This window comes from Pseudomonas sp. NPDC089406 (assembly GCF_044900265.1).
GTDB classification, from domain to species: Bacteria; Pseudomonadota; Gammaproteobacteria; order Pseudomonadales; family Pseudomonadaceae; genus Aquipseudomonas; species Aquipseudomonas fakonensis.
Genome location: NZ_JBJDNC010000020.1, coordinates 1 through 55,908, shown reverse-complemented (window position 1 = coordinate 55,908; position 55,908 = coordinate 1). Strand labels below are relative to the sequence as shown.

Annotated in this window: 54 protein-coding genes and 1 pseudogene (1 of these 55 only partly in view); 37 read left to right on the top strand and 18 right to left on the bottom strand. The window is 64.4% G+C overall.

Features of this window, described 5'->3' with window-relative positions; all coding sequences use genetic code 11:
- Both ACI2KK_RS15635 and ACI2KK_RS15630 read right to left on the bottom strand, forming a co-directional pair.
- Window positions 1-475 carry the 5' portion of a GNAT family N-acetyltransferase gene (locus ACI2KK_RS15635; protein WP_404669573.1) on the bottom strand. 41 nt of this gene lie to the left of the window's left edge, so the window shows 475 of its 516 coding nt (coding positions 1-475); the start codon lies at window positions 473-475; its stop codon lies beyond the left edge, outside the window.
- 66 nt (window positions 476-541) lie between these two features.
- On the bottom strand, window positions 542-1,039 hold the full coding sequence (locus ACI2KK_RS15630; RefSeq protein ID WP_369987177.1) for a PaaI family thioesterase: 498 nt from the start codon (window positions 1,037-1,039) through the stop codon (window positions 542-544).
- A gap of 326 nt (window positions 1,040-1,365) precedes the next feature.
- Here ACI2KK_RS15630 and ACI2KK_RS15625 point away from each other — a divergent pair.
- Both ACI2KK_RS15625 and ACI2KK_RS15620 read left to right on the top strand, forming a co-directional pair.
- A pseudogene (locus ACI2KK_RS15625) lies at window positions 1,366-2,466 on the top strand (nitrate- and nitrite sensing domain-containing protein); the annotation flags it as partial.
- Window positions 2,461-3,327 (top strand): methyl-accepting chemotaxis protein, encoded by an 867-nt coding sequence (locus ACI2KK_RS15620; RefSeq protein ID WP_404669600.1) that lies wholly within the window; start codon window positions 2,461-2,463, stop codon window positions 3,325-3,327. The pseudogene ACI2KK_RS15625 and the gene ACI2KK_RS15620, both read left to right, overlap by 6 nt.
- Window positions 3,328-3,441: 114 nt before the next feature.
- Here the strand turns inward: ACI2KK_RS15620 and ACI2KK_RS15615 are convergent, their stop codons facing one another.
- Window positions 3,442-4,827 (bottom strand): amino acid permease, encoded by a 1,386-nt coding sequence (locus tag ACI2KK_RS15615; RefSeq protein WP_404669572.1) that lies wholly within the window; start codon window positions 4,825-4,827, stop codon window positions 3,442-3,444.
- A gap of 255 nt (window positions 4,828-5,082) precedes the next feature.
- Here ACI2KK_RS15615 and gcvA point away from each other — a divergent pair, with 255 nt between their 5' ends.
- Window positions 5,083-5,979: a transcriptional regulator GcvA gene (gene gcvA, locus ACI2KK_RS15610; RefSeq protein ID WP_404669571.1), complete on the top strand. Its 897-nt coding sequence runs from the start codon at window positions 5,083-5,085 to the stop codon at window positions 5,977-5,979.
- A gap of 219 nt (window positions 5,980-6,198) precedes the next feature.
- Entirely contained in the window at window positions 6,199-7,449 is a 1,251-nt protein-coding gene (locus ACI2KK_RS15605; RefSeq protein ID WP_404669570.1) for an aspartate aminotransferase family protein, read from the top strand.
- A gap of 3 nt (window positions 7,450-7,452) precedes the next feature.
- Here ACI2KK_RS15605 and ACI2KK_RS15600 read toward each other — a convergent pair whose 3' ends face one another.
- A complete protein-coding gene (locus tag ACI2KK_RS15600; RefSeq protein ID WP_217839344.1) occupies window positions 7,453-7,755 on the bottom strand; it encodes a hypothetical protein in 303 nt (100 codons plus the stop codon).
- Between the two features lie 167 nt (window positions 7,756-7,922).
- Between ACI2KK_RS15600 and ACI2KK_RS15595 the strand changes: the two genes are divergently transcribed.
- A complete protein-coding gene (locus tag ACI2KK_RS15595; protein ID WP_404669569.1) occupies window positions 7,923-8,351 on the top strand; it encodes a hypothetical protein in 429 nt (142 codons plus the stop codon).
- A gap of 214 nt (window positions 8,352-8,565) precedes the next feature.
- The gene (fusA, locus tag ACI2KK_RS15590; RefSeq protein ID WP_404669568.1) at window positions 8,566-10,680 is read left to right on the top strand and encodes an elongation factor G; all 2,115 of its coding nucleotides are present in this window, start codon (window positions 8,566-8,568) and stop codon (window positions 10,678-10,680) included.
- A gap of 150 nt (window positions 10,681-10,830) precedes the next feature.
- On the opposite strand, the gene ACI2KK_RS15585 is transcribed toward fusA, so the two are convergent.
- Window positions 10,831-12,273 (bottom strand): SulP family inorganic anion transporter, encoded by a 1,443-nt coding sequence (locus ACI2KK_RS15585; protein ID WP_404669567.1) that lies wholly within the window; start codon window positions 12,271-12,273, stop codon window positions 10,831-10,833.
- 240 nt (window positions 12,274-12,513) lie between these two features.
- On the opposite strand from ACI2KK_RS15585, the gene ACI2KK_RS15580 reads away from it, so the two are divergent.
- The 16 genes from ACI2KK_RS15580 (at window position 12,514) to nuoN (ending at window position 31,373) form a co-directional block, all read left to right on the top strand.
- Window positions 12,514-13,278: a secretin N-terminal domain-containing protein gene (locus ACI2KK_RS15580; RefSeq protein ID WP_369987184.1), complete on the top strand. Its 765-nt coding sequence runs from the start codon at window positions 12,514-12,516 to the stop codon at window positions 13,276-13,278.
- 489 nt (window positions 13,279-13,767) lie between these two features.
- Window positions 13,768-15,093 carry an isocitrate lyase gene (gene aceA, locus ACI2KK_RS15575; RefSeq protein ID WP_404669566.1) on the top strand — a complete coding sequence of 442 codons (1,326 nt, stop codon included), beginning with the start codon at window positions 13,768-13,770 and terminating at the stop codon, window positions 15,091-15,093.
- A gap of 269 nt (window positions 15,094-15,362) precedes the next feature.
- Window positions 15,363-16,025: a lysoplasmalogenase gene (locus ACI2KK_RS15570; protein ID WP_404669565.1), complete on the top strand. Its 663-nt coding sequence runs from the start codon at window positions 15,363-15,365 to the stop codon at window positions 16,023-16,025.
- A 381-nt stretch (window positions 16,026-16,406) separates the two neighbouring features.
- Window positions 16,407-16,820, top strand: a complete 414-nt coding sequence (locus ACI2KK_RS15565; protein WP_217839350.1) for an NADH-quinone oxidoreductase subunit A — start codon at window positions 16,407-16,409, stop codon at window positions 16,818-16,820.
- A 9-nt stretch (window positions 16,821-16,829) separates the two neighbouring features.
- Window positions 16,830-17,507 (top strand): NADH-quinone oxidoreductase subunit B family protein, encoded by a 678-nt coding sequence (locus ACI2KK_RS15560; protein WP_008096180.1) that lies wholly within the window; start codon window positions 16,830-16,832, stop codon window positions 17,505-17,507.
- A gap of 79 nt (window positions 17,508-17,586) precedes the next feature.
- A complete protein-coding gene (gene nuoC, locus ACI2KK_RS15555) occupies window positions 17,587-19,368 on the top strand; it encodes an NADH-quinone oxidoreductase subunit C/D (protein ID WP_217839351.1) in 1,782 nt (593 codons plus the stop codon).
- A 2-nt stretch (window positions 19,369-19,370) separates the two neighbouring features.
- Window positions 19,371-19,868, top strand: coding sequence for an NADH-quinone oxidoreductase subunit NuoE (nuoE, locus tag ACI2KK_RS15550; protein ID WP_130264067.1), 498 nt, complete (start codon window positions 19,371-19,373; stop codon window positions 19,866-19,868).
- Complete coding sequence (nuoF, locus tag ACI2KK_RS15545) at window positions 19,865-21,229, top strand: NADH-quinone oxidoreductase subunit NuoF (RefSeq protein ID WP_404669564.1); 1,365 nt, start codon at window positions 19,865-19,867, stop codon at window positions 21,227-21,229. The genes nuoE and nuoF overlap by 4 nt, the downstream gene beginning before the upstream one ends.
- A gap of 133 nt (window positions 21,230-21,362) precedes the next feature.
- Complete coding sequence (gene nuoG, locus ACI2KK_RS15540) at window positions 21,363-24,077, top strand: NADH-quinone oxidoreductase subunit NuoG (RefSeq protein WP_404669563.1); 2,715 nt, start codon at window positions 21,363-21,365, stop codon at window positions 24,075-24,077.
- A complete protein-coding gene (nuoH, locus tag ACI2KK_RS15535; RefSeq protein WP_217839354.1) occupies window positions 24,074-25,081 on the top strand; it encodes an NADH-quinone oxidoreductase subunit NuoH in 1,008 nt (335 codons plus the stop codon). Before nuoG ends, nuoH begins: the two co-directional genes overlap by 4 nt.
- An 11-nt stretch (window positions 25,082-25,092) precedes the next feature.
- The gene (gene nuoI, locus ACI2KK_RS15530) at window positions 25,093-25,641 is read left to right on the top strand and encodes an NADH-quinone oxidoreductase subunit NuoI (protein WP_016488223.1); all 549 of its coding nucleotides are present in this window, start codon (window positions 25,093-25,095) and stop codon (window positions 25,639-25,641) included.
- Window positions 25,642-25,651: 10 nt separating this feature from the next.
- Window positions 25,652-26,152, top strand: a complete 501-nt coding sequence (gene nuoJ, locus ACI2KK_RS15525; protein ID WP_217885669.1) for an NADH-quinone oxidoreductase subunit J — start codon at window positions 25,652-25,654, stop codon at window positions 26,150-26,152.
- Between the two features lie 3 nt (window positions 26,153-26,155).
- The gene (gene nuoK / locus ACI2KK_RS15520; RefSeq protein ID WP_023631349.1) at window positions 26,156-26,464 is read left to right on the top strand and encodes an NADH-quinone oxidoreductase subunit NuoK; all 309 of its coding nucleotides are present in this window, start codon (window positions 26,156-26,158) and stop codon (window positions 26,462-26,464) included.
- A complete protein-coding gene (gene nuoL, locus ACI2KK_RS15515) occupies window positions 26,461-28,314 on the top strand; it encodes an NADH-quinone oxidoreductase subunit L (protein WP_217839355.1) in 1,854 nt (617 codons plus the stop codon). The genes nuoK and nuoL overlap by 4 nt, the downstream gene beginning before the upstream one ends.
- A 49-nt stretch (window positions 28,315-28,363) precedes the next feature.
- A complete protein-coding gene (nuoM, locus tag ACI2KK_RS15510; RefSeq protein ID WP_404669562.1) occupies window positions 28,364-29,896 on the top strand; it encodes an NADH-quinone oxidoreductase subunit M in 1,533 nt (510 codons plus the stop codon).
- Between the two features lie 7 nt (window positions 29,897-29,903).
- Window positions 29,904-31,373 carry an NADH-quinone oxidoreductase subunit NuoN gene (gene nuoN / locus ACI2KK_RS15505; RefSeq protein ID WP_404669561.1) on the top strand — a complete coding sequence of 490 codons (1,470 nt, stop codon included), beginning with the start codon at window positions 29,904-29,906 and terminating at the stop codon, window positions 31,371-31,373.
- 75 nt (window positions 31,374-31,448) lie between these two features.
- On the opposite strand, the gene ACI2KK_RS15500 is transcribed toward nuoN, so the two are convergent.
- Entirely contained in the window at window positions 31,449-31,694 is a 246-nt protein-coding gene (locus ACI2KK_RS15500; RefSeq protein WP_404669560.1) for an ogr/Delta-like zinc finger family protein, read from the bottom strand.
- 201 nt (window positions 31,695-31,895) lie between these two features.
- On the opposite strand from ACI2KK_RS15500, the gene ACI2KK_RS15495 reads away from it, so the two are divergent.
- The gene (locus tag ACI2KK_RS15495) at window positions 31,896-32,276 is read left to right on the top strand and encodes a helix-turn-helix domain-containing protein (protein WP_404669559.1); all 381 of its coding nucleotides are present in this window, start codon (window positions 31,896-31,898) and stop codon (window positions 32,274-32,276) included.
- Here ACI2KK_RS15495 and ACI2KK_RS15490 read toward each other — a convergent pair.
- Genes ACI2KK_RS15490 through ACI2KK_RS15480 form a run of 3 tightly spaced genes read right to left on the bottom strand, consistent with a single transcriptional unit; the run spans window position 32,273 to window position 33,221 of the window.
- On the bottom strand, window positions 32,273-32,635 hold the full coding sequence (locus ACI2KK_RS15490; protein ID WP_404669558.1) for a hypothetical protein: 363 nt from the start codon (window positions 32,633-32,635) through the stop codon (window positions 32,273-32,275). The genes ACI2KK_RS15495 and ACI2KK_RS15490 overlap by 4 nt on opposite strands.
- Window positions 32,628-32,963 carry a head completion/stabilization protein gene (locus tag ACI2KK_RS15485; RefSeq protein WP_404669557.1) on the bottom strand — a complete coding sequence of 112 codons (336 nt, stop codon included), beginning with the start codon at window positions 32,961-32,963 and terminating at the stop codon, window positions 32,628-32,630. The genes ACI2KK_RS15490 and ACI2KK_RS15485 overlap by 8 nt, the downstream gene beginning before the upstream one ends.
- 9 nt (window positions 32,964-32,972) lie before the next feature.
- The gene (locus tag ACI2KK_RS15480) at window positions 32,973-33,221 is read right to left on the bottom strand and encodes a response regulator transcription factor (RefSeq protein WP_404669599.1); all 249 of its coding nucleotides are present in this window, start codon (window positions 33,219-33,221) and stop codon (window positions 32,973-32,975) included.
- Between the two features lie 252 nt (window positions 33,222-33,473).
- Between ACI2KK_RS15480 and ACI2KK_RS15475 the strand changes: the two genes are divergently transcribed.
- The 4 genes from ACI2KK_RS15475 to ACI2KK_RS15460 all read left to right on the top strand — a co-directional run bounded on the left by ACI2KK_RS15475 (window position 33,474) and on the right by ACI2KK_RS15460 (window position 38,529).
- Window positions 33,474-35,531, top strand: a complete 2,058-nt coding sequence (locus ACI2KK_RS15475) for a TonB-dependent receptor family protein (protein WP_404669556.1) — start codon at window positions 33,474-33,476, stop codon at window positions 35,529-35,531.
- Window positions 35,532-36,126: 595 nt separating this feature from the next.
- Complete coding sequence (locus ACI2KK_RS15470; RefSeq protein ID WP_369987200.1) at window positions 36,127-36,273, top strand: hypothetical protein; 147 nt, start codon at window positions 36,127-36,129, stop codon at window positions 36,271-36,273.
- A gap of 49 nt (window positions 36,274-36,322) precedes the next feature.
- The gene (locus ACI2KK_RS15465; RefSeq protein WP_404669555.1) at window positions 36,323-37,318 is read left to right on the top strand and encodes a class I SAM-dependent methyltransferase; all 996 of its coding nucleotides are present in this window, start codon (window positions 36,323-36,325) and stop codon (window positions 37,316-37,318) included.
- On the top strand, window positions 37,315-38,529 hold the full coding sequence (locus tag ACI2KK_RS15460) for a YcaO-like family protein (protein ID WP_404669554.1): 1,215 nt from the start codon (window positions 37,315-37,317) through the stop codon (window positions 38,527-38,529). Before ACI2KK_RS15465 ends, ACI2KK_RS15460 begins: the two co-directional genes overlap by 4 nt.
- 1 nt (window position 38,530) lies before the next feature.
- Here the strand turns inward: ACI2KK_RS15460 and ACI2KK_RS15455 are convergent, their stop codons facing one another.
- On the bottom strand, window positions 38,531-39,592 hold the full coding sequence (locus ACI2KK_RS15455) for an AI-2E family transporter (protein ID WP_404669553.1): 1,062 nt from the start codon (window positions 39,590-39,592) through the stop codon (window positions 38,531-38,533).
- A 126-nt stretch (window positions 39,593-39,718) separates the two neighbouring features.
- Between ACI2KK_RS15455 and yegQ the strand changes: the two genes are divergently transcribed.
- From yegQ to ACI2KK_RS15425, 6 genes are all read left to right on the top strand, one after another.
- Window positions 39,719-41,053, top strand: a complete 1,335-nt coding sequence (gene yegQ, locus ACI2KK_RS15450) for a tRNA 5-hydroxyuridine modification protein YegQ (protein ID WP_404669552.1) — start codon at window positions 39,719-39,721, stop codon at window positions 41,051-41,053.
- A 127-nt stretch (window positions 41,054-41,180) separates the two neighbouring features.
- Window positions 41,181-42,884 carry a copper resistance system multicopper oxidase gene (locus ACI2KK_RS15445; protein WP_404669551.1) on the top strand — a complete coding sequence of 568 codons (1,704 nt, stop codon included), beginning with the start codon at window positions 41,181-41,183 and terminating at the stop codon, window positions 42,882-42,884.
- Entirely contained in the window at window positions 42,877-43,746 is an 870-nt protein-coding gene (locus tag ACI2KK_RS15440; RefSeq protein WP_404669550.1) for a copper resistance protein B, read from the top strand. Before ACI2KK_RS15445 ends, ACI2KK_RS15440 begins: the two co-directional genes overlap by 8 nt.
- Window positions 43,747-43,902: 156 nt before the next feature.
- A complete protein-coding gene (locus tag ACI2KK_RS15435) occupies window positions 43,903-44,331 on the top strand; it encodes a DUF411 domain-containing protein (RefSeq protein WP_404669549.1) in 429 nt (142 codons plus the stop codon).
- Complete coding sequence (locus ACI2KK_RS15430) at window positions 44,331-44,768, top strand: YqaA family protein (protein ID WP_217885681.1); 438 nt, start codon at window positions 44,331-44,333, stop codon at window positions 44,766-44,768. The genes ACI2KK_RS15435 and ACI2KK_RS15430 overlap by 1 nt, the downstream gene beginning before the upstream one ends.
- A gap of 75 nt (window positions 44,769-44,843) precedes the next feature.
- Window positions 44,844-45,842, top strand: a complete 999-nt coding sequence (locus tag ACI2KK_RS15425; RefSeq protein ID WP_404669548.1) for an alpha/beta fold hydrolase — start codon at window positions 44,844-44,846, stop codon at window positions 45,840-45,842.
- Between the two features lie 367 nt (window positions 45,843-46,209).
- On the opposite strand, the gene ACI2KK_RS15420 is transcribed toward ACI2KK_RS15425, so the two are convergent.
- The 6 genes from ACI2KK_RS15420 to ACI2KK_RS15395 form a co-directional block, all read right to left on the bottom strand.
- Window positions 46,210-46,788, bottom strand: coding sequence for a DinB family protein (locus ACI2KK_RS15420; RefSeq protein WP_404669547.1), 579 nt, complete (start codon window positions 46,786-46,788; stop codon window positions 46,210-46,212).
- A 14-nt stretch (window positions 46,789-46,802) separates the two neighbouring features.
- Window positions 46,803-47,894, bottom strand: a complete 1,092-nt coding sequence (gene zapE, locus ACI2KK_RS15415) for a cell division protein ZapE (protein ID WP_404669546.1) — start codon at window positions 47,892-47,894, stop codon at window positions 46,803-46,805.
- 137 nt (window positions 47,895-48,031) lie between these two features.
- Window positions 48,032-49,180 (bottom strand): PQQ-dependent sugar dehydrogenase, encoded by a 1,149-nt coding sequence (locus tag ACI2KK_RS15410; RefSeq protein WP_404669545.1) that lies wholly within the window; start codon window positions 49,178-49,180, stop codon window positions 48,032-48,034.
- Between the two features lie 20 nt (window positions 49,181-49,200).
- The gene (locus ACI2KK_RS15405; RefSeq protein WP_404669544.1) at window positions 49,201-49,524 is read right to left on the bottom strand and encodes a hypothetical protein; all 324 of its coding nucleotides are present in this window, start codon (window positions 49,522-49,524) and stop codon (window positions 49,201-49,203) included.
- Between the two features lie 228 nt (window positions 49,525-49,752).
- Window positions 49,753-50,712 (bottom strand): agmatinase, encoded by a 960-nt coding sequence (gene speB / locus ACI2KK_RS15400; protein WP_404669543.1) that lies wholly within the window; start codon window positions 50,710-50,712, stop codon window positions 49,753-49,755.
- 15 nt (window positions 50,713-50,727) lie between these two features.
- Window positions 50,728-51,807 carry an extracellular solute-binding protein gene (locus tag ACI2KK_RS15395; protein ID WP_404669542.1) on the bottom strand — a complete coding sequence of 360 codons (1,080 nt, stop codon included), beginning with the start codon at window positions 51,805-51,807 and terminating at the stop codon, window positions 50,728-50,730.
- A gap of 102 nt (window positions 51,808-51,909) precedes the next feature.
- Here ACI2KK_RS15395 and ACI2KK_RS15390 point away from each other — a divergent pair, with 102 nt between their 5' ends.
- Window positions 51,910-52,800, top strand: a complete 891-nt coding sequence (locus ACI2KK_RS15390; protein ID WP_404669541.1) for a LysR family transcriptional regulator — start codon at window positions 51,910-51,912, stop codon at window positions 52,798-52,800.
- Between the two features lie 76 nt (window positions 52,801-52,876).
- Window positions 52,877-53,341: an LEA type 2 family protein gene (locus tag ACI2KK_RS15385; RefSeq protein WP_404669540.1), complete on the top strand. Its 465-nt coding sequence runs from the start codon at window positions 52,877-52,879 to the stop codon at window positions 53,339-53,341.
- 1 nt (window position 53,342) lies between these two features.
- Here the strand turns inward: ACI2KK_RS15385 and ACI2KK_RS15380 are convergent, their stop codons facing one another.
- Window positions 53,343-53,606, bottom strand: coding sequence for a hypothetical protein (locus ACI2KK_RS15380; protein ID WP_217839376.1), 264 nt, complete (start codon window positions 53,604-53,606; stop codon window positions 53,343-53,345).
- 130 nt (window positions 53,607-53,736) lie between these two features.
- Here ACI2KK_RS15380 and ACI2KK_RS15375 point away from each other — a divergent pair, with 130 nt between their 5' ends.
- Window positions 53,737-54,057 (top strand): YqjD family protein, encoded by a 321-nt coding sequence (locus ACI2KK_RS15375; RefSeq protein WP_217885691.1) that lies wholly within the window; start codon window positions 53,737-53,739, stop codon window positions 54,055-54,057.
- A gap of 7 nt (window positions 54,058-54,064) precedes the next feature.
- On the opposite strand, the gene ACI2KK_RS15370 is transcribed toward ACI2KK_RS15375, so the two are convergent.
- A complete protein-coding gene (locus ACI2KK_RS15370; protein WP_404669539.1) occupies window positions 54,065-54,682 on the bottom strand; it encodes a tRNA-(ms[2]io[6]A)-hydroxylase in 618 nt (205 codons plus the stop codon).
- A gap of 156 nt (window positions 54,683-54,838) precedes the next feature.
- On the opposite strand from ACI2KK_RS15370, the gene ACI2KK_RS15365 reads away from it, so the two are divergent.
- A complete protein-coding gene (locus tag ACI2KK_RS15365; RefSeq protein WP_404669538.1) occupies window positions 54,839-55,705 on the top strand; it encodes a universal stress protein in 867 nt (288 codons plus the stop codon).
- The last annotated feature ends 203 nt before the right edge of the window (window positions 55,706-55,908 follow it).

Genomic DNA, 55,908 nt, shown 5'->3' with positions numbered 1-55,908 from the left:
GCCGCTCATCACCGCAGGGGAAGACCGCCTCGCCCACCTTGGCAAAACCATTGCGCTGGTAAAAACGGATGGCCCGGGCGTTGAGTTCGTTAACGGTCAAACGCACCGCGCCATGGGTGCGCGCCAGGGTCGCCTCCAGCAACTGCTGCGCCGCACCCTGGCCGTGGGCGACCGGCAGCACGTAGCAGCGGGAGATTTCCACCAGATGGTCGGCGGCGGCGATGCCCAGCTCGCCCGGAGCCAGGTCGAGCATGCTGTAGCCCAGCACCTGGCCGCCCTGCTCCACCACCAGCAAGCGCTTGTGCGGGTGCAGCAGGTGCTGCTGGAAATGCTCGGCTTGCAGGTGATGGGCGATGTAGTGCTGCAGCGCGGCCGGCGCGCTGTCGGGTGGGCTGGCCAGGGCGAAGGTGGCCTGGCCGACCTGGCTCAGGGCAGCACAGTCGGTGTGGCGGGCCGGGCGAATCTGGTAGGGCATGGCAACGTCCTGTCGGGCATCCGGGTGTCGCCCGACAATGCCAGCCCCACCCTGCAGGCGCAAGGCTCAGGCCGCGCCGTGGGCCTGTTGCTTGAGCCGTTCGGTATCGACCCGCACGAACACCGAATCGGCGCTGACGGTGAGCACATCGCCGGCCCAGACTTCGCAGATGACCCGGGTCTTGCGCCCCACCTCCCCTTCCACCCGCGCCTTGAGCAGCAACTCCACGCCCATGGGCGTGGGCTTGAGGTAGCTGAGGCCAAGCTGGCCGGTGACGCAGTCGATGCGCGGCAGGCTGCCGGGCTCGCGGCCTTCGGCGCGGTAGTGGTGGGCCATGGCGGTCCAGTTGGAGTGGCAGTCCACCAGCATGGCCAGCAGGCCGCCGTACACCAGCCCGGGCCAACCGATAAAGGCCGGGTCAGGACTGTGCCGGCACAGCAGGTGGATACCGTCGGCGTCCCAGTGGCTGTTCAGGTGCAGGCCGCTGGGGTGGGCACAGCCACAGCCATAGCAGGTGCCATCGGGGGCGGCGAGTTGTTGCAGGGAAAATGCGTGTTCGTTCATGGGCGCCCTTTTGCTTGTTGGAATTGGCAGGATGCTGAGGGTGGATCGTAGCGCCGCAAACGGGGTTCGTGAACACCTGACCAAACAAGCCAACTACCGCGGCATTAATTAACAAGCGCCAAAATAATAAACATCAAAACAATAATGCACTGATCTGGATCAATGTGCGGCTGCGCGCATCAATATAGCGCATTAATATTTTCAACTTCACCGAACTTGCATCTTTCGCATATAAATTGAATAGCCGTACAATAATGGCCGTGAGCCACTAACCAACAATAGCCACGCCTTATACCCCTCCTGCCACTACCTGCGAGGCCAGAAGCATGCTGACCAATGCACCGCTTCGTCTGAAGTTATTGTTGATCCTGTTGTTTCCCCTGCTGGGCTTTCTGGCACTGGCCGGCTTATACCTGGCCGATAACTACCGAACCCTGCGCGACATGGAAAGTACCGTCGCCGCCAGCCACACCGCGCAATCCCTGAGCCAGTTGATTACCCTGTTGCAACGTGAACGCGGCGCCAGCGGCGTGTTCATCGGCAGCCGCGGCAGCAGCATGGCCGAGCGCCTGGTGCAGTTGCGCAAGGACAGCGACACGGCGCTGGATGCGGTGCGTGGCCTGCCCACGGCAAAGCATGCCGATATCGCCCCCTTGCTGGCAGCACTCGACACCTTGGGCAGCTTGCGCGGGCAAGTCGACTCGCTGAGCATCGGCAGTGTCGACTCCGCCAGCCGCTACACCGAACTGATCAAGACCCTGATCGGTTATACCCAGTTACTGGAAAACCGCGTCAGTGATACTGCCGTGGTGCATGCATTGGGCGCACTCAACCAATTCATCGAATTGAAAGAGCGCGCCGGGCGTGAACGGGTGATATTGGGCCTGGCCTTCAACCAGGACCATTTCGACGCCACGCTGCTGTCGCGCTTCAGCCGCAACCTGGGTGAGTTTTCGGCCTATGCCGACGGTTTCCAGCGCAAGGCACCGGCGGCCATCCTCAGCCAGTTCCAGCAAAGCCTGCAGAGCACCGCCACCCGTGAGGTGGCCAAGTTGCAAAGTTTGGCCGTGGAAATACCGCTGGGCCAACCACTGGGTATCAAGCCCGAAGCCTGGTTCGAGACCGCCACCCGGCGCATCGACCAGATGAGCGACATCGAACAGGCCCTGGCGGAAAACGTCGGCACGCTGGCCCTCGAGGCCCGCGGCCAGGCCAGCCAGGCATTGTGGCTGACCCTGGCCGGCACCCTGCTGGCCCTGGCCATGGTGGCGCTGCTGTCGTGGCTGATCATCGCCAGCATCGGCAAGGCGGTGAACGACATCAACGCCGCCCTCGACGGCCTGGCCCGCCGCGACCTCACCGCACGCGCCGCTTACCACAGCAAGGACGAGTTCGGCCAGATCGCAGGCAACCTCAACCGCATGGCCAGCGAGCTGGCCGAGATCGTGCGCGAGATCGGCAGCGCCACCGCCCAGGTGGCCACGGCCGCCGAGGAGTCTTCGGCGGTAACCCAGCAGACCAGCCGCAGCGTCGAGCAGCAGCGCCAGAGCACCGAGCTTGTGGCCACCGCCATCAACCAGATGAGCGCCACGGTGCGCGAGGTGGCGCAGAGCACCACCGATGCCGCCAGCCTGTCCCAGCAGATTCACACCAGCAGCGCCGAGGGGCGCGCCGAGGTGCAAGGCACCATCACGCTGATTCACGAACTATCGACCCAGGCCGAGCAAACTGCGGCGATCATCGACGACCTCAAGCGCGAGAGCGATGCCATCTCGTCGGTGTTGGATGTGATACGCGGCATCGCCGAGCAGACCAACCTGCTGGCGCTGAACGCGGCCATCGAGGCGGCCCGGGCCGGCGACCATGGCCGGGGTTTTGCGGTGGTGGCGTCGGAGGTGCGTACCCTGGCGCAGCGCACCCAGGAGTCCACCGGCAATATCCAGCAGATGATCAGCAACCTGCAGGCCGGCTCCGAGCGCGCCAGCAGCTCGATGCTGGAAACCCTGGGCAAGGCGCAGTCCGGCGCCAGCCGTATTGGTAGAGCCGGTGAGTTGCTGGCCTCGATCACCGAGGGGGTGGCGCGGATCAGCGACCGCAACATCCAGATTGCCTCGGCGGCCGAGGAACAAAGCGCGGTGTCGGAGGATATCAACCGCAACGTCAACGAGATCAACGACCTGGTGATTCAGGTAAGTGCCGGCGCGCAGCAGACGGCGGTCACCAGCCAGGAGCTGGCGCGCCTGGCGGAACATCAGCAGCAGTTGGTGGGACGGTTCCGTACGGGGTGAGGTTGACTAGGGCTGCCTTGCAGCCCTTCGCGGGTAAACCCGCTCCCACAGGCTCGTGCAAAACCTGTGGGAGCGGGTTTACCCGCGAAGGGCCGCAACGCGGCCCAGCTTCTATTAGACAGCCTGCACCGCACCCACCTTGCCCCGCCGCTGGGTCAACGACACCAGCAGGATGAACAGCGTCACCCCGGCAGTCATCAGCGTCTCGTAGCGGTAGGCGTCACTGAACAGCATGTAGCCCAGCACCATCACGATGGTGCCGATCACCAGCCAGGTGAGCCACGGGAACAGCCACATTTTCAGCTCCGGCGTGCGCCCTTCACGCTCGGCGCGGGCACGCATGCGCAGTTGTGACACGGCAATCACCAGGTACACCAGCAGCGCAATCGCGCCGGTGGTGGACAGCAAAAAGCCGAACACCTTGCCGGGGAACACGTAGTTCACCAGGCACCCGGCAAAGCCGGCCAGGGTCGAGAAGATCACTGCCACAGTCGGCACGCCAGCCCCGGAAATACGCTTGGTCATGCGCAGCGCCTGGCCACGGGCCCCCAGCGAATAGAGCATGCGCGAGGCGGTGTACAACCCCGAGTTCATGCAGCTGGTCACCGCCACCAGCACCACGATATCCACCAGCAGCTTGGCGCCGGGCACGTTGAGCACCTCAAGCACACGCTGGAACGAACCGACCGCCTTGAGCTGCGGGTCGTTCCAGGCCACCAGCGACACCACCAGGAAGATCGACGCCAGGTAGAAGATGGCGATGCGGTACACCACAAGGTTGGTGGCGCGGCGAATCTTGTCTTTCGGGTTGGCGGTTTCATCGGCGGCGATGGTGACGATCTCGGCACCGAAGAACGAGAAGATGGTGATCAACACGCCGCCAAGCACGGTGCCAAAGCCGTTGGGCATGAACCCGCCGCTTTCCCACAGGCGGCTGACGCCGGACACCTCGGCCAGCGGCCAGAAGCCGAATACCGCCAGGCTGCAGACCACAATGAAGGCGATGATCGCCACCACCTTGACCAGCGCGAACCAGTACTCGAAGGCGCCGAAGTTCTTCACGCTGACCAGGTTGGTGCCCGACAGCACCAGCATGATCAGGAAGGCGAACAGCCACGACGGCACCGCCGGAAAGTAGGCGTGCAGAATGTCGGCACCGGCGATGGCCTCGACCGGGATGATCAGCACCCAGAACCACCAGTACAGCCAGCCGATGGTAAAGCCTGCCCAGGGCCCGATGGCCTCGGAGGCGTAGGTGGAAAACGAGCCGCTGTTGGGGTTGGCGATGGCCATTTCGCCGAGCATGCGCATCACCAGCAGCACCAGCAGGCCGGTCATGGCGTAGGAGATGAGAATCGCCGGGCCGGCGGTGGCGATGGCGTTGGACGAGCCGATGAACAACCCGGCGCCGATGATGCCGGCGATGGAAATCATCGACACCTGACGGGAGGTCAGGCCGTGTTGCAGGGAACGCTGTTTCTTGTTGTTGGGCGATACCATGGGGAACCCTCGAATGGGTCGGCCGTTGCAATGACGGCTGAAAGTTGAAGCAGAATTCGCAAAGTGTGAGTTGCTCTTTGTTGTTCTTGTTGAATGCCGGTTGCGCGATTGCCCTCCTCTTCGCAAACCCGGTTGAAATCATTGACCTTGGTCAGTATTAATCTATGAGGGCGGGTCGACAAAACGACCTTTTCGAAGCACATCATTCTAAAAAAGAATGAACTCCTTCCTTTTTCGCGGGGTTGAACCACTGCCATGTCCAAACGCCTGATGCCCTCCACCACCGCCCTGCAGTGCTTCGAGGCCGCGGCCAGGCACCTGAGCTTCACCCGCGCCGCGCAAGAGCTGCACCTGACCCAGAGCGCGGTGAGCAAGCAGGTGGCGCAGCTTGAGGACATGCTTGCCCACCCGCTGTTCCAGCGCATTCGCCGGCGCCTGCACCTGACCCCGGCCGGCGCGCTGTACCTCACCGAGGTGAACAAGATCCTCACCCAGATCGACATCTCCAGCCGCTACATCCTCAGCTACGGCGACGAGACCGAGGTGCTGCGCATCGCCACCCAACCAACCTTCGGCGCGCGCTGGCTGGTGCCGCGGCTGAAGGGTTTCGGCGAACGCTATCCGCGTATTCACCTGGATATTCGCAACGAACTGGAGCCGTTCGACCTGGTGCAGGCCAAGGCCGATATCGCATTCTTTTTCGGCCAGGGCACCTGGCCGGGGGCCACCTGCATCGAGCTGTTCAGCGAGGAGGTGGTGCCGGTGTGCGCGCCGGCGCTGCTGGCCCGCCAGCGCTTTGCCAGCGCCGAAGCCTTGACCGAACACCGCCTGCTGCAGTGCGCCTCGCGCCCGGAGGCCTGGCACGAGTGGTTCCTGGGGCTTGGCTTGCACAGCCAGAACAGCTACCACGGGCCGCGCTTCGACACGTTCTACCTGTGCATCCGCGCCGCCATCGCCGGGTGCGGCATTGCGCTGATTCCGCGCTACCTGGTGGCTGAGGAGCTCGCCGAAAGCAAGCTGGTGGTGGCCTGGGACCACCCGGTGGCGAGCAATGGCCGGCACTTCATGGCCCATGCCGAGCATGCCGCCGAGGTGCCCAAGGTGCGGGCGTTCGTGCAGTGGATTCGTGAGCGGGTGGCCGAGGAAGGCTAACGGTCAGCAGCCCCCTGTAGGAGCCGGCTTGCCGGCGATGAGGCCCTGACAGGCGATTGGTGGCACCGGCTGCGCCGGTGATCGCCGGCAAGCCGGCTCCTACAGGAATGTGCACACATCGCGAATTGGAGGAATGATCGCAATCCAATAATTCGTTTGCGGAATATACACGCGACACGCTTGGATATTGCCCATATTCGAACAACAGGCCGCGTGCAAATGACCCCGGACAGTATCAGCCAATCCATTGCCATCGTTCACCCCATTACACTTTCCCACGGCCGCAACGCCGAAGTGTGGGACACCACCGGCAAACGCTACATCGACTTCGTCGGCGGTATCGGCGTACTCAACCTGGGCCATTGCAACCCGGCGGTGGTGGCGGCCATCCAGCAGCAGGCCACGCGCCTGACCCACTACGCCTTCAACGCCGCACCCCATGGCCCGTACCTTGAGCTGATGGCGCAGTTGTGCCAGTTCGTGCCGGTGGGTTACCCGCTGGCCGGCATGCTCACCAACAGCGGTGCGGAAGCGGCGGAGAACGCCCTGAAAGTGGCCCGTGGCGCCACTGGCAAACGGGCCATCGTCGCCTTCGACGGCGCCTTCCATGGCCGCACCCTGGCCACCCTCAACCTCAACGGCAAGGTTGCGCCGTACAAGCAGCGGGTGGGTGAACTGCCGGGCCCGGTTTACCACTTGCCCTACCCCGGTGCCGACACCGGGGTCAGCGGCGAGCAGGCGCTCAAGGCCATGGAGCGGCTGTTCAGCGTAGAGTTGGCGGTGGAGGACGTGGCGGCGTTCATCTTCGAGCCGGTACAGGGCGAAGGCGGCTTCCTGGCCATGGACCCGGCCTTCGCCCAGGCACTGCGGCGCCTCTGCGACGAGCACGGCATCCTGATCATCATCGACGAGATCCAGTCCGGCTTTGGCCGCACCGGGCAACGCTTCGGCTTCCCGCGCCTGGGCATCGAGCCGGACCTGCTGCTGCTGGCCAAGAGTATCGCCGGCGGCATGCCGTTGGGGGCCCTGGTCGGGCGCCAGGAGCTGATGGCGGCCCTGCCCAAAGGCGGCCTGGGCGGCACCTATTCGGGCAACCCGATCGCCTGTGCAGCGGCGCTGGCGAGCCTTGCGCAGATGACCGATGAAAACCTCGCCACCTGGGGTGAACGCCAGGAGCAGGCGATCACCGCGCGTCATGCACGCTGGAAGGCTTCTGGGGTGTGCAGCTACCTGGGGCGCCTGACCGGGGTTGGCGCCATGCGCGGCATCGAACTGGTGAATGCCGATGGCAGCCCGGCACCGGCACAACTGGCCAAGGTGCTGGAGGCCGCAAGGGCCAAGGGGCTGCTGCTGATGCCCAGCGGCAAGGCGCGGCACATCATTCGCCTGCTGGCACCGCTGACCATCGAACCTGCCGTGCTCGAGGAAGGGCTGGATATCCTCGAGCAGTGCCTGGCGGAGCTGAGTTGAGGGTTACAGGCCCAGCTCTTCAGGGGTGAGCATGTCGCATTCGAAGGCGATCCAGCCGCCTTCGAGCTCGGCGTGGCCGTTGACGATCGGGCCGTAGTAGGTGAGGCCGTTCTCGAGGGTGACGCAGATGTGCGTGGCGGATTTTTCCGGGGCTGCGAGGGTTCCGACGAAATGCACCTTCTTCAGGGTTTCGGTCACCGCCTCCAGGCCCACGCGCTGGTTGGTGTTTTCCGAGGCCTCGGTGTCGCCGCCACGGTCTTCGCAGCTGACGGTCACGGTGGCGATGTAGGGGTACTTGGTGCTCAAGCGGGGTTACCTCGGGGGTTCTGGGGCTGGAAATGGCGTAAGGGTACGGCAGACGCCCGGCGTTGTCTCTAGCGGCCCGATCGCAGACCGGCCTGCAACAGGTGATCTGCATGCCCCGATCTGTTAGGGTGCCCGCCGATGCATGCCCCACCACGCGAGGATACCGAGTGAGCGCCGAACAACCCCTGATCGCCGACCTGTTCGAGGTCGACAAACGCCTGACCCTCAAGCCCGTCGTGGACTTCAACAACTACTTGCGCAACGCCTTCGGCGAAGGCCCGTGCCGCTGCCACCGCTGTGTCGAGGGCGCCGGTGACGAAAGCAGCTACAGCCACCGCCACACCTTCGAGCTGGAAGGCCGCACCCTGAACCGGCGCTTCGCCAACACCGCCGGCAGCGACGTGCTGCTGGTGCTGAAGAAGGCCTGGCTGTCGTACACCAAGCACGACCTGATCACCGTGGGTGCGCTGGACATGGCCACCCTGCTGTCTTTCACCGACGCGGCCCTGCACGAACGCCTGCTGGCGCTGCTGCCGGCCAGCGGCCTGGCCCGCGAGAGCGAAGGCCAGTGGCAGTTGCAGGTGCAGGCCGACTGACCCCCCCTTGTAGGAGCGGCCTTGTGTCGCGAAAGGGCTGCGCAGCAGCCCCGGCGATTTCGCATGATGCCGAAAATCTGGGGCCGCTTCGCAGCCCTTTCGCGACACAAGGCCGCTCCTACAAACGATCGCGTCCCCCTGCAGCGGACAGTCCCCCGGCAGGATTCTCCCCCTCTGCTACCTTGGGAGAACCCTCACCCGCAGGTGACCCGCCATGGCCCGCACCACGCCCATCGAGCTGTACCGCAACATCGGCATCGTCGCCCACGTCGACGCCGGCAAGACCACCACCACCGAACGCATCCTGTTCTACACCGGGGTCAACCACAAGATGGGCGAGGTGCACGACGGCGCCGCGACCATGGACTGGATGGCCCAGGAACAGGAACGCGGCATCACCATCACCTCGGCGGCCACCACCGCGTTCTGGCAGGGCTCGACCAAGCAGTTCGAGCACAAGTACCGCTTCAACATCATCGACACCCCCGGCCACGTCGACTTCACCATTGAAGTGGAACGCTCGCTGCGCGTGCTCGATGGCGCGGTGGTGGTGTTCAGTGGCGCCGACGGCGTCGAGCCGCAGTCCGAGACGGTGTGGCGCCAGGCCAACAAGTACCATGTGCCGCGCCTGGCCTACATCAACAAGATGGACCGCCAGGGCGCGGATTTTTTGCGGGTGGTCAAGCAGATCGACCAGCGCCTGGGCCACCACCCGGTGCCCATCCAGCTGGCCATCGGCAGCGAAGAGAACTTCATCGGCCAGATCGACCTGGTGAAGATGAAAGCCATCTACTGGAACGACGCCGACAACGGCACCAGCTACCGCGAAGAACCCATCCCCGCCGAGCTGCAGGCCCTGGCGGACGAGTGGCGTGCGCACATGGTGGAAGCTGCGGCCGAAGCCGATGACGAGCTGACCCTGAAGTTTCTCGACGGCGAGGAGCTTACGGTCGATGAAATCAAGGCCGCCCTGCGCAAGCGCACCATCGCCAACGAAATCGTGCCCACCATTCTCGGCTCGTCGTTCAAGAACAAGGGCGTGCCGCTGATGCTGGATGCGGTGATCGACTACCTGCCCGCCCCGTCGGAAATCCCGGCGATCAAGGGCACCGACCCGGACGATGAAGACAAGCACCTGGAACGCCACGCCGACGACAAGGAGCCGTTCTCGGCGCTGGCCTTCAAGATTGCCACCGACCCGTTCGTCGGCACCCTCACCTTTGCCCGGGTGTATTCCGGCGTGCTCAGTTCGGGCAACGCGGTGCTCAACTCGGTCAAGGGCAAGAAGGAGCGCATCGGCCGCATGGTGCAGATGCACGCCAACCAGCGCGCCGAGATCAAGGACGTATGCGCCGGCGACATCGCTGCACTGATCGGCATGAAGGATGTCACCACCGGCGACACCCTGTGCGACATGGACAAGCCGATCATCCTCGAACGCATGGACTTCCCCGACCCGGTGATTTCGGTGGCGGTAGAACCGAAGACCAAGGCCGACCAGGAGAAGATGGGCATCGCCCTGGGCAAGCTGGCCCAGGAAGACCCCTCGTTCCGCGTGCGCACCGACGAAGAGACCGGGCAGACCATCATCTCCGGCATGGGCGAGTTGCACCTGGACATCATCGTCGACCGCATGCGCCGCGAATTCAACGTCGAGGCCAATATCGGCAAACCCCAGGTGGCCTACCGCGAGAAGATCCGCAACACCTGCGAGATCGAGGGGCGCTTCGTGCGCCAGTCCGGCGGGCGCGGCCAGTACGGCCACTGCTGGATTCGCTTCGCCCCGGGCGATGAGGGCAAGGAGGGCCTGGAGTTCATCAACGAGATCGTTGGCGGCGTGGTACCGCGCGAGTACATCCCGGCGATTCAAAAAGGCATCGAGGAGCAGATGAAGAACGGCGTGCTGGCCGGCTACCCGCTGATCAACCTCAAGGCGGCGGTGTTCGACGGCTCGTACCACGACGTCGACTCCAACGAAATGGCCTACAAGATCGCCGCCTCCATGGCCACCAAGCAGCTGTCGCAAAAAGGCGGCGCGGTGCTGCTGGAGCCGGTGATGAAGGTCGAGGTGGTCACGCCTGAAGAGTACCAGGGCGACATTCTCGGCGACCTGAGCCGGCGCCGGGGGATGATCCAGGACGGCGACGAGACCCCGGCCGGCAAGGTGATCCGCGCCGAGGTGCCGCTGGGCGAGATGTTCGGCTATGCCACCTCGATGCGTTCGATGACCCAGGGGCGGGCGAGTTTTTCGATGGAGTTCACCCGCTATGCCGAGGCGCCGGCCAGCATTGCCGATGCCATCGTCAAGAAGAACCGCGGGGAACCCTAGACCGCACGCCCTGTAGGAGCGGCCTTGTGTCGCGAAAGGGCTGCAGAGCAGCCCCGGCAGTGTTGCAGGTGACGTAAATCATGGGGCCGCTGCGCGCCCCATCGCGACACAAGGCCGCTCCTACAGGGATCGCGTTCGCAGCTACAGAAATCAGTGCTGCTCGCCCGCCCGCTTGAGCAGCTTCTTGCAGCGCTCCGACAAGTGCACCACCCGCAGGTGCTTGCCGGCCTTGGCATAGCGCTCACGCAAGGTTTTCAACGCAGCCACCGCCGAATAATCGACAAAGCTCAGGTGCTGGCAATCCAGGGTCACCTTGGCCGGGTCGCCCGCCGGGTCGAACTGGTTCAAAAATGGCGTGGTCGAGGCAAAGAAAAGCGTGCCATGCACCTGGTAGTGCTTGCTACCCTCGGCGTCTTCATGGCTGTCGGCATACAGCTCGCGCGCGTGCTGCCAGGCAAAGTTCACCGCCGCGATGACGATGCCGAACAGCACCGCCGTGGCCAGGTCGGTGAACACCGTCACCACGGTGACCGCGATGATCGCCAGCACATCGCTGACCGGCACCTTGTGCAGCACCCGCAACGAGGCCCAGGCAAAGGTCTGCTGGGCCACCACGAACATCACCCCCACCAGCGCCGCCAGCGGAATGCGCTCGATCAGCGGCGACAGGAACAACACGAACAGCAGGATCATCACCCCCGCCACCACACCCGACAGCCGGCCACGGCCATTGGAGCTGAGGTTGATCACCGTCTGGCCGATCATCGCGCAGCCGCCCATGCCGCCGCACAAGCCCGAAACCATGTTCGCAGCGCCCAGCGCGACACATTCGCGGTCCGGGAAGCCGCGGCTTTCGGTGATCTCGTCGGTGAGGTTGAGGGTGAGCAGGGTTTCCAGCAGGCCGACCATGGCCATCAGCACCGCATACGGGGCGATGATTTTCAGGGTTTCCAGGTTCCACGGGATGTCCGGCAGCGCCAGCCCCGGCAGGCCGCCGGCGATGTGCGCCATGTCACCCAGGGTGCGGGTGGGCAGGCCGAGCAGGTACACCAGCAGGCCGACACCGAGAATCGCCACCAGCGCCGGCGGCACCGCGCGGGTGAGCTTCGGCAGCACGTAGACCACCAGCATGGTCAGCGCCACCAGGCCGAGCATCAGGTACAGCGGCGCACCGCTGAGCCAGTGCTCGCCATCCTTGAAGTGCTCCAGCTGCGCCAGGGCAATGACGATGGCCAGGCCGTTGACGAAGCCGAGCATCACCGGGTACGGCACCAGGCGCACCAATTTGCCCAGGCGCAGCACGCCGAACAGGATCATCACCACCCCGCCCAGCAGCACCGTGGCCAGCAGGTACTGGGCACCGTGCTGCACCACCAGGGCTACGATCACCACCGCCATGGAGCCGGCAGCGCCGGAGATCATCCCCGGGCGGCCGCCGAACAGCGCGGTCAGGGTGCAGATGATGAAGGCGCCGTACAGGCCCATCAGCGGGTTGAGGTGCGCCACCAGGGCGAAGGCGATGCACTCGGGCACCAGGGCGAACGAGGTGGTGAGGCCGGCAAGCAGGTCGGCGCGTAGGCGAGCGGGTTTCATTGAAGTCCTGAAAAATGGTGCAAAAGCTGTATCCCTGTAGGAGCGGGCTTGCCCGCGATAGCGTCGGCAGGGCCAATCTCGCCGCCTGATCAGACGCCATCGCGGGCAAGCCCGCTCCTACAGGGGCCGGGGCAAATCGGGCGGTGGGCGATGTTACGGAATTTGTCTGACAGCAGCCACCGCGCATTCATTCACACCCTTGTGATTCACACCCGGCAAGATGCTGACAAATTTGCCATCATGAGCATTCCACCCGCGGAGATCATGGACATGCCGCTACGCCCCCTCTTCGCCTCGCTGCTGCTGGCCGCCAGCCTGACCGCCCAGGCAGCCACCGAGGTCATCCCCCTGCAACACCGCGCCAGCACCGAGCTGCTGCCCGCTGCCCAGTCGTTCATCGGCAAGGACGGCACGGTCAGCACCTTCGAGGACAAGCTGATCGTCAACGCCCCGCAGCAACGCATCGACGACCTGCGCGCCCTGCTGCAGCAGCTCGACACCGCGCCCAAGCGCCTGCTGATCAGCGTCGACAACAACGACAGCAACTTCCAGGACAACCGCGGCAACGCGCGGATCATCCGCTACGGCACCGCCAACCGCGAGGGCGGCCTGCAGCAGGTACAGGCCAGCGAAGGTCAGCCGGCGCTGATCCAGGTGGGCCAGAGCGTGCCCATCACCAGCACCTCCACCGACGGTTACGGGCGCATGCAAAGCAACACCGAATACCGCAACGTCACCCAGGGTTTCTACGTCACTCCGCGCCTGAGCGGCGACACGGTTCGGCTGCAAATAAGCACCAATAATGACCGAATGAGCCAGGAACGTCCGGATGTAGTGAAAGTGCAAAGTACCGACACAACGGTTACCGGGCGCCTTGGCGAGTGGATCACCCTGGCAGGGTTCAATCAGCAGAGCCAGGCCGAACGCAGCGCGTCAAGCCTGAGCTATAGCACCCAGCGCGGCGAAAACATGACATTGCGTGTCAAAGTCGACCTGGTGGACTGAATCCAGGCAATTCAAGGCCTCGACCCAAGGCCTTGAAACTGACCCGTGAGTCGCATTAGACCAAAGATGTAGTAACCACAAAAAAGCACTACAAAACATTTGACAGGGTGTTTTTGGCGAGGGCATGATGGCCTCGCTCCCGCTAATCAGAGGCCCTGGCAAGGGTCTTCGGAGCGCCCTCCCAATACCCGCGGAGGCGCTTCGTGTCCATACGGCCCACAAGGCTGTGCGATGGGGTTGCGACTGCAACGAAGAAGTTGTCCCGAGGGACGGAAGCGCATCACCGCAGTACCGGCAACCGCGTCGCACCGCAGCACGGCATCCACGAGCCAACCTGCTGGGCACAGCTACGCCTGGGCTGCACACCCTTCCCCTTCGAGCCTTCTGCGTAAAGCAGCGCAACCTCCGGCCAGCCGCCAGGCACTCTGAGCCGCGTATCCGAGCATCAGCACAATTATTCTCAAGATCGATGCGACGAGGTTTATTTCCATGGCACTGACACGCGAACAGCAAATTGCAGCCCTCGAGAAAGACTGGGCCGAGAACCCGCGCTGGAAAGGCGTGACCCGTACCTACACCGCCGCCGATGTCGTTCGCCTGCGTGGCTCCCTGCAGCCGGAGCACACCCTGGCCCGCCAGGGCGCAGAGAAACTGTGGAAGCTGGTCACCCAAGGTGCCCACCCGTCCTTCCGCCCTGAAAAAGATTTCGTCAACTGCATGGGCGCCCTGACCGGCGGCCAGGCCGTGCAACAGGTCAAGGCCGGTATCCAGGCCATCTACCTGTCGGGCTGGCAGGTGGCCGCCGACAACAACTCGGCCGAGTCCATGTACCCCGACCAGTCGCTGTACCCGGTCGACTCGGTACCGACCGTGGTCAAGCGCATCAACAACTCGTTCCGCCGCGCCGACCAGATCCAGTGGAAAGCCGGCAAGAACCCGGGCGACGCTGGCTACATCGACTACTTCGCACCCATCGTGGCTGACGCCGAAGCCGGCTTCGGCGGCGTACTGAACGCCTACGAGCTGATGAAGAACATGATCGAAGCGGGCGCCGCCGGCGTGCACTTCGAAGACCAGCTGGCCTCGGTGAAAAAATGCGGCCACATGGGCGGCAAGGTACTGGTACCAACGCAAGAAGCGGTGCAAAAACTGGTCGCCGCCCGCCTGGCGGCCGACGTTGCCGGCGTGCCGACCATCATCCTGGCCCGTACCGACGCCAACGCCGCTGACCTGTTGACCAGCGACTGCGACCCGTACGACCAGCCGTTCGTGATTGGCGAACGTACCCGTGAAGGCTTCTACAAGGTACGCGCCGGCCTCGACCAGGCCATCTCCCGCGGCCTGGCCTACGCGCCGTACGCCGACCTGATCTGGTGCGAAACCGCCAAGCCCGACCTGGACGAGGCCCGCCGCTTCGCCGAGGCGATCAAGAAGGAATACCCGGACCAACTGCTGTCGTACAACTGCTCGCCGTCCTTCAACTGGAAGAAGAACCTGGACGACGCCACCATCGCCAAGTTCCAGCGCGAGCTGTCGGCCATGGGCTACAAGCACCAGTTCATCACCCTGGCCGGCATCCACAACATGTGGCACGGCATGTTCAACCTGGCGCACGACTACGCCCGCAACGACATGACCGCCTACGTGAAGCTGCAAGAGCAAGAGTTCGCCGACGCCAGCAAGGGCTACACCTTCGTGGCGCACCAGCAGGAAGTGGGCACCGGCTACTTCGACGACATGACCACCGTGATCCAGGGTGGCGCTTCGTCGGTGACTGCACTGACCGGTTCGACCGAGGAAGAGCAGTTCCACTGATAGTGGGTTGCGGTTGAGCAAGGCCCGGGGTTCGCGAGAATCCCGGGCCTTCTTCATTTTCAGGCAGAGCGCGATCCCCTGTAGGAGCGGCCTTGTGCCGCGAAAGGGCTGCGCAGCAGCCCCGGCGATCGTTGCGTCAACGCTGAAATCCCGGGGCCGCTTTGCGGCCCTTTCGCGGCACAAGGCCGCTCCTACAGGGGAACGCGTCGCACCGGCAAAATTGCAGATCAGGTCTATCCTTGTGGCAGCACAGCCAGCAAGGACCGCCCATGCCCCGTCCAAGCCACCTGCTCCTGATTGCCGTCGCCGCAGCCGCCCTCTATCTATATGCACTGGCCACCGGCAACACCCTGCTCGCCCTGCTGGCCAAACCCGTTCCGGTACTGGGCCTGATCGCCTGGCTGAGCACCTGCCCCGCCACCGCCTACCGCCGCTGGATCCTGATCGGCCTGGGCTTCTCGGTACTCGGCGACCTCCTGCTAGCCATCCCGAAGGACCTGTTCGTGTTCGGCCTGGCCGCGTTTCTGTGCGCCCACCTGGCCTACCTGCGCGGTTACTGCAGCCTCACCCTGCGCCCGGCCCTGCCGGCGCTGGCATTCGCCGTGCTGGTCGGCGGCGGCCTGTTCGGCCTGCTTGCCAGCCACGGGCTCGGCCCGCTGCTGATACCGGTGGCGCTGTACGCACTGGCCATCGGCACCATGCTTTGGCGCGCCCTGGCCTGCGGTGGTGTCGCGGCACTGGGTGCCTGCGCCTTCGTGTTCTCCGACAGCCTGATCGGCATCGACCGTTTCGTCAGCCCGTTCGCGGCAGCGCAGTACCTGATCATCCTCTTGTACTGGCTTGGCCAGTGGCTGATCGCCAGGTCCGCGAGCAGCGGCAAAACCGACAAAGCATTGACCCAGAGCGGTGCAGACAATTTGCGAAGCTGCTAGAACGAGACCTTTTCCCATTTGCAAGAGGGGCCAATCGCCAGTTGAACTTTGCAAGGCTCAGAACTGCTGAAAGAGTACAGCTCAAGCCAAATGATATTAATTATCATTACACAACTAAGCCGCCGTTACGCGAGGTAAGAAACATAATTAACAAAACCGCACGCAATGCCCGAAACTCAAGGGTTTCAGCCAGTTACGAACGGTTTTTGTTCTTAAACCTACGAATAAATTTGCAACGGAAATTTTACTTGCAGTGGGTTTACCCATAAAATCAGCGCGATTGATTCAGCTGCGACATTTGGTCACTGCACCTGCGACACCGCGTCGCCGCTCTACTTATTTCAGACTGCAGAGCTGGGTCTCTGTATAAGGATTTCTAGCATGTCCGATTCGGTAGGACTCATGGCCCACAACTGGGGCTTTGCCATCTTCCTCCTGGGTGTCGTCGGCCTGTGTGCCTTCATGCTCGGCCTGTCCAGCCTGCTCGGTAGCAAGGCCTGGGGCCGCGCCAAGAACGAACCCTTCGAATCCGGCATGCTGCCCGTCGGCAGCGCCCGCCTGCGCCTGTCCGCCAAATTCTATCTGGTCGCGATGCTGTTCGTGATCTTCGATATCGAAGCCCTCTTCCTGTATGCATGGTCTGTGTCCGTCCGCGAAAGCGGCTGGACCGGATTCGTCGAAGCACTCGTTTTCATAGCAATTCTGTTGGCAGGTCTTGTCTACCTTTGGCGCGTCGGGGCGCTCGATTGGGCTCCCGAAGGTCGCCGCAAGCGGCAAGCGAAGCTGAAACAATGAGGCTTTGGCATGCAATACAATCTCACCAGAATCGATCCGGATGCACCCAACGAGCAGTATCCGGTCGGTGAGCGGGAAACCGTCACCGATCAACTGCTAGAGGACCAGGTCCACAAGAACATCTACATGGGGAAACTCGAAGATGTGCTGCGTGGCGCGGTCAACTGGGGTCGCAAGAACTCCCTCTGGCCGTACAACTTCGGCCTGTCCTGCTGCTACGTGGAAATGACCACGGCCTTCACGGCACCCCACGACATCGCGCGCTTCGGCGCCGAAGTCATCCGGGCCTCGCCGCGTCAGGCCGACTTCATGGTCATCGCCGGTACCTGCTTCGTGAAGATGGCGCCGATCATCCAGCGCCTGTACGAGCAGATGCTCGAGCCCAAATGGGTCATCTCCATGGGGTCGTGCGCCAACTCCGGCGGCATGTACGACATCTACTCGGTCGTTCAGGGGGTCGACAAGTTCCTCCCCGTGGACGTGTACGTGCCTGGCTGCCCGCCGCGCCCCGAAGCGTTCCTGCAAGGCTTGATGCTGCTGCAGGAGTCGATCGGCCAAGAACGACGCCCGCTTTCCTGGGTAGTTGGTGATCAAGGCATCTACCGTGCCGAAATGCCAGCCCAGAAGGACCTGCGTCGTGAACAGCGCATTGCGGTAACCAACCTGCGCAGCCCCGACGAAGTCTGATCCAGCGACCTGCCGCCCGCTCAGCGATGAGCCGGCGGCCTGGCTTCATTCTTAACGCTGACCCAAAGCGACCGAGACCATGACAGCGGACAACGCTATTTATATTCCGCCCTACAAGGCTGACGACCAGGATGTGGTCGTCGAACTGCACAACCGTTTTGGCGCCGACGCATTCGTCGCCCAGGAAACCCGCACCGGCATGCCGGTACTGTGGGTAAAACGCGCGCAACTCAAGGAAGTGCTGAGCTTCCTGCGCGGCGTGGCCAAGCCGTACAGCATGCTGTACGACCTGCACGGCGTCGACGAGCGCCTGCGCACCCAGCGCCGCGGCCTGCCTGCCGCCGACTTCAGCGTGTTCTACCACCTGCTGTCGGTCGAGCGTAACAGCGACGTGATGATCAAGGTGTCGCTCAGCGAAGGCGACCTGAACCTGCCCACCGTGACCGGCATCTGGCCCAACGCCAACTGGTACGAGCGTGAAGTCTGGGACATGTTCGGCATCGACTTTGCCGGCCACCCGCACCTGAGCCGCATCATGATGCCGCCCACCTGGGAAGGCCACCCGCTGCGCAAGGACTACCCGGCGCGCGCCACCGAGTTCGACCCCTACAGCCTCACGCTCGCCAAGCAGCAGCTTGAAGAAGAGTCGGCGCGTTTCAACCCCGAAGCCTGGGGCATGAAGCGTTCGGGCGCCAACGAGGACTACATGTTCCTCAACCTGGGCCCCAACCACCCTTCGGCCCACGGTGCGTTCCGTATCGTGCTGCAGCTGGACGGTGAAGAGATCGTCGACTGCGTCCCGGACATCGGCTACCACCACCGTGGCGCCGAGAAGATGGCCGAGCGTCAGTCGTGGCACAGCTTCATCCCCTACACCGACCGTATCGACTACCTCGGCGGGGTGATGAACAACCTGCCGTACGTACTGGCGGTGGAGAAGCTGGCCGGTATTCAGGTACCGCAAAAAGTCGACGTGATTCGCATCATGCTCGCCGAGTTCTTCCGCATCACCAGCCACCTGTTGTTCCTGGGTACCTACATCCAGGACGTCGGCGCCATGACCCCGGTGTTCTTCACCTTCACCGACCGCCAGCGCGCCTACACCGTGATCGAGGCGATCACCGGTTTCCGCCTGCACCCGGCCTGGTACCGCATCGGTGGCGTTGCCCACGACCTGCCGCGCGGCTGGGACAAGCTGGTCAAGGACTTCGTCGAATGGCTGCCCAAGCGCCTCGACGAATACACCAAGGCTGCCCTGCAGAACAGCATCCTCAAGGGCCGTACCATCGGCGTCGCCGCCTACAACACCAAGGAAGCCCTGGAATGGGGCACTACCGGTGCCGGCCTGCGCTCCACCGGTTGCGACTTCGACCTGCGTAAAGCGCGCCCCTACTCCGGCTACGAGAACTTCGAGTTCGAAGTGCCGCTGGCCCACAACGGCGATGCCTACGATCGCTGCATGGTCCGTGTCGAGGAGATGCGCCAGAGTATCCGCATCATCGACCAGTGCCTGCGCAACATGCCGGAAGGCCCGTACAAGGCGGACCACCCGCTGACCACGCCGCCGCCGAAAGAGCGCACCCTGCAGCACATCGAAACCCTGATCACCCACTTCCTGCAAGTCTCGTGGGGCCCGGTCATGCCGGCCAACGAGTCGTTCCAGATGATCGAGGCGACCAAGGGCATCAACAGTTACTACCTGACGAGCGATGGCGGCACCATGAGCTACCGCACCCGGATCCGCACGCCCAGCTACCCGCACCTGCAGCAGATCCCTTCGGTGATCAAAGGCAGCATGGTCGCGGACCTGATCGCGTACCTGGGCAGTATCGACTTCGTTATGGCTGACGTGGACCGCTAAGCATGAACAACACGCTTATCCAAACCGACCGTTTCGCCCTGAGCGAAACCGAGCGCTCGGCCATCGAGCACGAGATGCACCACTACGAGGACCCGCGCGCGGCGTCCATCGAAGCCCTGAAGATCGTGCAGAAAGAGCGCGGCTGGGTGCCGGACGGCGCCATCTACGCCATCGGCGAAGTGCTGGGCATCCCGGCCAGCGACGTCGAGGGTGTGGCCACCTTCTACAGCCAGATCTTCCGCCAGCCGGTCGGGCGCCACATCATCCGTGTGTGCGACAGCATGGTCTGCTACATCGGCGGCCACGAGTCGGTGGTCAGCCAGATCCAGAGCGAGCTGGGCATCGGCCTGGGCCAGACCACCGCAGACGGGCGCTTCACCCTGCTGCCGGTGTGCTGCCTGGGCAACTGCGACAAGGCCCCGGCGCTGATGATCGACGACGACACCTTTGGCGACGTGCAACCTGCCGGCGTCACCAAGCTGCTGGAGGGTTACGTATGACCATCACTTCCTTCGGCCCGGCCAACCGCATTGCGCGCACGGCCGAAACCCACCCGCTGACCTGGCGCCTGCGTGACGACGGCGAGCCGGTGTGGCTTGCCGAGTACGAGTCGAAGAACGGCTATGCCGCCGCGCGCAAGGCGCTGGCCGACATGTCCGCCGACGACATCGTGCAGAGCGTCAAGGACTCCGGCCTCAAGGGCCGTGGCGGCGCGGGCTTCCCCACTGGCGTGAAGTGGGGCCTGATGCCCAAAGACGAATCCATGAACATCCGCTACCTGCTGTGCAACGCGGATGAAATGGAGCCCAACACCTGGAAGGACCGCATGCTGATGGAGCAACAGCCCCATCTGCTGGTCGAGGGCATGCTGATCAGCGCCCGCGCCCTGAAGGCCTACCGCGGCTACATCTTCCTGCGTGGCGAATACACCACCGCAGCCAAGAACCTCAACCGCGCCATCGATGAAGCCAAGGCCGCAGGCCTGCTGGGCAAGAACATCCTGGGCAGCGGTTTTGACTTCGAGCTGTTCGTGCACACCGGTGCCGGGCGTTACATCTGCGGTGAAGAAACCGCACTGATCAACTCCCTCGAAGGCCGCCGCGCCAACCCGCGCTCCAAGCCGCCCTTCCCTGCCGCCGTTGGCGTGTGGGGCAAGCCGACCTGCGTGAACAACGTCGAGACCCTGTGCAACGTGCCGGCCATCGTTGCCAACGGCAACGACTGGTACAAGTCGCTGGCCCGCGAAGGCAGCGAAGACCACGGCACCAAGCTGATGGGCTTCTCCGGCAAGGTGAAGAACCCGGGCCTGTGGGAACTGCCGTTCGGCGTCACCGCCCGCGAGCTGTTCGAAGACTACGCCGGTGGCATGCGCGACGGCTTCAAGCTCAAGTGCTGGCAGCCAGGCGGCGCCGGTACCGGCTTCCTGCTGCCCGAGCACCTGGACGCACAGATGTACGCCGGTGGCATCGCCAAGGTCGGCACCCGTATGGGTACGGGCCTTGCCATGGCGGTGGACGACAGCGTCAACATGGTCTCCTTGCTGCGCAACATGGAAGAGTTCTTCGCCCGCGAATCCTGCGGCTGGTGCACCCCGTGCCGCGACGGCCTACCGTGGAGCGTGAAGATGCTGCGCTCGCTGGAAGCCGGCCAGGGCCGCGCCGAAGACATCGAGACCCTGCTGGGTCTGGTCAACTTCCTCGGCCCAGGCCGCACCTTCTGTGCTCACGCACCGGGTGCCGTCGAGCCATTGGGCAGTGCCATCAAATACTTCCGGTCCGAATTCGAGGCCGGTGTCGCCCCAGCATCTGCTGCCGACACCCTGCGCCCGAACTTGGCCAAGCCGATCGTAGTCGGCGCATAAAAAGATAGAACGCGGGTGGTCCGTGCCACCCGCCGGCCTTGCAGGCTCGCCGTAAAGATTGGCGATGAGCCGCAGGCCCACCGATTTCCATTAGCCACGCCTGCTCACGCGGGCCAACGAAGAACTTTGAACCATGGCCACTATCCACGTAGACGGCAAAGCGCTCGAAGTCAACGGTGCAGACAACCTGTTACAGGCGTGTCTGTCGCTCGGCCTCGACATCCCTTATTTCTGCTGGCACCCGGCGCTCGGAAGCGTCGGCGCCTGCCGGCAATGTGCGGTCAAGCAGTACACCGACGAGAACGACACCCGCGGTCGTATCGTCATGTCCTGCATGACCCCTGCCTCCGACGGCACCTGGATCTCCATCGAAGACGATGAGTCCAAGGCGTTTCGCGCCAGCGTCGTCGAGTGGCTGATGACCAACCACCCGCACGACTGCCCGGTGTGCGAGGAAGGCGGTCACTGCCACCTGCAGGACATGACGGTAATGACCGGCCACAACGAGCGCCGTTACCGTTTCACCAAGCGTACCCACCATAACCAGGACCTCGGCCCGTTCATCGCCCACGAGATGAACCGCTGCATCGCCTGCTACCGCTGCGTGCGCTACTACAAGGACTACGCTGGCGGCACCGACCTGGGTGTGTACGGCGCCCACGACAACGTGTACTTCGGTCGCGTTGAAGACGGCGTGCTGGAAAGCGAGTTCTCCGGCAACCTCACCGAGGTCTGCCCGACCGGTGTGTTCACCGACAAGACCCACTCCGAACGCTACAACCGCAAGTGGGACATGCAGTTTGCCCCAAGCATCTGCCACGGCTGCTCCAGCGGCTGCAACATCAGCCCCGGTGAGCGTTACGGCGAACTGCGCCGCATCGAGAACCGCTTCAACGGCTCGGTGAACCAGTACTTCCTGTGCGACCGTGGCCGCTTCGGCTATGGCTACGTCAACAGCAAGGACCGCCCGCGCCAGCCACTGCTGGCCGATGGCAGCAAGCTGTCCCTCGACGCCGCCCTGGACAAGGCCGCCGACCTGCTGCGCGGCCGCACCATCGTCGGTATCGGCTCGCCACGCGCCAGCCTCGAGAGCAACTACGGCCTGCGTGAGCTGGTCGGTGCCGAGTACTTCTACTCGGGTATGGAAGCCGGCGAACTGGCCCGCGTGCGCCTGGTGCTGGACGTGCTGAACAACAGCCCGCTGCCCGTACCGACCCTGCGCGACATCGAAGACCACGACGCGGTATTCGTGCTCGGTGAAGACCTCACGCAAACCGCCGCCCGCGTGGCCCTGGCCGTACGCCAGGCGACCAAGGGCAAGGCTGAAGCCATGGCCGATGCCATGCGCGTACAGCCGTGGCTGGACGCTGCGGTGAAGAACATCGGCCAGCACGCGCTGTACCCGCTGTTCATCGCCTCCTTGGCTGAAACCAAGCTCGACGACGTCGCCGAAGAGTGTGTGCACGCAGCGCCTGCGGACCTGGCCCGTATCGGTTTCGCCGTGGCCCACGCCATCGACCCGAGCGCGCCTGCCGTCGAAGGCCTGGACAGCGAAGCCAAGGCCCTGGCCCAGCGCATCGCCGATGCCCTGGTCGCGGCCAACCGCCCGCTGGTGGTTGCCGGTGCTTCGCTGGCAGAACCTGCGCTGATCGAAGCCGCCGCCAACATCGCCAAGGCGCTGAAGCTGCGCGAGAAGAACGGCTCGCTGACCCTGGTCGTGCCTGAGGCCAACAGCCTCGGCATGGCGATGATGGGCGGTGAGTCCGTCGACGCTGCGCTGGATGCAGTGATCAGCGGCAAGGCCGACGCCATCGTGGTGCTGGAAAACGACCTGTACACCCGTGTACCGGCCGCCAAGGTCGACGCGGCCCTGGCCGCAGCCAAGGTAGTCATCGTCGCCGACCACACCAAGACCGCCACCCTGGAGCGCGCCCACCTGGTGCTGCCGGCAGCCTCGTTCGCCGAAGGCGACGGCACCCTGGTCAGCCAGGAAGGCCGCGCCCAGCGCTTCTTCCAGGTGTTCGACCCGCAGTACCTGGACAGCAGCATCCAGATCCACGAAGGCTGGCGCTGGATGCACGCCCTGCGTGCGACCCTGCTGAACAAGCCGGTGGACTGGACCCAACTGGACCACGTCACCAGCGCCTGCGCCGAAGCCGCCCCGCAACTGGCCGGCATCGTCAACGCAGCGCCAAGCGCCGCGTTCCGCATCAAGGGCATGAAGCTGGCCCGCGAGCCGCTGCGCTACTCCGGCCGCACTGCCATGCGCGCCAACATCAGCGTGCACGAGCCGCGCACCCCGCAAGACAAGGACACCGCGTTCGCCTTCTCGATGGAAGGCTATTCGGGTTCGGCCGAACCGCGCCAGCAGGTGCCGTTCGCCTGGTCGCCGGGCTGGAACTCGCCGCAAGCCTGGAACAAGTTCCAGGACGAGGTCGGTGGCCACCTGCGCGCCGGTGACCCGGGCGTGCGCCTGATCGAGTCGCAAGGCGACCGCCTGAGCTGGTTCAGCGCCATCCCGGCTGCCTTCAACCCGGCCCGTGGCACCTGGACCGCGGTACCGTTCTTCCACCTGTTCGGCAGCGAAGAGAACTCCTCGCGCGCCACCCCGGTGCAGGAGCGCATCCCGGCCCCTTACGTAGCATTGGCCAAGTCCGAGGCCGACCGCCTGGGCGTCAACGACGGTGCCCTGCTGAGCCTGAACGTCGCAGGCGTTGCCCTGCGCCTGCCGCTGCGTATCAATGAACAACTGGGCGCTGGCCTGGTTGCGTTGCCCAAAGGCCTGGCCGGCATTCCGCCTGCCATCTTCGGTGCATCCGTCGAAGGCCTGCAGGAGGCAGCACAATGAGCTGGTTCACCCCCGAAGTGATCGATGTGATCATTCAGGTCGTCAAGGCCATCGTGGTGCTGCTGGCCGTGGTGGTCTGCGGCGCCCTGCTCAGCTTCGTCGAGCGTCGTCTGCTGGGCTGGTGGCAGGACCGTTACGGCCCGAACCGCGTTGGCCCGTTCGGCATGTTCCAGATCGCTGCCGACATGCTGAAGATGTTCTTCAAGGAAGACTGGAACCCGCCCTTCGTCGACAAGATGATCTTCACCCTGGCGCCGGTCGTGGCCATGAGCGCCCTGCTCATCGGCTTCTCGATCATTCCGATCAGCCCGGGCTGGGGCGTTGCCGACCTGAACATCGGCCTGCTGTTCTTCTTCGCTATGGCGGGTCTTTCGGTGTACGCGGTGCTGTTCGCCGGCTGGTCGTCGAACAACAAGTACGCCCTGCTGGGCAGCTTGCGTGCTTCGGCGCAGACCGTGTCGTACGAGGTGTTCCTGGGCCTGGCGCTGATGGGCGTGGTGGTACAGGTGGGCTCGTTCAACATGCGCGACATCGTTGAATACCAGGCGCAGAACCTGTGGTTCATCATTCCGCAGTTCTTCGGCTTCTGCACCTTCTTCATCGCTGGCGTCGCCGTGACTCACCGTCACCCGTTCGACCAGCCGGAAGCGGAACAGGAACTGGCCGACGGCTACCACATCGAATACGCCGGCATGAAATGGGGCATGTTCTTCGTCGGTGAGTACATCGGCATCATCCTGATCTCGGCGCTGCTGGTAACCCTGTTCTTCGGTGGCTGGCACGGCCCGTTCGGCATCCTGCCGCAGGTGCCGTTCCTGTGGTTCGCCCTGAAAACCGCGTTCTTCATCATGCTGTTCATCCTGCTGCGCGCCTCGATCCCGCGCCCACGCTATGACCAGGTGATGGACTTCAGCTGGAAGTTCTGCCTGCCGCTGACCCTGATCAATTTGCTGGTGACCGCTGCGATCGTGCTTTACAACACGCCAGCCGTCGCGGCCCAGTGAGGATTTGACCCATGTTCAAATATATCGGCGACATCGTTAAGGGCACCGGCACACAGCTGCGCAGCCTGGCCATGGTGTTCTCCCACGGGTTCCGCAAGCGCGACACCCTGCAGTACCCCGAAGAACCCGTGTACCTGCCGCCGCGCTATCGCGGCCGCATCGTCCTCACCCGCGACCCCGACGGCGAAGAGCGCTGCGTGGCCTGCAACCTCTGCGCGGTGGCCTGCCCGGTGGGCTGCATCTCGCTGCAGAAGGCAGAAACCGAGGACGGCCGTTGGTACCCCGAGTTCTTCCGCATCAACTTCTCCCGTTGCATCTTCTGCGGCTTGTGTGAAGAGGCGTGCCCGACCACCGCGATCCAGCTCACTCCGGATTTCGAAATGGCCGAGTTCAAGCGTCAGGACCTGGTGTACGAGAAAGAAGATCTGCTGATCTCCGGCCCCGGCAAGAACCCTGACTACAACTTCTACCGTGTTGCGGGTATGGCGATCGCTGGCAAGCCGAAAGGCGCTGCGCAGAACGAAGCCGAGCCGATCAACGTGAAGAGCTTGCTCCCATAAGGACAGAAAGATGGAATTCGCTTTCTACTTCGCATCCGGGATCGCCGTGGTCTCCACCCTTCGGGTGGTTACCGGCACCAACCCTGTGCACGCCCTGCTCTACCTGATCATTTCGCTGATCTCCGTGGCGATGATCTTCTTCTCCCTCGGTGCGCCGTTTGCCGGCGCCCTGGAAGTGATCGCCTACGCCGGCGCCATCATGGTGCTGTTCGTCTTCGTGGTGATGATGCTCAACCTCGGGCCGGCCTCGGTCGCCCAGGAGCGTGGCTGGCTGAAACCCGGCATCTGGGCGGGGCCGGTGATCCTCGCCGCCCTGCTGCTGCTGGAGCTGCTCTACGTGCTGTTCGCCAACCCGACTGGCGCTGCCATCAGCGGCACCACCGTCAGCGCCAAAGAGGTCGGCATCAGCCTGTTCGGCCCTTACCTGCTGGTGGTCGAACTGGCCTCGATGCTGCTGCTCGCCGCAGCCGTCACCGCCTTCCACCTGGGCCGCGTTGAGGCGAAGGAGTAAATCATGGGTGCTATCCCTCTCGAGCATGGGCTGGCGGTCGCCGGCATCCTGTTCTGCTTAGGTCTGGTTGGCCTGATGGTCCGCCGCAACATCCTCTTCGTGCTCATGAGCCTGGAAGTCATGATGAACGCTGCTGCCCTGGCGTTCATCGTCGCCGGTGCCCGTTGGGTCCAGCCCGACGGCCAGGTGATGTTCATTCTGGTGATCAGCCTGGCAGCCGCCGAGGCCAGCATTGGCCTGGCGATCCTGCTGCAGCTGTATCGCCGCTTCCACACTCTCGACATCGATGCTGCCAGTGAGATGCGCGGATGAACCTACTCTTCCTGACTTTCGTCTTCCCCCTGATCGGCTTTTTGCTGCTGTCGTTCTCGCGCGGGCGGTTCTCGGAGAACCTGTCCGCGCTGATCGGCGTCGGTTCGGTCGGCCTGTCAGCGGCCACCGCCGCCTACGTGATCTGGCAGTTCAACGTTGCCCCGCCTGAGGGCGGCGCCTACAGCCAGCTGCTGTGGCAGTGGATGTCGGTGGACGGCTTCGCGCCGAACTTCACCCTGTATCTGGATGGCCTGTCGGTCACCATGTTGGGTGTGGTTACCGGCGTAGGCTTCTTGATCCACCTGTTCGCTTCCTGGTACATGCGTGGCGAAGCCGGTTACTCGCGCTTCTTCTCGTACACCAACCTGTTCATCGCCAGCATGCTGTTCCTGATCCTGGGCGATAACCTGCTGTTCATCTACTTCGGCTGGGAAGGCGTGGGCCTGTGCTCGTACCTGTTGATCGGTTTCTACTACAGCAACCGCAACAACGGTAATGCGGCACTGAAGGCCTTCATCGTTACCCGTATCGGCGACGTGTTCATGGCCATCGGCCTGTTCATCCTGTTCGCCCAGCTGGGCACCCTGAACGTGCAGGAACTGCTGGTGCTGGCACCGCAGAAGTTCCAGGCCGGTGACACCTGGATGGTGCTGGCCACTCTGATGCTGCTGGGTGGCGCGGTCGGTAAATCGGCCCAGCTGCCGCTGCAGACCTGGCTGGCCGACGCGATGGCAGGCCCGACCCCGGTTTCGGCACTGATCCACGCCGCCACCATGGTGACTGCGGGCGTGTACCTGATTGCCCGGACCAACGGCCTGTTCCTGCTGGCCCCGGACATCCTGCATCTTGTCGGTGTGGTGGGTGGCGTCACGCTCGTGCTGGCCGGCTTCGCCGCGCTGGTACAGACCGACATCAAGCGTATCCTCGCCTACTCGACCATGAGCCAGATCGGCTACATGTTCCTCGCCCTGGGCGTTGGTGCCTGGGATGCGGCGATCTTCCACCTGATGACCCACGCCTTCTTCAAGGCCCTGCTGTTCCTTGCATCCGGTGCGGTGATCGTTGCCTGCCACCACGAGCAGAACATCTTCAAGATGGGCGGCCTGTGGAAGAAGCTGCCGCTGGCCTACGCAAGCTTCGTGGTCGGTGGCGCGGCGCTGGCGGCATTGCCGATCCTGACCGTGGGCTTCTACTCCAAGGACGAAATTCTTTGGGAAGCCTTCGCCAGCGGCAACAGCGGCCTGCTGTATGCAGGCCTGGTCGGCGCGTTCATGACCTCGCTGTACACCTTCCGCCTGATCTTCATCGCCTTCCACGGCGAAGCCAAGACCGAAGCCCATGCCGGCCACGGCATCAGCCACTGGCTGCCACTGGGCGTGCTGATCGTGCTGTCGACCTTCGTCGGTGCGTGGATTCACCCGCCGCTGGCAGGTGTGCTGCCTGAAAGCGCCGGCCACGCCGGTGGCGAAGCCAAGCACTCGCTGGAAATCGCCTCGGGCGCCATCGCGGTTGCCGGTATCCTGCTGTCGGCCCTGCTGTTCCTGGGCAAGCGCAGCTTCGTCAGCAGCATCGCCAACAGCGGCATCGGCCGCGTGCTGTCGGCCTGGTGGTTCGCCGCCTGGGGCTTCGACTGGATCTACGACAAGCTGTTCGTCAAACCTTACCTGCTGATCAGCCACGTCCTGCGCAAGGACCCGGTTGACCGCAGCATCGGCCTGATCCCTCGCCTGGCGCGCGGCGGCAACGTCGCCATGAGCAAGACCGAGACTGGCCAGCTGCGCTGGTACACCGCTTCGATCGCCGTTGGCGCAGTGCTGGTACTCGGCGCTGTGGTAGTGGCTGCGGTATGACCATGAACCTTGCGAACCTTGCGACTCTGCGAAAGGAAACCAACCCGTCATGATTTTGCCTTGGCTGATCCTGATCCCCTTCATCGGCGGCCTGCTGTGCTGGCTGGGTGAGCGCTTCGGCGCCACCCTGCCGCGCTGGATCGCGCTGCTGACCATGTCCCTGCTGCTCGGCATCGGCCTGTACCTGTGGGCTAACGGCGACTACACCCTCGCCCCTGCACCGGGCGCCGAGCCGGCCTGGGCCCTGGAATACAAAGTCCAGTGGATCCAGCGCTTCGGCATCAGCATCCACCTGGCCCTCGACGGCCTGTCGCTGCTGATGATCCTGCTGACCGGCCTGCTCGGCGTGCTGTCGGTACTGTGCTCGTGGAAAGAGATCCAGCGCCACGTCGGCTTCTTCCACCTCAACCTGATGTGGATCCTGGGCGGCGTGGTCGGTGTGTTCCTGGCACTGGACCTGTTCCTGTTCTTCTTCTTCTGGGAAATGATGCTGGTGCCGATGTACTTCCTCATCGCGCTCTGGGGCCATAGCTCGGCAGACGGCAAGAAGACCCGGATCTACGCGGCGACCAAGTTCTTCATCTTCACCCAGGCCAGCGGCCTGATCATGCTGGTGGCGATCCTGGGCCTGGTGCTGGTGAACTACAACACCACCGGTGTGCTCACCTTCAACTACAGCGACCTGCTCAAGGCCGAGCTGCCGCCTGGCGTTGAATACGTGCTGATGCTGGGCTTCTTCATCGCCTTCGCGGTGAAACTGCCGGTCGTACCCTTCCACTCCTGGCTGCCGGACGCCCACGCCCAGGCACCGACCGCAGGCTCGGTGGACCTGGCGGGCATCCTGCTGAAGACTGCGGCCTACGGCCTGCTGCGCTTCGCCCTGCCGCTGTTCCCCAACGCCTCGGCCGAGTTTGCGCCGATCGCCATGACCCTGGGCCTGATCGGTATCTTCTACGGCGCCTTCCTGGCCTTTGCGCAGACCGACATCAAGCGCCTGATCGCCTTCTCCAGCGTTTCGCACATGGGCTTCGTGCTGATCGGCATCTACTCCGGCAGCCAGCAAGCCCTGCAGGGCGCGGTGATCCAGATGCTCGCCCACGGCCTGTCGGCTGCGGCGCTGTTCATCCTGTCCGGCCAGCTGTACGAGCGCCTGCACACCCGTGACATGCGCCAGATGGGCGGCCTGTGGCACCGCATCGCGTATCTTCCGGCCATCAGCCTGTTCTTTGCCGCCGCGTCCCTGGGCCTGCCGGGCACCGGCAACTTCGTCGGCGAGTTCCTGATCCTGATCGGCAGCTTCGCCCATGTGCCATGGATCACCGTGATCGCCACCACCGGCCTGGTGTTCGGTTCGGTGTACTCGCTGATCATGATCCACCGCGCCTACTTCGGCCCGGCCAAGGCCGACACCGTACTGGCCGGCATGGACGGCCGCGAGCTGATCATGGTGCTGGGCCTGGCCGTGCTGCTGATCGTGCTGGGCGTGTACCCGCAGCCGTTCCTCGACACCTCTGCCGCCACCATGAGCGGTGTGCAGCAGTGGCTCGGTTCCGCTTTCACTCAACTCGCTTCGGCCCGGTAAGAGCGCTATGGAATTCACCACTCAACACTTCATCGCATTGGCGCCGATGCTGATCACCACCATCACCACGGTGGTGGTGATGCTGGCGATCGCCTGGAAGCGCAACCACTCGCAGACCTTCCTGCTGTCCACCGTGGGCCTGAACCTGGCCCTGCTGTCGATCTTGCCGGCACTGAAGGTCGCACCGCTGGCGGTCACCTCGCTGGTGACCATCGACAAGTTCGCCTGCCTGTACATGGCGATCATCCTGATCGCCACGTTGGCTTGCGTGACCCTCGCCCATGCTTACCTGGGCGAAGGCTCCAAGGGCTTCCCGGGCAACCGTGAAGAGCTGTACCTGCTGCTGCTGATGTCGGCACTGGGTGGCCTGGTGCTGGTCAGCGCCAACCACCTGGCGGGCCTGTTCATCGGCCTGGAGCTGCTGTCGGTGCCGGTCTACGGCCTGGTGGCGTACGCCTTCTTCAACAAGCGCTCGCTGGAAGCCGGCATCAAGTACATGGTGTTGTCGGCCGCCGGTTCCGCCTTCCTGCTGTTCGGCATGGCGCTGCTGTACGCCGATGCCGGCGCGCTGACCTTCGACCAGTTGGGCAAGGCCCTGGCCTCCACCAGCATGCCGAGCCTGCTGGCCCAGCTGGGCCTGGGCATGATGCTGGTCGGCCTGGCCTTCAAGCTGTCGCTGGTACCGTTCCACCTGTGGACCCCGGACGTGTACGAAGGCGCTCCGGCGCCGGTGGCCGCGTTCCTGGCCACCGCCAGCAAGGTCGCGGTGTTCGCTGTGGTAGTACGCCTGTTCATGCTCTCCCCTGCTGCCAGCAGCGGCGTGCTGAGCACCGTGCTGGCGGTCATCGCGGTGGCCTCGATCATCGTCGGCAACCTGCTGGCGCTGACCCAGAGCAACCTCAAGCGCCTGCTGGGTTACTCGTCGATCGCCCACTTCGGCTACCTGGTCATTGCACTGGTGGCCAGCAAGGGCCTGGCCATGGAAGCCATGGGCGTGTACCTGGTCACCTACGTGATCACCAGCCTCGGCGCCTTCGGCGTGATCACCCTGATGTCCTCGCCTTACGCCGGCCGTGACGCCGATGCGCTGTACGAGTACCGCGGCCTGTTCTGGCGCCGCCCGTACCTGACCGCAGTGCTGACCGTGATGATGCTGTCGCTGGCGGGCATCCCGCTGACGGCTGGCTTCATCGGCAAGTTCTACATCATCGCCACCGGCGTCGAGTCGCACCTGTGGTGGCTGGTCGGTGCGCTGGTGATCGGCAGCGCCATCGGCGTGTACTACTACCTGCGGGTCATGGTCACCCTGTACCTGGTGGAGCCGAACCTGCGTCGCCACGACGCCCCGCTGAAGTGGGAACAGCGCACCGGCGGCGTGATGCTGCTGGCCATCGCCATCCTCGCCTTCGTGCTGGGTGTTTACCCGCAGCCGCTGCTGGAAATGGTGCAGCAGGCCGGGCTGCAACTGATCGGCTGATCGGCTTCAGGCGTCACAAAAACACCCCGCTCATGCGGGGTGTTTTTTTATCTGCGTCCTGCATCGACCGATGTATCAGTCCCCCCTCATCAGTGCAGCACTACGCAACTCACCACTGGCCGGTGGCAGATACACTTCCGGGTTGGGCATGCCGCTGGGGGACAGTTCGTGAGTCATTTCGAACTCGGCACGCACCGACCAGCCACACGCTTCGGTGGTGCACTGAAGGTAGGCGATCCGCAGGAAAATATGCCGCCCTTCGCTGGTACGTATACGCATCCGGCTTTGGCAATGGGGGCAAACCAGTTTATAAGTACTCACGACAGGTACCTGAATGCAGAGTTCTTGCTTGCCGTCTGTGAGAAAAATCGCTTGGCCGCATCGGTATTGGCTGCACAAGTGAGTGTATTCTTCGATTTGATGTGTTTCATTGCCGAATTACTCCTTTTAACGCTGGCCTTTATTCATAACGAGTAGTTTAAGCCCATGAAATATCATTAAACCAGTCATGGATTATCCGCTATGAGTAGCCACACGCTTGCTTGTGTTTTGGCCCGCCTGAAAGTTCTGACCTCCACCCACACAGATGCAGCGCTTTCAAGAGCACTGTCGATAAGCCCGCAGACCCTCAGCAGCTGGAAGATGCGCGACAGCATTCCATACTCATTATGCGTAGATATTGCCCGCCAACATGCCTGCTCACTGGACTGGCTGTTGCTTGGCGAACCTGCCGCGCAAGCCCCGGATGGCAGTGATGCGGCCTGGGAGCATGAGCTGCTGGCGCAGCTGCGTGCACTGCCGGTTGCCGATCGCCGGGCGGTTACCCTGGTGGTGCGCGACAAGCAACGCATTCAGCAGTTGCAACAACAACTGGATGCGCTGGCTTGCCGCGCTGACGGCTAACCCTTGCGGCGCCAGCGCTGGATGATATCTTGCGGATCCAGCGATTCCAGCCAGTCCATGACCTTGAGGCTGACGGGAATCACCACCACCGCCGCCACGAATGCGGCCATGCCACGGGAAAGCATGGGCGCCAGCGACAGCACCAAGGGTTCGAACAGATGGCCCACGCCAACGGTCACGAAGACCAGCAGCAGGCTTCTGCCCGCCTTCGGGCGCCTGGACGCGCCGCCGGCCAACCGGTCACGTGCCGCAAAGACCAGCAAGGCCCCCAGCAAGGCGGCGAACAGTACATGGCCATCGACGTCGATAACCCCTTGCATCACGCCAGATAGCCCCTGGGGGAGCGTTGCATCATTCATGCTCCACCCTCCCCTGCAACAACAGCCGAGGCGCGACCGCGCCCAGATTACGCAGGATCGCAGCCTCGACGAAGCACAGGTAACAGACCCGCAACGCTCGCCCGTGGGCGTGCCCGTCCAGGTCTTCCAGGCGTTTGTAACCCCGCGTTCGCAAGGCCACTCGCCAACTGGCGAACTCATGCGCGGCGGCGATCACGGCGCAGCGGCCGGCAACCTCGAGCGCGGCCTCGCTGACCGTGCAGAACAACTTCAGGCGCGCCCGCAGCCGGGCCAGCTCGAAGCGCGGCCAGAACGGGTCATGGCAGTCGGTAATGGCGTCGATGCTCATCAGTGCACCTCACTGCTCGTTCAGCATGCCGTAGCGGATGGCTTTGATAACCGCCGCTACGCGGGTGGATACATCGAATTTGCGCAAGATGTTCGAGACGTGGAAATTCACCGTCGACTCCTTGCACTCCAGGATCCGGCCGATTTCCCATGAACTCTTGCCATAGGCGCACCACAACAGCACCTGGTGCTCGCGAGGGGTCAGCCGTACTGAGGTACCCAACGCGGGTTGCTGCCGGTCCGCGGGGTTACTGGTCATCCGTGTGTTGTCAGTCATCTTTGCACTCCATGAGTGATTGAGAGCGGCATCACTGCCGATGGCAATCACCTTACGAAGCGCCCGGCGCCCTTCTCCAGCAGCCGCAGTTGTAAAGAACCGCGCTACAAAACCGTCTGAGCAAAACAGCCCGACGAGCCGGCGCACGAAATTTGCCGAATTTGTTCGTGCTCCAGGCGGCATTTCGCTCGTCTCAACGCCGTTGCCCACCCGCCTTTCGTCTGGAGCCTCACGATGCGTCGCGCTTTGCCCCTCCCCCTCGGCCTGCTGGCTGCCCTGGGTACGCCCCTGCCCAGCCTGGCAGCCCCCTCGGTCGAACTCGGCCAGGTACTGATCACCGACGAGGCGCAGGACGAACTGGCCGATGCCGGCGAACGTCTGCGCGAAACCCCGGGCGCCAGCAACCTGGTGGACATGCAGCGGGTGGGCCAGGGCCGGGTGGCCAGCAACCAGGATGTGCTGGCCTACCAGCCCGGCGTATTCGCCCAGTCGGCGGGTAACGACGGCATCAAGCTGTCGATTCGCGGCTCGGGCCTCAACCGCGCACCGGGCGCCCATGGCTCCGGGGTGTACACGATGTTCGACGGCCTGCCCCTGACCGGCCCCGGTGGCACGCCCTACGAGCTGTTCGAGCCGCTGTGGCTTAGCCGCGCCGAGGTGCTGCGCGGCGCCAACGGTTTCGATCAGGGCTCGCTGGCCCTGGGCGGGGCGATCAATTACCTCACCCATACCGGTTACGATGCTGCCCCCTTGCAGGTGCGCTATGAGGCGGGCAGTCGTGGCTACCAGCGTCGCCATGTCAGCTCGGGCCAGGTGCTTGGCAACCTGGACTATTACGTGGCCTTGACCGACGCCGAATACGACGGCTACCAGAAGCACAGCAGCGGCAGCGCCAAGGGCTTTGCCGCCAATGTCGGCTATCGCTTCAACCCGAACCTCGAAACCCGCTTCTACCTGCGCTACCGCGAAACCGAGAACGAGCTGGCCGGGCGCCTGACCAAAGAGCAGATCAAGCACCACCCACGGGCCGCCAACTCCGCCTACCTGGCCCGCGATGACAGCCGCCCGCAACCGGGCAGCACCTGGGTAGGCAACAAGACCACCTTCTTCCTCGACGAAGACTCGCGCCTGGAGGCCGGGCTGGTCTACCACGACTTCCCGATGGACCTGCGCGAAGGCCCGATGCGCCTGAAGGTGGCCTACACCGATGTCAGCGGCACCCTCAACTACCTGCGCCGCGACACTTTGTTCGGCCACCAGAGCAAGACCACCCTCGGCTGGCGCACCACCAAGCACCTGCCCAACAGCGGTGCCTCGCAATTCGTGCGCAACGGCGACGAATTCGGCCCGCGCAGCCGCGACTTCAGCTACCAGGGTTCGGACACCGTGCTGCATGCCGGTAACGACCTGGAGCTGGTGCCAGACCTGTGGCTGACCACGGGCCTGGCGATGATCTACACCCGCCGCGAAAGCGCGGTCAGCTACCCGGCCGACGGCGGCAAGGTCAGCCTGCATGACTGGGACTATGCCCCGCGCCTGGGCCTGCGCTACGACGTCACCCCGCAGTTGCAGGTGTACGGCAACCTCAGCCGCTCGGTCGAGCCACCCCACCCGTGGTCGCTGATCTGGAGCTCCACCGTTGCGACCCAGCCGATCGAGCTTGAGAACCAGACCGCCACCACCCTGGAACTGGGCGCCCGCGGCGATTCGGCGCTGGGCCGCTGGGACCTGGCCTGGTACTACGCCCAGGTACGCCACGAGCTGCTGGCCGTGGAGATCGTCGCCGGCCTGCCGGCCAAGGAAGCCAATGCCAGCCCCACCGTGCACCAGGGCATCGAAGCCGGCCTGGACAGCACCCTGTGGGAGCGCCCCGGCAGCGGCAAGCTGAGCCTGCGCCAGGCCTATACCTTCAGCGACTTCCACTACCGCGACGACGACAGGTTCGGCGACAACCGCCTACCTGGCATCCCCATGCATTACTACCAGGGCGAACTGCGCTATGACTGGCCGAGCGGCTTCTACGCAGGAGTGAACACGCAGATCGCCTCCAAGGTGCAGGTGGATTACGCCAACAGCTACCACGCCGATGCCTACGCACTGCTGGGCGCACGGCTGGGTTGGGACTCGCCCAAACAGGACTGGCAGACCTGGCTGGACCTGCGCAACCTCACCAACAAGCGCTACGCGGCAACGGTGACGCCAGGCTATGACGATGCCGGCCAGGATTTTGCCCGCTCGACCCCGGGTGAAGGCTTTGCCGCTTACCTGGGGGTGTCCTACAGCTTGCGCTGATGCCCTGTTGCGCATGGAACCGCGGCCGCAAGCACGCCCGCGACACCTGTGGGAGCGGCTTTAGCCGCGAAGCAGTCACCGCGCTAGATGGCACCGGCTTCGCCGGTGTTCGCGGCTGAAGCCGTTCCCACAGAATCCTCGTTAAATCAACGAGTTGTGATTTGTTCCATAAGAGCGGGCACCAGGCGCATGCCAACCATTACCCCAAATGGGTGCTCTGATGAGTTTTGTTCATCAAGGCGGGTCGCAAGATATACCGGATGACGGGTGACTTACAGGCCAGGATAATTAAATCCAGCCTGTTTCGGGTAATTCAGGCTTGTGCGGCGAACAAAGCCTACAAGCCTTCGTCGAAAGTCCATTTTTTCAGCATTAATTTCACCAGCAATTGCCGCCTTGGCGGTTACATGCCACCACGCCTGAACCCTCCCCCACAACTCGCCCCCCAGCCTGTACGCCGCCCCTTCCCATCCACGTTTGCTTCTGCCGGCCAGGCAGAGGGAAACCACTCCCGTTTAAACCGCCAACGCGCTTGCGCAAGAATTTCAGCGGCAACGAAATGGTCGTTGCACCACGACATGAACGGAGTAACAAGATGGGTATCTACATGGGCTACAAATTCAACTCCCACACCGATGAGCAATCCGAAGCCGTCACTCAGGCGCCTACCCAGACTCAACCCGAGCAGATCGATGCACAGCACCTGGCTGAGCACGAGAAGCAGCAACTGAACGACGAGTAACGTGTTGCGCAAGGTGTGCCGAAAGGCCACCTTGCGCTCGGGAGCGCCCATGCCAGCTGAAGACCCAACCCCCATCGACCATGAACGGCTAGAAGCACAGGCCAGCCACCTGGCCCGTGTGCTTGCATTACCCGCCAAACGGCCAAACGCAACCACCGCGATAGCCCGGCTGCACACGCCAATTGGCCCGTTGCTGAACAACCTGTTTCTACTGCGCATCGCCAGTGTCGAATACCTGGGGCGCAGACAACCCGACGCCGACGGCCAACTGGATAGCCGCCTGACACCCGACATGTTGCTGGGCCCCTTGCTGCACGCACACTGGGGCGAACACGGCTGGCATTGCCAATACCAGCCGTTGGTCAATCAACAGCACGAGCTAGTGTTTCGGCAAGCGCTTGCCTGCGCCAGCCACAGGATCCACTTCCCATTCCCCGAACTGGACCATCAATGCCGGGAGCAGATCGCCCCGCCCAGCTTCTGGGATACGCCACAAGACATCGCCGAGCAGTTGGACCACCAGGAACAGCACTTTCGTGACGCCAGCCGCGAGGCACTTGCAGGCCGCCTGCCTGCCGGCGCCGTCATCCATGACCCGGCTTGCTCCACCGGCACCTTCATCGCCTCGCTGGCAAAAGCCTTCCCCGCCAGTCGTTGCATCGGGGCGGATCGCTCCTTGGCGATGATTACCCATGCGACAGCCAATCATCGGCTACCTAACCTGAGCTTTGCAGTCGCCGACGCCCATGCACCGGCGGTCCCGGCAGGTGGTTGCGATGTGTTGATCCTGCGCTTTCTCAACGCCGAAATGATGACGCGCAGCGCCGCCATCGCGTTGTTCGAGCAACTCACCGGCTTGCTGCGCCCCGGTGGCATGGCGCTGGTGTTCGGCCAATCCAGCGTGCTGTTCGAAGTGGGGCTGCAGGCGCAGCAGCTAGGCCTGCAAGTCATCGGCAGCCTGGCCAATGTGCCCGGCACCTTGCAGCTTTTTCAGTTCTACCAACTGGTCCGCCCCATGCCTCACCTGAATGAAGAGCACCCATGAACCGGCCTGCCGAACGCGAATACAGCCTGGGCGTAGCCATGGCACGGGCCGAGGTACAACTGGCAGCCCTTGGCTTGCACCTTGAAGAAACGCAGCTTGGCGAGGGGCTCGGTTCGGTGCTGGTGCGCCTGAACGACAGGGCAAGCGGCAGGACTGCACATGGCAGCGGCAAAGGCATGCTCGAGGAGGCCCGCGTGGGCGCACGCTTCGAGGCACTGGAGCATTACCTCGACGAGCACCAGCCGCGTCAGTTGCACTTGCGTGACTGCAATAGCCTGGCCGACCAGGCATACCTGCAGGATGACTTCCTGCGCCCCTGGCTGCTGGCACAATCTGGCCGCTACCTGGCTTGCCAGCGCTATACCGACCTGCAGGCCAGGCCGCTGTTCGACTACCCGATCGGCGTCACCCTGCCCGATTACGCCGACCAGGCCCTGCCAGGTGATGACTTCGACCACCGCGGCCTGCGGCGTTACAGCAGTAACGATGGCGCAGCCATTGGTGCCAGCCGCGACGAAGCGTTGCTGCATGCCCTGAACCAGCTCATCGAGCGTGATGCACTGTCCCTTTTCATGCTGCGGCACTTCTATTACCAGACCGGCGAACCCTTGCTACAGATGCTGCGCCCGTCTGCCGGCACGCCGCTGGCAAACCGCTGGGACGAGGCCGAGCGGTGCTTGCACAGCCCCATCGCCGTGCTGGACATCAGCAACGAGTTCGCCAGCCGCAGCTTCCTGGCCCTGTGCCTGCAACCGGCCTCGCCCTTGCAGGCCAGCGTGGTCGGCTGCGGCGCGTCTCTGGACCCCTGGCTCGGCATACGCCGGGCCGTGAGCGAGTTGGTGCAACTGCAGCTCAACAGCCGCCTGCCGCAAGCCACGCATCAGCTGCAACAGGCTGCGGGCGCGCTGGCGGCATGGCCGAAACTGCAACGCTGCCAGCGGCGCGATATTGCCGCCCTGCTTGGCAACAGCCGCTACTGCTCCCTGGCAGAACCGCCCCCCGCCCAAACCGTCGCCCGGCAACTGCAAATGCTGGTGGAGGACTTGCACCGGCATGGCCATCAGGTGGGCCTGTGCGAGGTGTTTCGCGGGGCCCAGGGCATCAGCCTGGTCAATGCCGTGGTGCCTGGGCTTGAGCGCTTCCACCTGGTCAGCAGCGGCAACCTGGTGCTGCCGGGCCCACGCGGCCTGCGCCTGGCTGAGGGCGGATGAGTCATGGCAGCTGCACCTGGGGCTTGTTCGCCGCGAAAATAGCCCAGCTGGAAATGAACAGCGCCGCGATCAGCGGCCCGATCACAAAGCCATTGAGGCCGAACACCGCCAGCCCGCCGAGGGTCGACACCAGGATCAGGTAGTCGGGCATGCGGGTGTCCTTGCCCACCAGGATCGGCCGCAGCAGGTTGTCTACCAGGCCGATCACCAGTACGCCGAAGGCAGTCAGCACGATGCCCTGCCAGGTTGCCCCGGTGAGCAGGAAGTACGCCGCCACCGGCGCCCAGACGATACCCGCGCCCACCGCCGGCAGCAGCGACAGGAACGCCATCAGCACCGCCCACACCAGCGCACTGGGGATGCCCAGCACCCAGAAGATGAACCCGCCCAACGCCCCCTGGGTGATGGCCACCAACAGGTTGCCCTTGACCGTGGCACGCACCACACGTTTGAACTTCAGTTGCAGGCGGCGCTTTTGCTGCTCGGGCAGCGGCACCGCCTGGCGCACCTTGCGCGCCAGCTCCGCGCCCTCGCGCAGGAAGAAGTACAGCAGGTAGAGCATGATGCCGAAGCTCACCAGGAAGTCGAAGGTACCCTGGCCAAAGCTGAAGGCCTGCCCGGCAAGGAACTGGCTGCCCTGGGTGGCCCACTTGGTGATCTTGTCGCGCAGGCCGTCGAGGTTGCCCATGCCCATGCGGTCCAGGGCGTGCTGGGCATAACCAGGCAGCATGTCCTTGCCGCGCTCGATGTAGCCGGCGATGTCCAGCTGGCCGCTTTCGATGCGTTGGTACAGGGTGGCGCCCTCCTGCACCAGCAGGGCGCTGATGACGATCACCGGCAGCACCGCGATCAGCAGGCAAACGGTCAGGGTGGCGGCGGTGGCCAGGTTGCGCCGGCGCTCGAAGCGCAGCAGCAACTGGCGTTGCAGGGGCGCAAACAAAATGGCCAGGATCACCGCCCAGAAGATCGCGCCGTAGTACGGCAGCAGAATCCAGATGAAGGCGATGGTGACCAGCGCCAGCAACACGGTCAGGGCTTTGTTCTGCAGAGCGGTTTCGTTCATGGGCATTCCTCGGGGGCTCAACAGCTTAGTGCTCGCGGCGCGGGCAAAAGTGCCGTTGACCCAGGTCAATGCCCGCAGCGGGTGCAAACCGTAGCATCCGCGCCTTTTGCTCCCCTGGTGCGCACCATGACCCCGTCCGCCTCGCCCGAACTGCTGGCCCCTGCCGGCACCCTCAAGACCATGCGCTACGCCTTCGCCTACGGCGCCGATGCGGTGTATGCCGGCCAGCCGCGCTACAGCCTGCGGGTGCGCAACAACGACTTCGACCACGCCACCCTGGCCGAAGGCATCGGCGAGGCCCATGCGCTCGGCAAGCGCTTCTACGTGGTGGTCAACATCGCCCCGCACAACGCCAAGCTCAAGACCTTCCTCAAGGACCTAGCGCCAGTGATCGAAATGGGCCCGGATGCGCTGATCATGTCCGACCCCGGGCTGATCATGCTGGTGCGCGAGCACTTCCCGCAGATGCCGGTGCACCTGTCGGTACAGGCCAATACGGTGAACTGGGCCAGCGTGCAGTTCTGGCAGCGCATGGGGCTGGCCCGGGTGATCCTGTCGCGGGAGCTGTCGCTGGAGGAAATCGAAGAGATCCGCCAGCACGTACCTGACATGGAGCTGGAGGTATTCGTGCACGGCGCGCTGTGCATGGCCTACTCGGGCCGCTGCCTGTTGTCGGGCTACCTGAACAAGCGTGACGCCAACCAGGGCAGCTGCACCAACGCCTGCCGCTGGAAGTACCAGGCCACTGCGGGCTGCGAGAACGCCACCGGCGACATCGTGCGTGAGGTCGAGCCGACCCTGGGCCTCGGCGCGCCCACCGACCAGGTGTTCCTGCTGCAGGAAAGCAACCGCCCAGGCGAGGAAATGCCGGCGTTCGAAGACGAGCACGGCACCTACATCATGAACGCCAAGGACCTGCGCGCCATCCAGCACGTCGAGCGCCTGAGCCGCATGGGCGTGCACTCGCTGAAGATCGAGGGCCGCACCAAGTCGCACTTCTACTGCGCCCGCGCCGTGCAGTCGTACCGCAAGGCCATCGACGACGCAGCGGCCGGGCGGCCGTTCGACCGCGGGCTGATGGACAACCTCGAATCCCTCGCCCAACGCGGCTACACCGAGGGTTTTCTGCGCCGCCACGTGCATGACGAGTACCAGAACTACCAGCGCGGCAACTCGGTGTCGGAGCGCCAGCAGTTCGTCGGTGAACTGACCGGTGAGCGGTTGAACGGCCTGGCCGAGGTGAAGGTGAAGAACCGCTTTGCCGTCGGCGACCACCTGGAGCTGATGACCCCGCACGGCAATTACCACTTCGACCTGGCCCGCCTGTGTGATCGTCAGCAGCAGGCGATCGAGGTGGCGCCGGGCGACGGGCATGTGGTGTATCTGCCGATCCCCGAGCAGGTGCCATTGGAGTTCGGGCTGCTGATGCGCGACCTGGGCAACAACGAGGCCGCCGGCTGACTGATCTGTAATGTGCGCTTCAGGTGGCTGACAGGGGCTGGCCGCCAAGATCGTGGCAGGCCCCATCGCGGGGCCGTGGGAGCGGGCTTGCCCCGCGATCAAGGTAACCTGCCATCAAGAACACGCCATGCGCCCTACTCCAACCCGTCGCACCTTCGTCAAGGGCCTGGGCGCCGCCAGCGCCCTCGCCGGCCTGGGCCTCTGGCGCCCGCTGGCTAGCGCCGCCGAAGGCCGCGTGCCGCTGCACGATCTGCGCGGCCAGCACTTCGAACTGGCCATCGGCCAGACCCCGGTCAACATCACCGGCAAGCCACGCACCGCGCTGACCATCAATGGCAGCCTGCCCGGCCCGCTGCTGCGCTGGCGCGAAGGCGATAGCGTCACCCTGCGGGTGCGCAACCGCCTGGCGCAGGACACCTCGATCCACTGGCACGGCATCCTGCTGCCGGCCAACATGGACGGCGTGCCGGGCCTGAGCTTCGCCGGTATCGCCCCGGGCAGCGACTACTTGTATCGCTTCACCCTGCGCCAGAGCGGCACCTACTGGTACCACAGCCACTCGGGGTTGCAGGAACAGGCCGGGGTGTATGGCGCCATCATCATCGAGCCCCGCGAACCTGAGCCGCACCGCTACCAGCGTGACCATGTGCTGCTGTTCAGCGACTGGTCCGACCAGGCGCCGCAGGCGCTGCTGGCCACCCTGAAGAAGCAGCCCGATGCCTTCAACTACCACAAGCGCACGCTGGGTGACTTCATCGATGACGTCGCCAGCCAAGGCCTGGGCAACACGCTCGATGAACGCATGGCCTGGGCCGGGATGCGCATGAACCCCACCGACCTTGCCGACATCAGCGCCGCCACCTACACCTACCTGCTCAACGGCCAGCCGCCGGATGGCAACTTCACCTGTCTGTTCCAGCCGGGCGAGACCGTGCGCCTGCGCCTGATCAACGCCTCGGCGATGACCTACTTCGACTTCCGCATCCCGGGCCTGCAACTGACGGTGATCGCTGCCGACGGGCTGCCAGTGGTGCCGGTGACGGTGGACGAGTTGCGCATCGCCGTGGCCGAAACCTACGACGTGCTGGTGACCGTGGGCGAGCTGCCCGCCTACACCCTGTTCGCCCAGAGCATGGACCGCAGCGGGTTTGCCCGTGGCACCCTGGCCCGGGCCGCTGGCTTGCAGGCAGCGGTGCCCGCGCCGGACCCACGGCCGGTATTGAGCATGGCCGACATGGGCCATGGCAGCATGGGCCAGATGCAGCACGCCGGCATGGCTGGCATGGACCACGCTGCCATGGCTGCGATGCAGGCCCACCCTGCCAGCGAAACCGGCAACCCTTTGGTGGACATGCAGGTCATGGCGCCCCGCGCCAACCTGGCCGACCCCGGCATCGGCCTGCGCGACAACGGCCGCCGGGTGCTGACCTACGCCGACCTGCGCAGCCCCTACCCCGACCCGGATGGCCGCGAACCGTCGCGGGATATCGAGCTGCACCTGACTGGCCACATGGAGCGCTTTGCCTGGTCGTTCGACGGCATCAAGTTCAGTGACGCCGAGCCGCTGCGCCTGAAATACGGCGAGCGGGTACGCATCACCCTGGTCAACGACACCATGATGGCCCACCCCATCCACCTGCACGGGATGTGGAGCGACCTGGAAGACCAACAGGGGCGTTTTCTGGTGCGCAAGCACACCCTCGACATGCCGCCCGGCAGTCGCCGCAGCTACCGCGTGACGGCCGATGCCCTGGGCCGCTGGGCCTACCACTGCCACCTGCTCTACCACATGGAAACCGGTATGTTCCGCGAGGTACGGGTCGATGAATGAACTCAACCACGGGTGCCTGGCCACGGGCGTGGCGCTGTGCGCATTGCTGGCCGGCGAGCGGGCCCTGGCAGCCGGCATGGAGCACATGAACCACGGCGCCATGCCCATGGACCATGGCGTGATGAGCCACGGCTCGGCAGCCCCCGAGCAACCGCGCACGCCCTTGCCGGCGATCACCGACGCCGACCGCCGCGCCGCCTTCGCGCCGTTGCCAGGCCACCAGGTGCACGACCGGGCGATCAACTGGGCGGTGATCATCGACCAGCTGGAGTACCAGCGCTTCGAAGGCAGCGGCGCGCTGAACTGGAATGCCACCGCCTGGGTGGGCGGCGATATCGACCGCCTGTGGCTGCGCAGCGAAGGCGAGCGGGAACAGGGCAAGACCCACAAGGCCGAGGTGCAGGCGCTGTGGGGCCATGCCGTCAGCCCATGGTGGGAGGTGCTGGCCGGTGTGCGCCAGGACTTCAAGCCCGCCAGCGGCCAAACCTGGGCCGCCTTCGGCATTCAGGGTATGCCGCTGTATGGCGTGGAACTTGCGGCCACGGCCTATGCCGGCGAGCGACAGCAGACCGCGCTGCGCCTGGAGGCCGCTTACGCTATCCTGCTGACCAATCGCTGGGTGCTGGAGCCTAAGGTCGAAGCCAACTTCTTTGGCCGTGACGATGCCGGCCGCGAGCAAGCGGCGGGGCTGGCCGACAGCGAGTTCGGGCTGCGCCTGCGCTATGAGGTCAGCCGTGGTTTTGCGCCCTATGTGGGGGTCAGTTTCAACCGCTTGCACGGCAGCCGCGCTGGCCAGGCCCGGGAGGATGGCGAGGATAGCGGGCAGGTGCGTTGGGTGGCGGGCGTGCGGCTGCGTTTTTGAAGTAGCAGGCCGAACGCCGTGGACGCAACAGTCTTGTGCTGGCTGTACCGGCCTCATCGCCGGCAAGCCGGCTCCTACAGGTACAGCGCAGGTTTGAAGGTTTCGCGATCCCTTGTGGGGCGATGAACCCTATCTTTGTTTTTCAGGAGCTTCACCATGCAACGCAAACATTTGCTGACCCTCGCCCTGCTGGCCTTCACCGGCCTGGCCCAGGCGGGCGAGACCATCGACGTCTACCGTGACCCCAACTGCGGCTGCTGCAAGGCGTGGATCAAGCACCTGGGCGACAACGGTTTCACGGTCAACGACCACGTCGAGCCGAACATGAGCGCAGTCAAACAGCGCCTGGGCGTGGCGCCGCGCCTGGCTTCGTGCCACACCGGCGTGATCAATGGCAAGTTCGTCGAGGGCCATGTGCCGGCCGAACAGGTACGCCTGCTGGCCAAACGTGACGACCTCAAGGGTCTGGCGGTGCCGGGCATGCCCATGGGCTCGCCGGGCATGGAGATGGGCGACCACAAGGATGCCTACCAGGTCATCGGCGTGACCCAGGCCGGTGAGGACACCGTGGTCGCCGAATACTGATGCTAAGCCTGTGGGCGCTGTTTCTCAGCGCCTTCGGCGCCGCCACCCTGCTGCCGCTGCAATCAGAGGCGGTGTTGGTGGGCCTGCTGCTGCGCACTCCTGACGCCTGGGCCACCTTGCTGCTGGTGGCCACCCTCGGCAATGTGCTGGGTTCGGTGGTCAACTGGCTGCTGGGACGGGCCATTGAGCATTTGCGTGAGCGGCGCTGGTTCCCGTTCAGCGCCAGCCAGCTGGAGCGCGCGCAGCAGCGCTACCAGCGCTGGGGGCAGTGGTCGTTGCTGCTTAGCTGGATGCCGGTGATCGGCGACCCGCTGACGCTGATCGCAGGGATCATGCGCGAACCGTTCTGGCGCTTCTTGCTGCTGGTGACCCTGGCCAAGGGCGCGCGCTACCTGGTGCTGGCGGTGATTACCCTGGGCTGGTTTCACACCGGGTAACACCTTTCACGCGGGGTACGCTCTACTGGCTGTTAAAGTCGCCTTTTCCTACATGGCCCTACACGGAGTGCCCCCATGCTGCGCGCAACCGCCCTGGCCCTGGCCTGCCTGACCGCAGGCAGTGCCATCGCCGCCGAATCGCCCACCTACGGCAAGCAACTCGAAGGCTTCGCCTACCCCCACCCACTCAAGCACTTCGACTTCCAGTCCCAGGGCCAGGCCCTGCAGATGGGCTACATGGACGTGCCGGCCAAAGGCAAGGCCAATGGCCGCAACGTGGTGCTGATGCATGGCAAGAACTTCTGCGCCGGCACCTGGGAAACCACCATCGACGCCCTGAGCCAGGCGGGCTACCGGGTGATTGCCGTGGACCAGGTGGGCTTTTGCACCTCGAGCAAGCCGGCACACTACCAGTACAGCTTCCAGCAACTGGCCGACAACACCCATGCGCTGCTGGCCAAGCTTGGGGTCGACAAAAGCGTCGTGCTGGGCCACTCCACCGGCGGCATGCTGGCCACCCGTTACGCGCTGATGTACCCGCAGCAGGTGGAGCGCCTGGCCATGGTCAACCCCATTGGCCTGGAAGACTGGAAAGCCTTGGGCGTGCCCTACCGCACCGTGGACCAGTGGTATGCACGCGAGCTGAAGCTGGACGCCGACGGGGTGCGCAACTACGAGCGCAACACCTATTACGCCGGGCGCTGGAAGCCTGAATACGAGCGCTGGGTGCAGATGCTGGTGGGGTTGAACAAGGGCCCGGGGCACGAGGCTGTGGCGTGGAACTCGGCGCTGATCTACGACATGATCTTCACCCAGCCGGTAGTGCACGAGTTCAAGGACCTGAAGATGCCGACCCTGCTGCTGGTGGGTGACCAGGACAGCACGGCGATCGGCAGCGATATCGCGCCGCCCGAGGTCAAGGCCACGCTCGGCAAATACAAGGTGCTGGGGCCGCAGGTGGCGAAGATGATCCCGCAGGGGGAGCTGGTGACCTTCGAGGGGCTGGGGCATGCGCCGCAGATCGAAGAACCGGCGAAGTTTCACCAGGCGTTGATTGGTTGGTTGAACCGCTGATACTGGCCTTTGTAGGAGCCGGCTTGCCGGCGATGGGGCCGGCAAGGCTTGCTCGATCGCCTGGATGGGCCTCATCGCCGGCAAGCCGGCTCCTACAGGTTCAGCGCCACGTCTGGCTTCATGCGATCCTGTGGGAGCGGGCTTGCCCGCGATGCAGGCGACGCGACGGATGGCACCGGCTACGCCGGTGATCGCCGGCAAGCCGGCTCCTACAGGTGCAGCGCCACGTCTGGCTTCCCGCGGTCCTGTGGGAGCGGGTTTACCCGCGAAGCAAGCGGCGCGATGCATGGCACCGGCTACGCCGGTGATCGCCGGCAAGCCGGCTCCTACAAGGGGCGCGCCAGCCCTTGAAATATTGCGATGGGGCTCAGCACCAGACCTGCTCCTCGCTCCAGCCCAGCTCGGCGAAATCATCGGCCCGCAGGCTGGCCTCCTCTTCACAGAAGAACTCATCCAGTTGCGGTGGCCGTACGGCCGTGTCGCTGAGCATCGCGTGCACCTGGCCGCGGTGGTGGGTCTGGTGCTCGAACAGGTGGGCCAGCAGGCGCAGGCGCTGCTCGCGCTGCACCCGGTCCGGGCGCACGATACTCACGTAGCGCGCCAGTTGGTCATCATGCAATTGCCGGCAATAGGCGATCAGGCGCTGGTCTGCCTGGGCTTGCTGCGCTTGCAGGTCGGTGCAGGTGGCAAAGGGTTGTTCAGGCTGGAAGAAGCGCTCGCCGTCCGGATCGGGCGCTGCGCCGCGCTGCTCGCACTCCAGCGCGTCGAGGTAGAACCAGTCCACCGTCAACAGGTGGTTGAGGGTGGCCTTGATCGAGGGGAAGAAGCTGCAACGGGGGGCGACGAACTCGTCCTGGGTCAGTTGCAGGCAGGCCTTGTACAGGCGGTGGTTGGCCCAGCCGTTGTTGCAGGCCTGGGTCAGCAGGTGATGTGACAGCGGCTCCATGGTCGGCTCCTCCTTCAGGCGAAGCGTTGCAGTTGCATCTCCCGCAGCCGGCTCAGGGTCCGTTGGTACGGGAACGCCAGATACCCTTGAGTGTAGAGCGCATCCAGCGCTACTTCGGCTTCCAGGTACAGCGCCACCCGCCGGTCGTAGCATTCGTCCACCAGGGCGATGAAGCGGCGCACGCTGTCATCTTTGGGCGCCAGCGTGGGCAGCTCGCGGTCGCCCGCCACCACCCGCGCGGCACCGTCTTCGGTACCCCGGGCGATGCGCCCGGCCTGCTGCGCGCCGCTGAGCGCGGGGATGCCGCCCACCAGAATGGCCGGGAAGCGGTCACACAGGGCCATGAAGTCCATCGCGGCCAAAGGTTGCTCGCACAGGTCGGCGAAGCGGCACCACAGGGCCTGGGGGCTGTGGCGCACCACCTGGACCTGGCGCGGCCCTACCTGCAACGGCTGCTGGCTGCCTGGGTCGTGCGGGCTCAGTTGATCGAACACCGTTGCCAGCGCCTCAGGCTGCGCAACCCAATAGCGTTGGCGGGCTGCGCCGGGGTGCAGGCGGTGGTCCTGTTCGCCGGCCACCGCCAGCACCTTCATGTGCCGCTCGATGGCGGCGATGGCCGGCAGGAAGCGTTCACGGTTGAAGCCATCGAGGTAGAGCTGGCCTGGCGGCTGGTTGGAGGTGGCAACCACGACGACGCCCTGATCGAACAGCACCTGAAACAAGCGCCCGAGGATGATGGCGTCGCCGATGTCACTGACGAACAGTTCGTCGAAACACAGCACGCGGATTTCGCCGGCCAGCTCGCGGGCCAGGGCCTGGAGCGGGTCGGCGGTGCCGTTGAGCTGGAACAGGCGCTGGTGGACCCAGGCCATGAAGTGGTGAAAGTGCTGGCGCCGGGCAGCAACGCTCAGGCAGCGGTGGAACAGGTCCATCAGCCAGGTCTTGCCGCGGCCCACCGGGCCCCAAAGGTACAGGCCCTGGGGGGGGCGGCCTTGTTGCAGGGCGATGAAGCAGGCTTGCAGGGCACTGACGGCAGCGGCCTGGGCGGGGTCGGGGGCGAAGCCGCGTTCGCGTAAAGCCTGCTGGTAGAGGGAGTCGGGGGTCATGGGGCACCATGGTACGACAATGCCGGCCCCTTCGCGGGTAAACCCGCTCCCACAGGGGCGGCAATAAGCCCGTGTCGCGTGGTGCCTGTGCCGGCCTCATCGCCGGCAAGCCGGCTCCTACAGGTACTGCGCAGGCTTTAGCCCTCCTGCAGGCCCACCTTGAGTAGCGCACCGTCCTTGGCGTCGGTCAGTACGTACAGGTAGCCATCCGGCCCTACCCGTACGTCGCGGATGCGCGCTTTCAGCTCGCCGAGCAGGCGTTCTTCGTGCACCACCTTGTCGCCATCCAGTTGCAGGCGGATCAACTCCTGGGTTGCCAGCGCACCGATGAACAGGTTGTGCTCCCAGGCCTTGAACGTCGGGTTGTCATAGAAGGCCATGCCGCTGATGCCGGGCGACTTCTCCCAGACATGGTGCGGGTCGACCATGCCGTCGACGTGCTTGCCCTTGGCCTCGGGGATCGGCAGCAGCGAATAGTTGATGCCATGGGTGGCGATCGGCCAACCGTAGTTCTTGCCGGGCTCGGGGATGTTGATCTCGTCGCCGCCGCGCGGGCCATGCTCGTGGGTCCAGAGCTTGCCGGTCCAGGGGTTGAGCGCCGCACCCTGCTGGTTGCGGTGGCCGAACGACCAGATTTCCGGGCGCACGTTGTCGCGGCCGACGAAGGGGTTGTCCTTCGGTACTTCGCCGTCGGGCAGAATGCGCACGATCTTGCCCTGTAGCTTGTCCAGGTCCTGCGCAGTGGGGCGCTGGTTGTTTTCGCCCAGGGCGATGAACAGGTAGCCGTTGCGGTCGAACACCAGGCGCGAGCCGAAATGGTTGCCCACCGACAGCTTGGGTTGCTGGCGGAAGATCACCGTGAAGTTTTCCAGGCGTGCCTGGTCCTGGGACAGCTGGCCGCGGCCTACGGCGGTGCCGGCCTTGCCGTCGCTGCCCTCTTCGGCATAGGACAGATATACCGTGCGGTCCTTGGCGAACTCGGGCGAGAGCACCACATCGAGCAGGCCGCCCTGCCCTTCGGCCCATACCTTGGGCACCCCGGCCAGCGGCGGGCCGACCTTGCCTTCGGCGTTGACGATGCGCAGGTTGCCCGGGCGCTCGGTGACCAGCATATCCTTGCCCCCGGGCAGGAAGGCCAGCGCCCAGGGGTTGCGCAGGCCGTCGGCGACGGTGCTGACGGTCAACTGGCCCTCTTCGCTGGGATAGTGCTGCTCGGCGGCGGCCTGGGCCAGCAGGGGGAACAGGCTGGCGGCGGCCAGGGTGGTCAACCAGGTGCGTGGGGTCATGCTCGGTTCCTTCGAAGGGCTCAAGGCACGCGCTGTGAATCGCGTGGCGGCCGGGTGGGTTCCAGGTTGGGGGTTTGCTGCTGGCGGCGCAGGTTGTCGCCATTGCCGATACCGCGGTTGTCGAGGGTCGGCGGGCGCGGGTTGGGCTGGGTGGACGGGCCGCGCACCGGCGGCGTGGCGGGCACGCTGCCCTGGCGGCTGTTGGGGTTGGCGCGCTGGATCGGGCTGTTGTAGGGGTTGTTGCTGTCGCTGGCGGCCAGCAACGGGGGTGGCGCCTCAGGCGCGGCGTGCAGGGGCAGGCTCAGCAGCAGGCCGAGCGCCAGGGTTGGCAATGTAGGATTCATGCTTCACCTCCTGTACGAAAAGGCGCGCCTTGGCGTTGGATAGCCTACGGCGCGCAGGGTTCGATGCAAAAGTGTGAATGCTTTCCTGATGTTTCAGTGGGGCAACTGATCGCCGGCAAATCAGCTTTTGTTGTAGGAGCCGGCTTGCCGGCGATAGGGTCATTGGCCACGTATCATCGGCTGCAGGCCCGACGCCATCGCCGGCAAGCCGGCTCCTACAAAGTGAACTCAAGCCGGGTCTACCTTGTGCCGGGCGGCGTACAGGCAAAGCATTTCCATGGCCAGGGTGGCGCCGGCCAGGGCGGTGATATCGGCATGGTCGTAGGCCGGGGCCACCTCCACCAGGTCCATCCCCACCAGGTTGATACCGCGCAGGCCGCCGAGGATCTCCAGCGCCTGCACAGTGCTCAGGCCGCCGCATACCGGGGTGCCGGTGCCGGGGGCGTAGGCCGGGTCCAGGCAGTCGATGTCGAACGTCAGGTACACCGGGGTATCGCCAACGCGCTGGCGAATTGCCGCGACGATGGCCTCGGTGCCCTGGCGGTGTACCTGGCGGGCGTCGAGGATGGCGAAGCCCTGGCTGTCGTCGTTGGTGGTACGCAGGCCCACCTGCACCGAGCGTGACGGGTCCACCAGGCCTTCGCGGGCGGCGTGCCAGAACATGGTGCCGTGGTCGATACGCCCCTCCTCGTCCGGCCAGGTGTCACTGTGGGCGTCGAAGTGAATCAGCGCCAGGGGGCCATGGCGGCGGGCATGGGCCTTGAGCAGCGGGTAGCTGATGAAGTGGTCGCCACCGAGGGTGAGCATGGCGCAGCCGGCATCGAGGATGCGCTCGGCGTGGGCCTGGATGCTGCCGGGTACCGACTCGGGGGTGCCGCTGTCGAAAGCGCAGTCGCCGTAGTCGATCACCGCCAGGTGGTCGAACGGATCGAACGCCCACGGCCAGTGCCGGGCCCAGGCCTGTTGCACCGAAGCGGCGCGGATCGCCCGCGGGCCGAAGCGCGCGCCGGGGCGGTTGCTGGTGGCGGTGTCGAATGGCACACCGCTGACCACCACATCGACGCCACGCAGGTCGCGGCTGTAGCGGCGCCGGGAAAAACTGGTGATGCCGGCGTAGGTGCTTTCGGCGGCGGTGCCGTAGAGGCTGTCACGGGTGATGGCCTGGTCGTTGTCCTGGGCGAGTTCCACGGTGTGTTCCTTTTCTTATTGGCGGCTACGGAAGGCGGTCCACAGGCGGTTGCGCTGGCGCAGGTCGGCCAGCGCCATGCTGCGGTCGGCGAACAGGCGCTGGCGCACCTCGGCAGGTGGGTAGATGTCCGGGTCGTTGCGGATCGCCTCGTCCACCAGCGGCGTGGCGGCCTGGTTGGCATTGGCGAAGTACAGGGTGTTGGTGAGCGCGGCCACCGACTCCGGGCGCAACATGAAGGCGATGAACGCGCGCGCGGCTTCGGGGTGTGGGGCGCCCTTGGGGATCACCAGGTTGTCCTGCCACACCAGGGTGCCCTCGCGGGGGATGCGGTAGATCAGCTCGAACGGCTTACTCGCGCGGCGCGCCTGCTCGGCGGCCATGGCGGCGTCGCCGTTGTAGGTGAGTGCCAGGCACACGCTGCCGTTGGCCAGGTCGTTGATCTGGCGGCCGTTGGCCACGTAGCTGACCGAGGGTTGCAGCTGCTGCAGCAGCTGTTGCGCGGCGTCGAGGTCGGCCTTGTTCTGGCTGTACGGGTCCTTGCCCAGGTAGTTGAGGGTGAGGCCGATCACCTCTTGGGGGGAGTCGGGCATGGCAATGCCGCAATCCTTCAGGCGGCTGGCGTACTCGGGCTTGAACAGCAGGTCGAGGCTGTCCAGCGGCACATCCCCCAGGCGCTTGCGCACGGCTTCGACGTTGACGCCCAGGCCCAGGGTGCCCCAAGTGTAAGGCACGGCGTGGCGATTGCCGGGGTCGGCTTCGGCCAGCTTGGCCAGCAGGTCCTTGTCGAGGTTGGCGTAGCCGGGCATGGCCTGGGCGTCCAGCGGCTGCAGGGCACCAGCTTTCAGCGCGCGGGCCAGCACCGTGGCCGAGGGCACCACCACGTCGTAGCCGCTGGCACCGGTGAGCAGTTTGGTTTCCAGCACTTCGGTGGTGTCGAAGGTGTCGTAGCGGACCTTGTAGCCGGTTTCCTCTTCAAAGCGCTTCAGGGTTTGCGGGGCGACGTAGTCGGCCCAGCTGTACAGGTTGACGACTTTTTCTTCGGCCTGCAGCGGCAGGGCGATCAACAGCGACAGCAAACACAACGTTCGACGCATGGCGGGCACCTCGGCGAGTGGGTGGATGCCGCCAGCATGCCTGTCGGGTTACATTGCAAAAATGGCAACTGTACAAAGCTGACATTCACCAGGAGCAATGTGATGCTTGGGCAACTCCACGACCTCGACCTGCACCTGCTGCGGCTGTTCGTCACTGTAGCCGAGGCCGGCGGCTTCAGTGCCGCCCAGGGGGTGCTGGGGCTCAGCCAGCCGAGCATCAGCCAGCAGATGGCCAAGCTGGAGACGCGCCTGGGTTACCGGCTGTGCAGCCGTGGCAAGCGCGGCTTTCGCCTGACCGACAAGGGCGAGCTGCTGCTGCAGGCGACCCGTGGGCTGCTGTTGCAGATCGAGCAGTTTCGCCAGCAGGCCAATGGCGTGGCCGGGCGCTTGCTCGGCACGCTGCGCATCGGGCTTGCAGAGAATCAGGATGCGGCCGTTAGCCTGCGCATCGCACAGGCCATCGCGCGTTTTCGTCAGCGTGATGAAGCCGTGCAGCTCGAACTGACCAGCGCGCCACCGGCGGAGCTTGAGCGCTTGCTGCTGGAGCAGCGGCTGGATTGCGCCATCAGCTACTTTTCTGGCAGCCAGGCGGCGTTCGACTACCAGCCGTTGTTCGAGGAGCGCCAACGGCTGTATTGCGGCAAGGGGCACGCACTGTTCGAGGTGGCGCAGCCAACCCGCGAGCAGTTGCTGGAGGCCGACCAGGTGCATCACCCCTACCGTTTTCTGAAACAGGGCGAGCCGTTTCGCAGCCTGCACAGCATGGCCGTGGCAGAGCAGATCGACAGTGCGTTGACGTTCATCCTGTCAGGAAGGCATATCGGTTACCTGCCCTGCCATTGTGCCGAGCCGTGGGAAGCGCAGGGCCTGCTGCGGGCGCTGGAACCTGGGCTGGACTTTGTGGTGCCGTTCACTTTGGCGCGGCATCGCGGACAAGTGCCGGAAGAAGCACTGGTGGCCTTCGTGGAGGATTTGGTGGCGGTTTTTGCTTGAGGTATGGTAGGGCTGTGAGGGCCCTATCGCCGGCAAGCCGGCTCCTACAGGGGGCGTATCTGGATTTGGGGGCGCGATGATTGGCCGATGGTGCTTGATTGTGTTGTTGAGCCTGGGGTTTAGCGGCTGCGCGCTGTTTCAGGGGCGTGACCCGTTGAACATCAGCGTGATCGGTATAGACCCCTTGCCCGGGCAGGACCTGGAGCTGCGCATGGCGGTGAAGATCCGCGTGCAGAACCCTAACGAAACGCCGGTGGACTTCAACGGCATTGCCCTGAACCTGGAGGTCAACGGCCAGCCGCTGGCTGCGGGTGTCAGCGACCAGCATGGGCATATCGGCCGCTACGGCGAGCAGGTGATCGTGGTACCGGTGAGCATCACCGCCTTCGCCTTTCTGCGTCAGGCTTATGGCCTGAGCCAGGTGGAGTCGCTGCAGGGGCTGCCCTACGTGCTGCGTGGCAAGCTGGCGGGCGGCCCGCTGGGGACGGTGCGTTTCACTGATGAAGGCAGGCTCGACCTGCCGGATGCCGCGGGCGGTTGACTCAACGGCCGGCGTTGGCCGCTGCCATCATCTTGTTGACTTCGCTGCGCACCAGGCTGGTGAACTCAGGTGGCGACATGCCGTCGAGCTCGGCGCGTACCCACTCCGCCCACTTGCCCTTGCGCCGCGGCTTTTCGGCGATCAGCCGGCCCGCTTCGCCCTTGGCCTTGCCCAGGTTGTTCTGCCAGTAGTCGAACAACCGGGCCTTCTCTGCCTCGATCTGCGCCCGTTCCTGAAAGCTCATGTTGGCCAGATTGAAACTCATGGGTAGTTCCTGCCGCAGTAAAAATGGCCGCTATCTTACACTGTAGCGGCCGGGCGTCGGTAAGCCGCTGCAACTTTCCGGACGCAGCGGCATCCACTGTTCAACCCCAACCCCTCACGAGGATGTGTACATGGCCAGGAAAACCGCCGCGCAAGCCGACAATGACCAGATCAAGGATCAGGTGTTCAGCGAGCTTCAGGCATTGATCGAAGAGTCGGAAAAACTGCTCAGCGACAGCGCTGCACTGGTCGGCGAGGAAGCCGACAGCCTGCGCGCGCAACTGGGCCTGAAGCTGCGCCAGGCGCGCCAGGCCACCAGTCGCCTTGGGCAGCGGGCGCAGCCGGTTGTGGATGCAACCCATGAGTACATCGGTGGTCATCCGTGGCAGACGGTGGCTATTTCAGCCGGTTTCGGCCTGGTGGTGGGCCTACTGCTGGGGCGCCGTCAGTAACCAGCCCTCAGGCAGCCAGAGCCATGGGGATGCCGCTGTGAAAGCGCATCTCCTGGTCGGGTGACAGGATCAGCTCGGCCTCTGCCTCGCGCACCCGTTCCACAACACGGGCGATGTCGTCGGCATCGCCATACTGGTGAGCCAGTTTCAGATAACCCTGATAATGACGCGCCTCGCTCTTGAGCAGGCCGTTGTAGAATTTGCCGAGCTCTTCATCCAGGTGCGGTGCAATGGCCGCGAAGCGCTCGCAGCTACGCGCCTCGATGAACGCCCCTACCACCAGCGTATCGACCAGCTTGACCGGCTCGTGAGCGCGTACCAGGCGACGCAGGCCCGAGGCATAGCGCCCTGCCGACACTGGCCGCAGCGGCACGCCGCGACGCTTCATCAAGCGCAGCACCTGCTCGTGATGCACCAGTTCCTCACGGGCCAGGCGCGACATCATGTGGATCAATTCCGGGTGCGAGTTGTACTTGGCAATCAGGCTCAGGGCCGTGCTGGCGGCTTTGAACTCGCAATTTTTGTGGTCGATGAGCAGGGTTTGCTGGTCGGCGAGCGCCGCTTCGATCCAGGCATCCGGGGTGCGGCAGCCGAGGAAGGCTTCGATTTCGGGAATCAGGGACATGGCACTCACAATCGCACAGGGCAAAGACAAAGCCCGCGATTATACCGGGGGCGACGGCCAGTGCCAGTGGCTATGCTTGATGCACGTCAAGCGGCGACCTGAAGCGCGCCGACTATAGTCAGGCATTGGTCACCATTCTGAAGGGAGCTCCCCCCCATGCAAGCCGTTCGCAGCATCCTCGTTGTCCTCGACCCTGAACACGCCCACAGCCGTGCACTGACCCGCGCCAAGCTGATTGCCGGGGTGACGGGCGCACGCCTGCACTTGCTGATGTGTGACAAGAAGCAGGACCACAGCGCGCTGCTCAGCCTGTTGAGCAGCCAGCTGCATGATGATGGGTATGACAATGTCACCCATGAGCAGAAATGGAAGGAGAGCCTGCACAAGTCGATTATTTACGTGCAGCAGGCTGAGGGCTGCGAGCTGGTCATCAAGGAACACCGGCCGGACAACCCGTTGCGCAAGGCATTGCTGACGCCCAGTGACTGGAAGCTGTTGCGTGAATGCCCCTGTGCGGTGCTGATGGTCAAGAGCGAACGCCCTTGGACTGAAGGTGTCATCCTGGCGGCAGTAGACGTGGGCAATCAGGACGAGGACCACCGGCGCCTGCATGCCAGCATCATCGACCATGGCTATGACATTGCCGGGCTGGCCAAGGCTGAACTGCACGTCATCAGTGCCCACCCCTCCCCCATGCTTGCGGCATCGGACCCTGTGTACCAGCTCAGTGAGACGATCGAGAAGCGCTATCGAGAAGCCTGCAGTGCGTTTCAGGCTGAGTTCGATATCAGTGAGGACCGGCTGCATGTCGCCGAAGGGCCCGCTGATGTTTTGATTCCACATACCGAAAAGAAACTCGATGCAGTGGTCACGATAATCGGCACAGTGGCTCGTACCGGAATTTCCGGCGCCTTGATAGGTAATACCTCGGAGGTAGTGCTCGACTCACTGGAAGGCGATGTGCTGGTGCTCAAGAGCGAGGAAGCGACAGCGCACCTGGCAGAACTGGCGCGCGATCTGTAGGAGCCGGCTTGCCGGCGATAGGGCCTTGGCAGGTATGTGCGTTGCCTGGGCGGGCCGCATCGCGGGGCAAGCCCGCTCCCACGCAGGGCTCCGGGTTTTTCGGGGCACAAAGACAAAACCCCTACCTGCATGCGCAGATAGGGGTTTTGCGAAATGAATCTTGACGATGACCTACTCTCACATGGGGAAACCCCACACTACCA

Coding starts and splice junctions, on each gene's coding strand:
- ACI2KK_RS15405 (WP_404669544.1), bottom strand. CDS start 49,524: ATGAATCCTACATTGCCAACCCTGGCGCTCGGCCTGCTGCTGAGCCTG.
- ACI2KK_RS15370 (WP_404669539.1), bottom strand. CDS start 54,682: ATGTCCCTGATTCCCGAAATCGAAGCCTTCCTCGGCTGCCGCACCCCG.
- ACI2KK_RS15605 (WP_404669570.1), top strand. CDS start 6,199: ATGACCCCGGACAGTATCAGCCAATCCATTGCCATCGTTCACCCCATT.
- ACI2KK_RS15390 (WP_404669541.1), top strand. CDS start 51,910: ATGCTTGGGCAACTCCACGACCTCGACCTGCACCTGCTGCGGCTGTTC.
- ACI2KK_RS15580 (WP_369987184.1), top strand. CDS start 12,514: ATGAGCATTCCACCCGCGGAGATCATGGACATGCCGCTACGCCCCCTC.
- nuoF (WP_404669564.1), top strand. CDS start 19,865: ATGACCATCACTTCCTTCGGCCCGGCCAACCGCATTGCGCGCACGGCC.
- zapE (WP_404669546.1), bottom strand. CDS start 47,894: ATGACCCCCGACTCCCTCTACCAGCAGGCTTTACGCGAACGCGGCTTC.
- ACI2KK_RS15490 (WP_404669558.1), bottom strand. CDS start 32,635: ATGAATGATGCAACGCTCCCCCAGGGGCTATCTGGCGTGATGCAAGGG.
- yegQ (WP_404669552.1), top strand. CDS start 39,719: ATGACCCCGTCCGCCTCGCCCGAACTGCTGGCCCCTGCCGGCACCCTC.
- ACI2KK_RS15440 (WP_404669550.1), top strand. CDS start 42,877: ATGAATGAACTCAACCACGGGTGCCTGGCCACGGGCGTGGCGCTGTGC.
- ACI2KK_RS15615 (WP_404669572.1), bottom strand. CDS start 4,827: ATGGTATCGCCCAACAACAAGAAACAGCGTTCCCTGCAACACGGCCTG.
- nuoE (WP_130264067.1), top strand. CDS start 19,371: ATGAACAACACGCTTATCCAAACCGACCGTTTCGCCCTGAGCGAAACC.
- ACI2KK_RS15560 (WP_008096180.1), top strand. CDS start 16,830: ATGCAATACAATCTCACCAGAATCGATCCGGATGCACCCAACGAGCAG.
- nuoC (WP_217839351.1), top strand. CDS start 17,587: ATGACAGCGGACAACGCTATTTATATTCCGCCCTACAAGGCTGACGAC.
- ACI2KK_RS15585 (WP_404669567.1), bottom strand. CDS start 12,273: ATGAAACCCGCTCGCCTACGCGCCGACCTGCTTGCCGGCCTCACCACC.
- ACI2KK_RS15445 (WP_404669551.1), top strand. CDS start 41,181: ATGCGCCCTACTCCAACCCGTCGCACCTTCGTCAAGGGCCTGGGCGCC.
- ACI2KK_RS15395 (WP_404669542.1), bottom strand. CDS start 51,807: ATGCGTCGAACGTTGTGTTTGCTGTCGCTGTTGATCGCCCTGCCGCTG.
- ACI2KK_RS15495 (WP_404669559.1), top strand. CDS start 31,896: ATGAGTAGCCACACGCTTGCTTGTGTTTTGGCCCGCCTGAAAGTTCTG.
- ACI2KK_RS15425 (WP_404669548.1), top strand. CDS start 44,844: ATGCTGCGCGCAACCGCCCTGGCCCTGGCCTGCCTGACCGCAGGCAGT.
- nuoJ (WP_217885669.1), top strand. CDS start 25,652: ATGGAATTCGCTTTCTACTTCGCATCCGGGATCGCCGTGGTCTCCACC.
- ACI2KK_RS15375 (WP_217885691.1), top strand. CDS start 53,737: ATGGCCAGGAAAACCGCCGCGCAAGCCGACAATGACCAGATCAAGGAT.
- ACI2KK_RS15475 (WP_404669556.1), top strand. CDS start 33,474: ATGCGTCGCGCTTTGCCCCTCCCCCTCGGCCTGCTGGCTGCCCTGGGT.
- gcvA (WP_404669571.1), top strand. CDS start 5,083: ATGTCCAAACGCCTGATGCCCTCCACCACCGCCCTGCAGTGCTTCGAG.
- ACI2KK_RS15630 (WP_369987177.1), bottom strand. CDS start 1,039: ATGAACGAACACGCATTTTCCCTGCAACAACTCGCCGCCCCCGATGGC.
- ACI2KK_RS15480 (WP_404669599.1), bottom strand. CDS start 33,221: ATGACCAGTAACCCCGCGGACCGGCAGCAACCCGCGTTGGGTACCTCA.
- nuoG (WP_404669563.1), top strand. CDS start 21,363: ATGGCCACTATCCACGTAGACGGCAAAGCGCTCGAAGTCAACGGTGCA.
- ACI2KK_RS15365 (WP_404669538.1), top strand. CDS start 54,839: ATGCAAGCCGTTCGCAGCATCCTCGTTGTCCTCGACCCTGAACACGCC.
- nuoM (WP_404669562.1), top strand. CDS start 28,364: ATGATTTTGCCTTGGCTGATCCTGATCCCCTTCATCGGCGGCCTGCTG.
- ACI2KK_RS15455 (WP_404669553.1), bottom strand. CDS start 39,592: ATGAACGAAACCGCTCTGCAGAACAAAGCCCTGACCGTGTTGCTGGCG.
- ACI2KK_RS15410 (WP_404669545.1), bottom strand. CDS start 49,180: ATGACCCCACGCACCTGGTTGACCACCCTGGCCGCCGCCAGCCTGTTC.
- nuoN (WP_404669561.1), top strand. CDS start 29,904: ATGGAATTCACCACTCAACACTTCATCGCATTGGCGCCGATGCTGATC.
- ACI2KK_RS15420 (WP_404669547.1), bottom strand. CDS start 46,788: ATGGAGCCGCTGTCACATCACCTGCTGACCCAGGCCTGCAACAACGGC.
- ACI2KK_RS15570 (WP_404669565.1), top strand. CDS start 15,363: ATGCCCCGTCCAAGCCACCTGCTCCTGATTGCCGTCGCCGCAGCCGCC.
- ACI2KK_RS15485 (WP_404669557.1), bottom strand. CDS start 32,963: ATGAGCATCGACGCCATTACCGACTGCCATGACCCGTTCTGGCCGCGC.
- nuoK (WP_023631349.1), top strand. CDS start 26,156: ATGGGTGCTATCCCTCTCGAGCATGGGCTGGCGGTCGCCGGCATCCTG.
- ACI2KK_RS15435 (WP_404669549.1), top strand. CDS start 43,903: ATGCAACGCAAACATTTGCTGACCCTCGCCCTGCTGGCCTTCACCGGC.
- ACI2KK_RS15380 (WP_217839376.1), bottom strand. CDS start 53,606: ATGAGTTTCAATCTGGCCAACATGAGCTTTCAGGAACGGGCGCAGATC.
- fusA (WP_404669568.1), top strand. CDS start 8,566: ATGGCCCGCACCACGCCCATCGAGCTGTACCGCAACATCGGCATCGTC.
- nuoH (WP_217839354.1), top strand. CDS start 24,074: ATGAGCTGGTTCACCCCCGAAGTGATCGATGTGATCATTCAGGTCGTC.
- nuoI (WP_016488223.1), top strand. CDS start 25,093: ATGTTCAAATATATCGGCGACATCGTTAAGGGCACCGGCACACAGCTG.
- ACI2KK_RS15430 (WP_217885681.1), top strand. CDS start 44,331: ATGCTAAGCCTGTGGGCGCTGTTTCTCAGCGCCTTCGGCGCCGCCACC.
- ACI2KK_RS15565 (WP_217839350.1), top strand. CDS start 16,407: ATGTCCGATTCGGTAGGACTCATGGCCCACAACTGGGGCTTTGCCATC.
- ACI2KK_RS15470 (WP_369987200.1), top strand. CDS start 36,127: ATGGGTATCTACATGGGCTACAAATTCAACTCCCACACCGATGAGCAA.
- ACI2KK_RS15460 (WP_404669554.1), top strand. CDS start 37,315: ATGAACCGGCCTGCCGAACGCGAATACAGCCTGGGCGTAGCCATGGCA.
- ACI2KK_RS15385 (WP_404669540.1), top strand. CDS start 52,877: ATGATTGGCCGATGGTGCTTGATTGTGTTGTTGAGCCTGGGGTTTAGC.
- ACI2KK_RS15620 (WP_404669600.1), top strand. CDS start 2,461: ATGGCCAGCGAGCTGGCCGAGATCGTGCGCGAGATCGGCAGCGCCACC.
- aceA (WP_404669566.1), top strand. CDS start 13,768: ATGGCACTGACACGCGAACAGCAAATTGCAGCCCTCGAGAAAGACTGG.
- ACI2KK_RS15465 (WP_404669555.1), top strand. CDS start 36,323: ATGCCAGCTGAAGACCCAACCCCCATCGACCATGAACGGCTAGAAGCA.
- nuoL (WP_217839355.1), top strand. CDS start 26,461: ATGAACCTACTCTTCCTGACTTTCGTCTTCCCCCTGATCGGCTTTTTG.